Genomic DNA, 56,130 nt, shown 5'->3' with positions numbered 1-56,130 from the left:
GCCGCCTTCTCGAGTTGAGCCAGTTCGGCCGCCAATGACTACAATTTAGGGATAGTCGCATTCCCCAAGGAGGCTGCCATGGCTCAATCAATGATCAGTTTTTGGGTTGGCCTTGTGGTTCTCGTTGTCGTTGCATCGGCCTTGTCCAGGCGCTACAGGCACGATCACCCGGGAGAGAGCCTGAGTCAGTGGCTCGATACACATCATATGAGCTGGATGCATCGCAAGCACTAGCTGGCGGCGCGGGCTGACGCCGAGGAGCGCACCATGGCCTTCACCCTCACCTCACAAGCTTTCCACGAAGGAAGCGAGATTCCTCGGCGCTACACCTGCACGGGCGCGGACGTCTCCCCGCCGCTCTCGTGGTCCGGGGTACCCGCCAACGCGAAAAGCCTCGTGCTGATCGTCGACGACCCCGACGCGCCCGACCCGGCCGCGCCACGGATGACATGGGTCCACTGGGTGCTTTACAACATCCCGACGACGGCTCCTGGTGTTCAGGAGGGCGTCACTGCGGGCGCGCTTCCGGCAGGCACACTTGAAGGCACCAACGACTTCCATCGCACCACGTATGGCGGCCCATGCCCGCCCACTGGCCGTCATCGGTATTTCCATAAGCTCTACGCGCTCGACACCGTGCTGCCCGATCTTCACAAGCCCACAAAGGCGGCGTTGGAAAAGGCGATGCAAGGCCATGTCGTGGAGCACACCGAACTGCTCGGCACATTCAAGAAGTAACACGCAGACCCCTGGACGCTACTTGTCCGGGATTGTCGATTCCGCGTCGATGACAAGAAGCGCATCCAGCAGCTTGAGAAGGAATTGCAGCGCCAAGGAGAAGGCGCTGGCCGAAGCGGCTGCACTTGTGATTCCGAGAAAAAAGTCCAGGCGATCTGGGGATGTCCGCGCCGAATCTGGTGAGGGCTATTGCATATGGCTCGTCACTACATGGCCGCGCGGCCCTCTCCTACCCCAAGTCCAAAAACTCTCTGTACGGCGTCAATTCGCGAATTTACGTCGAGCTTTTCGAAGATATTTTTCAAATGCCACTTGACCGTCTCGGGTGCCAGTTTCAACGACCGGCCGATTTCCTTGTTCGAAAGACCGCGGGCAACGCACTCGAGTACCTCAAACTCCCTCGCACTAAGAGCATCCGGTGACAGCGGCACGGCCTCAACATGCGCGGGCGACGCAGCCGGTGAGTTGCCGAAGGCATCAAAAGCTGTAAGCAGCCTGTCGACATACGCCGTTTCTGCCGTAGGAACATTCGCTGAAGCCAAGCGAAATTGCTGTAGCAACGCGCGCACGGGTGGCCCCTCATCCACGAAGCTGTTAATCATGCCGCTCTGCCTTCCGAGCCGTAGCGCTCGTTCGAGCGCACCAAGCGCCTTTTCGGACGCTCCACATTGCGCGAGCGCGCATGAGAACAGCAAGGAAACCACAGCCTCCGAATAGCGCCTGCCCGTAGCAGCCAGAGTATCGAGCAAAGGTGTGAGAAGCGTGACGGCTTCATCTGCACGATTCCCGGCGATCAGTACGCGAGCCTGCAGGAGACAATAGCTCGTCCAGGTGTCTACCGCGCACCCAGTCCGCCCTTCGCACATCATTGGCACGCTCTTGGTCAGTTCGTCGGCGATCTGTCTCGCTTGAGCAACGTTGCCTTCTACAAGGAGCAATCTTACCGTTTCGGCATCCAGCGCCAACTTCAGACGTAGCCAGTGTCGGGTTACGGCGGCCTGTCGACCGTCTTCGAGAATAGCCAGCGCCGAACCCATCTCCCCGTCGCGCCACAGCAAGCGTGCTGCAGACAGTATATGGCGCATCAAACCAGTTAGCGGCGAGGTTTCCAGTGCAGCGGTCGTGCGGCCCGCGATCATCCTCCGCGCTTCAGGCAGTTCGTTGCACTCATAGTAGATCGCAGCAAGGCAACTGGCCGCCCAGGTTGCGCAGGATGACGAGTGGCCCCATGCTTTTTCGATGCGGTGGAACATCGCCTCAAAAATTCGCCTTGATTCAGACAGCTCGCCATGCATAAATGCAGCAACACCGAACGACGAGCGTCGAAACATATCCGAGTAGTCGGGCTCCTGACCCTGTTCAACTCGCTCGCCGACGGCGTCGCGTATTTCACGTATCTGGTCGAACCTACCCCTGTGCATCAAGCCGAAGAGCTGCGCGAATTGCGCACAGCGCTGCACCCACGGCGCTGTAGGCGCCATTGAGGCTTGAGCAGCACGCCCTAGTTCGAGCGCCCGCTCGCTTTCCTCCACCATGGTGGCGATCAGTGCGCTGACCGCGTTGATCTCCGCCAATGCCGCTTCCTCTACCACGCTGGTATCCTTGCGACGCCCGCGAAAGAATTCGTTGTTAACAGCAGCAACCTCCCTTGAGGCGGCGTCCGGCTGAATCGAGAACACGAGCGCCCATGCTTTCGTCAGGCGCAAACGAAGCCGTTTCTGGATGACATCCGGTGGCAGTTTTCCGATCCATCCTAGCAACGTGTTCAACTCACCGCGCTCGAGCATCTCCGTCGCACAGTTTTCAACCCACTGTGCCGCCTGCTCGAGTTCGCCTGCAGCCAAGGCATGTCTGACTGCCTCGGGCCAAAGACGTGCTCCTGCAAACCATTGGGACGCACGACGGTGCAGCAACGGGACGTGTTGCGGCATCTGGCGAAGAAGGCGCCGACGAAGTGCGTCGGACAGGAGCGCATGATAGCGGTACCAGTGCCGTGTTTCATCCAGCGGCCGGATGAACACGCTGTGCCGCTCGAGCCAGTCGAGCTCGCCCCCGCTTCCACTTCCCTTGCCCATGATGGCATCGCACAACTCAGGGGCGAGACGTTCAAGAATCGACGTGTACAGCAGAAACTTCAGCATATGGAGCGGCAGATGTGCGAGCACGGTATCGTTCAGGTACGAATCGATTCCGGAGCTGACTCCGACCAGCGCACCGGCGACCTTGGCCGCATCGCCCACATCGCGTAGCGCAAGAGCAGCAAGTTGCAAGCCAGCGACCCACCCCTCCGTTGCCTCGTTCAGCAACTCAACACTGGTCCGGTCAAGCGGCACGGTGCCTGTCCGGTCAAAAAATGCCTGCGCATCGGCGATCGAAAAACGGAGATCGTCGACATCAATACGAACTAGTTCCTCTGGAGCTCGAAACTGACCAACTATCAAGGCCGGTTCACCTCGCACCCCGAGCAGGATATGCATGTTCTCGGGGGCATAGCGAAGCAGACGGGAAGTAATCGCAAGAACTGGTTTCGCAGTCAGACGGTCGGCGTCATCCAGCACGAGGAAAACGCGCCTGCCGGATGCAGCGATCCCGTTTCAGGAGTAGTGAAATGACCGTTCTGATAGGAGTCAGCGGATCGTTATTAAGGATCTGTTGCGCTTGCGAGGCAATTTCCGCCGAGGCCCTGGCGAATGCGGCCACCAGGTAAGCGCAGAACTGCTGCGGATCATCGTCTTCTGCGTCGAGGCTGAGCCACGCAACAACATGCTTTCGCTGCGACAGCGCTTCACACCAACCAGCAAGCAATGTCGTCTTGCCGAACCCCGCCGGGGCGGTCACGACGGTGATGCTGCGAACCGGCTGCTTACGCAACCACTTAAGCAACACGGATCGTTGCACGCAGCCAGACGGAAGACGGGGCGGGAGCATCTTGGTCTGAATCAGCGACACGCTCCATGGGCGATCGGTACTGTCTGAAGACGCATGCATGTTTGTCCTCTACTGGCCCCCAATCCAGAAATAATAGCGCGAAATTTTGCCAGCGCTATTGCTGCGACCCATTGCACGCCGCTCCGTCCAGGTCACTCAGCAGACGGACATCAGACCCGCGACCCCGCCGCACCGGTTCTGTTGCAATAGCGGAGGCTGGTATGCTGCGGGACCTAACAGAATGCCGCTCGAGATAATGTTGGTGTGCGTGCGTTGGTACGTGGCCTACCCGCTGAGCTTGCGCAATCTCGAGGAGATGATGGCCGAACGCGGGATCGCGGTCGATCATTCGACCGTGCATCGGTGGGCCATCAAGCTTCTGCCAGTGCTTGAAAAGGCATTCCGCCGCTGCAAGCGCCCGGTCGGCAAGAGCTGGCGGATGGACGAAACCTATGTGAAGGTCCGGGGCACATGGAAGTATCTCTACCGCGCCGTCGACAAGGCCGGCAACACGGTTGATTTCCTGCTGCGAGCCAAGCGGGACAAGGGAGCGGCCCGACGGTACTTCGAGAAGGCCATCGATCAGAATGGCGCGCCCGAAACCGTAACCATCGACAAAAGCGGTGCCAATCTGGCCGGGCTGCACGCCGTGAACGCCGACCGTGAGACGCCCATCAAGATCCGCCAGGCCAAGTATCTCAAGAATATCGTGGAACAAGACCATCGGGCGATCAAGCGACGTACCCGACCCATGTTGGGATTCAAGGATTTCAGTTCTGCCCGCATCTTGTTGAGTGGCATTGAACTCATGCATATGATCGCCAAGGGGCAGATGAGAGACTCCGGCAAACTCAAGCCATCGGCCGCCCGGCAATTCTACTCGCTGGCGATGTGAGCAATCCTTCTCACATCGCAATCGTCCACCAAAATCGCCTTACCGCGACTGAACCGTCTGGAGATGCGGCGCTTGCCGCGCTGCTCGCCGAGCGGCACGTCATGCGTGCGGCCCGACATTATCTGGACGCCGTCGCCAGGTAGTGTGATGGCCATTCAGCTTGCGCTCGCCGACCGGTTTGCTCGAAGCAACTTGACCTTTGTAGTAGCTACAGCGTCTATCGTAGTCACCGTGATGAAACGTGTCGAGGTCGAAACGGTGAACTCTTCTCTGCCGCTGAAACTGCGCATCGGGGGCACGGACTGCGCGTCTTGTGCATTGAAGATCGAGAACGCGATGAAGCGGCTGCCAGTCGTGTCCGACATCAACGTTAGCTACGGCCAGGAAAGCCTGACCCTCACATTCGACGAGGACCGCACGTCGCTTGCCGCGATTGAGGCCAAGTCTCATGCGCTCGGCTTCACGCCGGTTGGCGGTCCCGTCAGTGAGCCGACTGGTGCCTCCGAGGCCGGCCGTTCGTCGTGGTGGCGCCCGAAGGCTCGTGCCCGGGTCCACACCTGCCCCACTCCGTAACAGGCGGCCCCAAGCATGCCAACGAAGAAACCGACTGGCCAGTTGGAGACATAGGAGAGGGCGATCGATGTCCACACCGTGACGAGCGAAATTCCAACCGACACGCATATCGCAAGAATCGGTCGGTCAGTCAGCGAGCGGGCCGCAGCCGCGGGTCCAATCATCAGGCTGAACACTAGCAGCGCGCCCACTACCGGGAGCGCCATTGCCGTCGCAAGCGCCAGGATGCTCATGAACGCAAGTTCCATCGCGCGGCTCGATACGCCTCTCGCCTTCGCCAGATCGGGCGATACCGAACTGAGCAGGAGTGGCCGGAAGAGCACAACCGCAACCGCAATCGAGAACGCGCTGATCGCGGCAACCGGCGCGAGATCGGTGTTGCTCACGCCCAGTACTTCGCCGAAGAGAAGGGCATAGACCGCTTGTGAATACTCGCTCGTCATGCTCAGGAACAGCGCCCCGAAGCCTAGCAGCGTGACGAGGCACAGGGCGGTTGCGACTTCGTGTCTTCCGCGCCGGCTCAGCCAACTGATTCCGATCACGCCGAGACCAGCGAAGACGATCAGGCCGAAGAGCGGATTGATACCGAGCAGGCTTGCCGCTGCAGCACCCGGAAAGGTGCCGAGCGGCAAGGCGTGCGCGGCGAACGAGGCGCCTCGAATCACCACGAAGAAACCGATGAATCCGGCGACCGCTGCCACGATGCTCGCCACGATCCACGTGTTGGTCATGAAGCTGGAGAACATGGTCAGGCCTCACCCGGTTCACGGGCGTTCAGGGCGATCCGCGCGCCCGTCGGGGGCTTCCGTGCAGGTCCGGCGCGACCTGTGATGACATACAGGGCGAAGATAAGCGTCACCACGAAGAAGCTCACTGGCCAGCCGTGCCCGGGGGTCCAGTAGTAGCTGTCGTACGCGAGGAGGATGCCACCCCAGGTCGTGCCCAGGCCGATTAACGCGGACAGACCCGTGGCCCAGCCTGGCCGCTTTGCCGCCCTCAAGGCGATCGCCGCCGGACCTATCAGGAGTGCGGTCGACAGGATGGCGCCGACCGTAATAGCTGATAGGGAAACGGCCAGCGCCAATACCAGCAGGTGCAGGAGTCCGACCGTCCGTACCCGCACGCCCATGACCGCAGCCAGCTCTGGGTCAACGGAGCTGAGCAGCAAGGGACGATAAAGCACGCCCGCGGCAATCAACGCCCCCGTGCCCACCGCCAGTGCGAGCGGAATGATCGATGCCGGAATGGCGAACATTGATCCGAACATGACGGTGATCGCCGCTCCAGTCGTGCTTTTCGATGTCACGTCGAGGTAAAGAAACAGCGCGGCAAGGCCAAGCCCCGCGCCCAGCACGACGCCCGTCGCAAGATCGCGCTCACGGGCGCGGCGCACCCGCACCAGTTCGATGCCGCCCGCTGCCATGACCGCCATGATGAGAAACCCCAGCAACGGGTTGATGCCGAGCAGGAACGACGCAGCACCGCCCGCGCTGCTCACATCGGCCAGCGCGTGGCCGGCGAAGGACTGGCTCCTCATGACGGTAAATACGCCAATTACGCCGGACACGACTGCGGCGCCGCCGCCGACTACCATCGCGGTATGCACCGGTTCGCTGCTAAAGAAGCCCGGTTCAAAGATGAGGGTGAGCAGGGAATCCATCTTGAATCAGGGAACCTGCACAATGTGGGCGGGGTCTCGCCGAACGGCGGCAAGCATTTCGGCCTCGGTGCCGGCGGCAATCACCAGCACGCGGCCGTGCACGCGGACGACATCGATGTGATAGCCGTACAGTCTGCTCAGGACCTCGGTACGCACCACTTCGTCCGTCGCCCCGCTCGCTGCGCGGCCATTGGCGAGGTAGACGATCCGGTCCATCACCGGCAGCAAGTGATTCATGTCATGCGCCGAAAGCAGGACCGCAAGCCCGTGCTCGACGCTCAGGCGGCGCAACAGCGCGACAATTTCGGCGACGCTGCGCATGTCGAGGTTGGCCAGAGGTTCGTCCAGCAACAGCAGCCGCGGACGGCGAACCAGAGCGTGTGCGATCAGCACCCGCTGCTGCTGGCCTCCGGACAGTTCCCCGATGCGCTGGTCCGCGAAAGGCTCTGCATCCACGGCTTTGAGCATCCCGTCGACCGCCTCGCGGCGTTTTTTCGACGGTAACGGCAAGCCGAGCCTGTGGCCCTCGAGGCCGAGCGACACCAGATCCCGCGCACGCATCGGGAGGTAGGGGTCGAGCGCGATCTTCTGCGGGACGTAACCCACCGAGGTCAGGCTGCGCGCACCATTGATCCTGATGCCACCTGCACTCGCTACCTGGAAGCCGAGGATCGTACGCAGCAGCGTGGTCTTGCCCGAACCGTTCGAACCGATAAGGCCGCAGAACTCTCCCGCTTCCAGACTGAAACTCACCTCATGTAGCACGCTGTGCCCGGGGAAAGAGACGCTCACCCGGTCGACCGCAAGGACCTCGTTGCCAGAGCACATGCCGCTCACTGCACAGCCTGCAAGGTTTCGGTGGACACTTTGGAAGTCACTGCCTTTTCCAGCGCATTGACTTCCGCCAGCATCCACGACTGGTAAGTAAAGCCGGGGGTTGGCATGGTCTCGTAGACGCCGACCACCGGAATACCATTTTTCCTGGCCAGATTGAGGAACGACTGTGTGAGCGCATCCGTGACCTGCTGGTTGTAGACGAACACCTTGACCTTGTGGTCCGTGAACAGGCTGTTCTGTTTCGTCACGTCCTGCGGAGAGGGATCGGTGCCGTTCATGATCGCCGCCTGCAGGCTGAAGGGTGTGGCGATATCGGTGCCGACCGCTTCGAGCATGTAGTTGGCGACCGGCTCCGTCACCGCGACAGGCGTTTTCGCGTATTGCGCCTTGAACGATGCAATTGCAGCCAGCCAAGGCTTGAGTGATGCGTCGAACTTCTTCACGTTGGCTTGAAAGTAGGCTGCCTGCGCAGGGTTCAATGCGGAAAGGTCCGCTGCCACTGCCTTCGCAACCGCCGGCATGGTTTTCGGGTCGTACCAGAGATGCGGGTTCGGCGTGCTGTCGGGCAGGCCGAGCAGGTGTTGGGCGTCAATGACCTTGCGTTTGTTGTTGGGCGCGGCTGCGATGATCTTGTCGGCCCAGGCGTCGTATCCCACGCCGTTCTTGACGATCAGATCGGCGGAAGCAAGCTGCGCTGCCACCTTCGGGTTGACCTCGAACGTGTGTGGATCCGTATTGGGATCCGTTTCGATCGCGCTCACCTGAACGTACTTGCCGCCGATCTGGGCGATGACGTCGGCGTACTCGTTTTCGACACCGATGGCGTTGATTACGCCAGCCGCTGCTGATGCCGCCATGGCGCTTCCCTGATGCACGGCAAGCAGTACCAATGCAGCCGAAAGGCTACCGATGGGCTTTAGTGCGGCGCGCCAAACAAACCGGTCTGGCTGTCCTGAACTCCAGGATGCGCGGTGCTGAACGGAGTTGCAAAGCCTGGCGGCGATTTTTTTCATTGGCGTTCCTGGCACGAAAAATAACGATCCGATAGGATTAGATACGTTATAACATAACACATGTGGTGTCCAGCGTTCCCAGCAGACAGACTGGCCGTCCCGGAGCGTGACATCAGCGAAGCGGGCTGTCACCGCATGGGGGCATCTCGACCGTAACCATTTGCTCAGCGTCCGGGCACCTCGACGGGCGAACATGCTTGAGCGCGTGCCGCTCACAGGAGAATGCAATGCAAGATGCAACCGGCTTCCAGCGTATCCCGACGACCATCCTGACCGGCTTCCTCGGCGCCGGAAAAACGACCTTGCTCAACCGCATCCTGACCGAGCATCACGGCGGACGCGTTGCGGTCATCGAAAACGAGTTCGGCGAAGCGGGCATCGACAACGAATTGCTGGTGCAGGACGGTAACGAGCAGATTGTCGAAATGAACAATGGCTGTATCTGTTGTACGGTGCGTGGCGACCTGGTGCGCATTCTTTCGACGCTCGCCGCGCGACGGGAGACAGGAGAACTCGCGTTCGAGCGGGTCATCATCGAGACAACGGGACTTGCCGATCCGGCGCCCGTCGCGCAAACGTTCTTTGTTGACGATGTCGTGCAGGAGAAATACCTGCTCGACGCCATCGTGACGGTTGTCGACGCACGGCATGGCGGCGAGCAGCTCGACGAACATCACGAAGCGCAGGAGCAGGTCGGATTCGCGGACCGTATCCTCGTATCCAAGGTGGACCTCGTTGGCGAAGAGCAGGCGCAGCAACTGATGCGCCGGTTGCGGCAGATGAACCCGCGCGCGACGATCAGGCCGGCACATTTTGGCGAGACGGACCTGAAGCAACTGCTCGACATCCGCAGCTTCAGTCTGGATGCCATTGTCGACATCGAGCCCGATTTCCTTGAAGACGTTTCGCACGAGCATGACGACGATGTGACGTCCTTCGTCTACCGCACTACTGCGCCTCTGGATCGGGACAAGCTCGAGGCGTTCTTCAGCGCCACGGTTGCGATCCATGGTGCCGCGATGCTGCGCTACAAGGGTGTGCTGAACCTGGCGGGTGTCGACCGTCGCGCAGTGTTCCAGGGCGTACATATGATTTTTGGCGCGGATATCGGTAAGTCCTGGGGCGCGAATGAAACGCGCGAAACCCGGATTGTTTTCATCGGCAAACAGTTGCCACATGATCTTATCAAGGCGGGCCTCGACAACTGTATGGTTGGCGAAGTCCTGCAGAACTGACACGAAGGATCGCGCCTGCTTGCCGCGCACCCGCCTCGGCCAGCAGGCTGGCCGTGTCGATTCATGCGATCTTCTTCACCACGTTTGAGGCTCCACTTTTCCCATGCACAAGCTCCCCGTCACCGTACTGTCCGGCTTTCTCGGCGCGGGCAAGACCTCGCTCCTGAACCACGTCCTGAATAACCGCGAAGGCAAGCGGGTGGCCGTAATCGTGAACGATATGTCGGAAGTCAACATCGACGCTCAGCTGATTCGTGACGGCGGCAGCCAGCTCTCGCACATCGACGAAAAGCTCGTCGAAATGAGCAACGGTTGCATTTGCTGCACATTGCGCGAGGACCTGCTGATCGAGATCCAGCGGCTCGCGCGGGAGAAGCGCTTCGACTATCTGCTGATCGAATCCACGGGCATATCCGAGCCCTTGCCGGTGGCGGAAACCTTCACGTTTCGCGACGAACAAGGTCACAGCCTCTCGGATATCTCTCGCCTGGACACGATGGTGACGGTCGTCGACGCCTATAACTTTGTGCGCGACTACGGTTCCCACGACTTCCTGGCGGATCGCGGCGAAACGATGGGCGGGGAAGACCGCCGCACCGTGGTCGATCTGCTGACCGAGCAGATCGAGTTCTGCGACGTGATCGTGCTGAACAAGACGGACCTTGTGAGCGCAAGCGAGTTGGAGTTGCTCAAAGGCGTGCTGCGGGTGCTGAACGCCCGCGCGAAGATCGTCGAAAGCCGCTTTGGCCAGGTGCCGATCGGGCAGGTCCTCGATACCGGCCTGTTCGACTTCGAAGCCGCTGCGCAAGCGCCTGGGTGGCTCAAGGAGATGCGCGGCGAACACATTCCCGAAAGCGAACAATATGGCATCACCAGCTTCGTCTACCGCGCGCGCCGTCCGTTTCATCCGCAGCGTTTCTTCGACTGGATTCAGAGCGAGTGGCCGGGCGTCGTGCGCTCGAAGGGGTACTTCTGGCTGGCCTCACGCAACCATGCGGTCGGCGAATGGTCGCAAGCCGGCGCGGTCTCGCGTCACGGACGCGCCGGGACCTGGTGGGCGGCCGTGCCCAGGCACGCCTGGCCGCAGGAGCCCGAAGCACAGGCTATCATCCGAAGCCGCTGGCATGAGCGTTTCGGGGATCGTCAACAGGAGCTGGTCCTGATCGGCACCGGAATGGACGAGGCAGCCTTGCGCGCGTCCTTTGATGCCTGCCTGCTAAGCGAGGACGAACTGGCCCGTGATGAAGTCGAGTGGCACAAATTTACCGACCCGTTCCCTGAGTGGACGCAGTAAGGTGTGTCCACCCAGGCAATAACCTGGCACCAGGCATACTCAATCGTATTGAGGTACTTCGCCTGCCTGGCGCCGGGCACTCAGGCGAGCTCAACCGGGCCGTGGTCGTCGCAATGATCGCCGTGCGGATGGTGCAGGTGGCCGTTGACCAGGTAGTCGACGTGATCGCCATGCGGTACCGCTTCGTGGCCGCATGCCGGCCCGTGGACATGTCCCGACTCATGACCGCCGCAATTGGAAGTACATTGATCCGGATTTTTTGCGCTCACCTCCAGCCGGTGTTCGTCCACGTGATCGCCATGGGGGTGATGCAGGTGGCCATCGTGCAGATAGTCAGTGTGATCGCCATGCCTGATCGCAGTGTGTCCGCAGTTCGGACCATGCTGATGGTCATGATGGGCATGATGCGGTTCGTTGCAGGTGCTCATAGCAGTGCTCCTCGACTCACGTGATAGTGAACGCATGACGTGGGCTTCGCGGCGTGCCCCCAATGGGCAACGGTTAATCCGGCCAGATGTTAAAGCGATCCTCCTTGCGCACGCCGAAGTCAACGCCCTTTGTTTCCGTCTAGATGATGCCATGCCCCCGATGAAGCAAACGCGTCTGTGCTTTAATTAACCGGCGCGGTGGGTTCGATAGCCGGAAAATATCGGGGCTTGCCTTGCAGGTCAGCTGCAAAACCCGTCATTCCTCCTTCGGTGGCTCATCAAATTCGGACGGCGGATGCTCACACTCGTGTTCAGCCATGTCGCTGATGACAAGCTTTACGTGCTCGTCAGTTGCTACACAGAAAATCTGTTTTCCGCACCGATCGGCGCGCAGCACCCGGGCTGCTCGCAAAAGCCGCAGGTGACGGCTGACGAGCGTTTGCGCCAGGCCATATCTTGCCGCGATGTAGGAAACGCACATCGGCACGCGAAGGCATGCTGCAATTATTTTCAGGCGGGTCGGATCGCCGATCTGCCGGAACATCTCTACCGGTTCCGCGACCTGGTCGTCGGTCAACTCGGATGCCTGCATTTTTGCATTCCAAAGAGTCACGTCGCCAATAGATGACGCACCGCCGCATGCACGGAAATACCACGGTTGCCCGTCTCCTGCCAGGGGCCATCGAGATATCGAAGTCGACCGATGGTTCTCGACACATTAACGTGGCCAGGACCCAGGCGCGACGAAAAGGCTATGTACGAAGGGTCGAATTGGGCGATTAGCTATCCGCAACCGAGCGATGGCGGCAGCACCTTCAAGGTAGCCTTTCGATCGGAGCCAGGTCGAACGGCCGCGACGGGTTCGCGTAGCGTCGCTCGCAGCATCTGAAGCACGCGGCGCATATTCTTATCACACGATGCTGTGTCCGGCCAGAAGCAGCCGATCACGTCAGGAAAACGTATGCCTGCTTCTTCCTGGTGACCGGACGCCAAAGCGGCACGAGCCAATCGCAATGATCGCGCGCCTGGCGCGTCCCGGTGGGACGGTGACGCCCTATCGCGTATCGTGGATTCGCTTGCACGTGCCGTCCTCGCGCAAACAAAGTTCATCCATAAAGGCCGCTGCCCGAAAGGCGAAGCCGGGTCTAATGCAGTCAAATTCTTTCAATTCGCCTTCGTTCACCGGGGGGAGAATTAGCATATCCCTCCACCCTATCTGGCATATACGCTCCTGCGGTATATCGGAGGTCATTCACGAGCCACACCATTCGTGAGAAACAGAAGCTTCTCAACCGGGTCCGCCGCATCAAGGGGCAAGTCGAAGCCATCGAGCGGGCGCTTGAGGAAGAGCGTGGATTCATCGACGTCCTGCAGCAGATAACCAGTTGTCGCGGCGCGATGAATGGCCTGCTGGCGGTAGTGCTCGAGGAGCATATCCGCACGCATCTCGTCGATGCCGAAATCCACAAAGAGCCGGCCGGCAGCGCGACTGACCAGCTCATCGAAGTCGTTCACAGCTATTTCAAGTAGAGCAGCACATGAGTGATTTCAAAGACTCGGCGTTCGGCGCAGGACACGACCACCTCTTTCTGGGCGCGGCTCACGAGCAGAACGAGCGCAGGACCTCGGCGGTCGTTGCGCTGTGCAGCGCGATGACGCTGATTGAAATCATCGGCGGCAATGTGTTTGGCTCACTGGCGCTTGTTGCAGACGGTCTGCACCTGTCGACGCACGCTGGAGCAATGCTGATTGCAGCCCTCGCGTACACATACGCGCGTAAGCATGCTGCCGACCCCCGCTTCGTTTTCGGTACTGGCAAGCTTGGCGATCCCGTGGGCTTCACGAGTGCCATCGTACTTGCCATGATCGCAGTGCTGATTGGGTACGAGGCCGTGTCGCGCTTTCTGTCGCCAGTATCGATTCATTTCGGCGAAGCGATTCTCATCCCGGTGGTAGGCCTGTCGGTCAACCTGGCGAGCGCGTAGCTGCTCGGCGACCATCACGGGCATGGTTACGAAGACGAGGCGCAGAAGATCTTCGCTCGGTCCGGTGTGTTTGCCGTTTCCATCTTCGAAGATGGCATCATGCGGTGCTCCAGCGCTTTAAGGGGTTGTCCCATGTCACGGTCGAGGTCCAGCCTGCTCAAGCGGTGGCGTGATCCACGATGCTACCGGCGCCACACACTTGTATGCCAGGAAACCTTGCGTTGAGCGTGCATAGGGTTCTGGTCGTAGCCGGTTATTGACCAGCTGAACGCGGTGGTATGCGTGGAACTTCGGGCGGCGACAACAAGCGCTCCTCCGGGCGAATCTGGCCGGAGTCTCCGACGTACGTCCGACTCTATCTGTTGAAAACACCGTGGGTGCTCGGGCTCGTTCGCGGCCTCTTCGGCACCGTCGCGGGCGCCTGTCGTCAGGTCTCGTCGGCCAATTGACGCAGATCGTGCACAAATGCGTCGACCGGATCGTCGTCCGCACCGATCAGGCGCGCGTGCCCTTTCGCATCGAATATGTAGATCGCCGAGCTATGGGTTACCTCGTATCCACCGTTCGCGCGGGGCTTGTCAGCCTGGTACGCGACGCGATAGCGTTGCGCGAGCGCCTTGATCGCGCTGTCGGAACCGGTCAGGCCGACGTCGTGCTTTGCGTCAAACGCATCGACATACGCATGCATCACTGCGGGCGTGTCCCGCGCCGGGTCGACACTCACGAACAGGACCTTCACATGCTGTGCGGCGCCGCCCAGTTGATGCGTCACTTGGGCCAGTTTGGCCAGCGTCTCCGGGCATACGTCCGGGCAATGCGTGTAGCCGAAGTAGACGAGTGTGACATCGCCTGCCAGGTTCGCCTGGCTAATCTGCTTGCCGGCGTCGGAGGTCAGCGCGAAATCCAGATCGGGCAAATGCCCCTGGACATCCGTGAGCTTCCACGGCTCTTCATGGTGGCAGGCGGCAAGTGAAACAGAGAGCGTTGCGCCGACAACGAGACGCACACAGCGATCAAAGAATGGGGGCATGGATTGGTGCGGCATTGCCGTCGCAAAGATCAGGATTGGGAAGTACAGTCTATTGCGGAGAGCTTTCATTCGTCTGCCCGCGTAGTGCCTCATCCGCTTTACAACTCTCAACGACAAGTCTCCATTCGAGGGCCGTTGCGCCACAGGCCGCGTCACCCGAGAGCGCCGAAATGTCGCGCGTAAGGCGGGAAGCGAAGAGGGAATGCTTAAGGCTTCACCGGGTCGTCGATGTAGATCAGCGTCTTCAGGTGCGTCCAGCTCAATTCTCTCCGCACTGCGGAGACCATCGCTTCGTCGGCAAAAACCTCCGCAAGACGCATGCAGTGGCGCAACTGCTTGTCGCTCCAGCCGCGCCCGTATTCGGCGGTAAGCTGACGCGCCAACGATCCGATCACCTGTTGCCCGTACTCCGCGCGGGCGCCCCGCAATACCTCTGCCTCAATACGATGCCCCACCTGCCAGTACAGCAGTGTCAGTTCTGCATTGATCGCAACGGCGGCCCGTTCGCGCGCCGAATCGATCAGCTGTCGGACTTCGTCAAGCAAGGAGGAAGGCGTAAGGTCGTTCATACTTTCATGCTCAGGTGTGCGGCTACCGCCGCGTTAAAACTGCCCGCGGACGGCCCAATCTGTCTTCAAACCCGTCACCGGGGCTTGCGCCGGCGAGCGTCCGAATTGTCTCCGCAGTGCGGAGACAATTACGGATACCTGTTCGGCCTCGCGGCCGTCTCCTCGCCCGGGCGAACCGTCCGCCCCCGGGTCGCATCTCGCGAATGATTGCAGGACGACTGCCCGATGTGACCATTCGCGGCCTCGCTCACCGATCAACGGTGCTGCACTTTCCGTGTCGCCATGTAGGTGTCGAACAGGCCCGCATGCAGCCGGCTGAGCTCCTGGCGCAGCCCGATGAGTTCATGCTGGTCGCCTTCGTGCTCCCGGCGCCGGATCTCTCCGAGCAGGGCCGTCGCGCGCGATGCCGCCTGGTCACGCTGCACGCGCGCCTCACCTAACCTGCCGGCGAGCGCCGGCTTCACCAACAGCAGCCATGCCGGGAACCAGGAATAGTCGTCGACCTCGCCGGTGCCAGGGAATTCGGCATCGAAGCGCCGGCGCAGCGCGTCCAGCGAAGCATCACCCAAGGTGGGCAACAACGCCACGAACCTCGCCGGCGCCAGCCACGCCAGCTGCGCGAGCAGCGGCCACGCCGCATCCAGGCCGGCCGCCCGGTAGCGTGCCTCGGTCATCCACGCAAGCGGTGCCGGGATGCGCGACCAGGACTCGATGGCTTCGACTGCTTCAATCGCAGCCGCCCCGTCGCCCGCCAAAAGCCACAGCGGCACGGCGTGACTGTCTGCGTCGGCGGTACGAAACGGTAGCGATTCAGCCCGCTGAGCAAGCGCTCGCCAGCACGGCGTGAGCCACGACTGAACATTCTGCGCGGGCAGCACCCGCCGGGCGGCAAGTACGACCTCGTCCTCGAGATGCCGGCGTGCGCTGGCCAGCGTCTCGTGATCAGAAAAGGGCGTGGGCGATCCGCGTTCCAGTTCACGAACCAGCACGCTCATCGCTGGGAGCGCGCCATCGTCCGGATATTCGCCGGCGAGCAGCTCCAGTGCCGTTCGCGCCGCCACCGCATCGCGCCGCTGCAGCGGCTCCAGCACGTCGTTACGCAACATGACATCACGGCTGTCGGCGAAAATGTCGAGCTGCTGAATGGTGGGCTGCTGCATGTTCATCCCGCTCAGAAGAGCTGATCGTGAAGAGCGGCCAGATTAGCCCACTTCACCGTGCTGCGGAAGGTGCTTCCGTCTTCGTGCACCGACTCGATGATCGCGCGCTGGCCGCTCGCTTCGGCGATCACGCGCACGGTCCGCTCGCCATAGCGCAACAGCGCGCCGATCGGCGGACAGACCGGGGCCTTCCGTCTCTTGCGCGGGCGGGTTCTATTTTCCATCCCTCTTTCCCCGCTTGCGGTGCACTACGGTCTTGCTGGCTGGCGCGGGCGTGACGCGCGGCGCGCGTGAAGGGCGTGTCGCCACCCGCCGCGCCGGGGTGGAGGCGGACTTCGCGCGGGCTGGGCGGGCGTCGCGTGTATCCGCCTGCCGCAGTGCCGCCAGCTGTTGCTGGATCGTGACGTTCGTGGCCAGCACGGCATCGAGCCGTCCCTGCAGCACGCCCGCCTGGTGACGCACGTCCCCGAGCTGCGCCTGCAGCGCCTCGACCGCCCGGTGATGGTCCGCCCCGCGACTGTCGGCCCGCTTCACCGCGGCATCGAGGTCCTTCCGCAGCTTCGCGGCCGCACCCCGCTCGCGGTCGATCTCCAGCAGCGCGCGCTTTTCCGATGCTCGCAGGCGCTCTTCGGCGCGTTCCGCGCTCTCGCGCAGCTTCTCGAGATCCCGCGAGAAACCTTCGCGCACCTTGTCCAGTTCACGGTCGCGCACGAGCGCCTCGGCCTTGAGCCGGACGACCTCGGCCTCGCACGCCTGCCGCGCCGCGTGGCCCTCGGTCTGCGCCTTTTCCAGTTCGCGCACCTCGACCTGCGCGGCAAGGAGCGTCGCCGTGCGCTGTTCGAGCGCGGTCTCGACGCGACCCAGTTCGTCGCGGGCAGCAACGACCGACCGTTGCGCCTCGACCTCGTCGCGCAGCGCGTCGAGCGCGGCTTCGGCAGAGGCGGTTGCGCGGGTCCAGAGCACCGCGACCAGTTCGCCGGCAGCCGGCCCCAGATCGGCGGGCAGGTCGGGGTGTTCGATGCGCACCCGGCTCTTTTCGCGCAGTTCGGCCCAGAATTCACCGAGCACCTGGGTCGGCGTGCTCATGCTGCCGCGCTTCACCAGCTGGTAAAGCCGGTTCGCGGTCGGCGCGATCCCGAAGCGGAAGAACAGTAGCGCGCAGACTTCGCGGTACAGCTCGCGGGTCTTCGGGAATTCGCCTTTCAGGCGGTCGATTTCAGCCGAGAGGCGGGTTTCGTCGGGCAGGACGCCCCTCGATGCGCTTGAACTGTCCGCCGATCTCGACGGCCGCGATGGCAGCAACCGGACGCGCGGGCATTCACAGATCGCCGCCCACGACGACCTGAATGCGGTCCGCGCATGGCTCGCGCGGGTCGCCGACAAAAAAGACCACCTTCGAGAATTACCGCAAGGAAGCCGAACGGCTGCTGCTATGGGCGATCGTGCAACTGGGCAAGCCGCTGTCGTCGCTCACGCACGAAGACCTGCAACTCTTCCGGCAATTCCTGAAAGACCCGTTGCCGCACGCGCGCTGGGTCGCCGACGGCGGGCGCAAATACCCGCGCCATGATCCGCGCTGGCGGCCGTTCTACAGGACGCTCCGGCCGAGTAGCCAGTACCAGGCGATGGTGATCATCAACGCGCTGTTCGCGTGGCTCGTCGAAGCCGGCTATCTGGCTGGCAATCCGCCCCGTAGTCGCTGACTATCACCACGCAGTTGCCTGAATGCAGGTCTATGTCACAGTTCGAAGAGTGTCTTGCGAACACACAACCTTGCCTCCCGGCTCCAATAAAAAACCCCCTCCAGAGAGGGGGCGATGAACCGCTCGCGAACCGTGCTTTTCGTATCGGATCAACGCGCCATCAATTTCCCCACAATGAGACTTGCGAGGATCTCTGCGAGCCTTGCCGTCACACCAGCTTGATCGATGTCGGGTCTGCTGTCAGATAGCCGACCGACGCGCCGAAGCGATCCCTGTAATTCACGCGCACAAGCGGATCGAGCGTGTCCCTGAGCGCCTGCGTATGCTGGCTGCCCCAGTCGCCGGCATGCTGGAAGTTGCTCATGATGTAGGTCCAGCCGTTGAGTTCGTCGACCGCATGCAGACCGGTCGATTCGGCGCCGGCGGGTGTCGACAGCAGACGCGTGAGCTGCTTCGTGTCGACGTTGTACGCCCACAGGAAATTGTTCACGTGGTAGCCGCTGTCCTCGCCGATAAAGAGCGTGCGCAGCTTCTCCGAGAATTTCAGGTTGTCCGGGTTGGCGACCAACTCCGGGTCGGCCTTGTTGCCGAGCGCGTCGGCGGCGATGTCCTTGCCGACCAGCAGCGCGCTGGTGTGCACCGGCACCCACTCGCTGTTGATCGCGGCACCCTGGTTATCCTTCTGGCCGCCCGCGAGCTTGTGCTGAAGCACGCCGCCGGCGTTGATCGCGGCGTCGACGGAAATGTTGCTCTCCGCGTTCCAGCCCTTCGCGTTGCCCTTCACCATCGAGTCGACGATGTTCTGCAAAGCGGAGTACGCGATCTTGTCCTTGATGTTGACCGTCGTCCCTTCCATCTTCGTGAAGCCCATGCTGCCGCCCGCCAGGTAAGCGTAGCGATGGGTTTCGAGGAAAGCCGCAACCTTCTCCTTGCCCGGCATGATCCTGACCCACTGCGCGGTGCCGCCGGCGAAGATCTTCCGGTAGTTAGCGTCGGCAGGATCGGTCCACTTGACGTCGATGACGTCCTGCGGCCGATTCGACTTCGCCATGGCCTCGACTTCCGCGCTCGTCGCGTGACCCAGCCTGATCCACGTCAGGTCCGCGCCCGCCGCGGCCGGATCGACCGAGAAGCCCGCGCCCACTTTCGCCACATACAACGTGCCGGCCGACAGGTCCTTCTCGTTGTCCGCCACGAACATGAAGAGGCCGCTGTTGGTCGCGTCGTCGCCCATCAGGACCGTGCGGTTGTCCGGCATCACCTGCACCAGTTCGTGCGAAATGCGCCCGAGGCAATAGTGCTTTTTGACCGAGCCGGTGCCATCCGCCTTGACCGTGATTTCCGGCAGATGACCATAGAGATACGGGTTGAAAGCAATGTTCGTGTTGCCGTACAGGTTATCGTTGAACGCCTTGTACTGCGCCAGATTGCTCGAGCTGGCCGTGAACGCATCCGGCTCGTATTCCTCGCTCGACAGATGCGTGTTCCACGGCGACAGGCTCGCGCCGCAGGTGATCCACAGTCCATTCGCGGGCGACGTGTCGACGTTGTGATACTTGACGAGCGTCAACTTGCCGGTGGCCGGATCCTGATCCAGCGTCAGCACCGCGATCGGCGACGGGAGGCGGCCATACATGTCACTGCCGGACTGCGAGCGCGTCGTGTATTCGAACTGGACCACAGCGAACACCGTGTTGCCCTTTACGCCGGCGACCTTCGCGCCATCGATCTTCAGCAGCGACGTACCGTCCGGCGAGTCCGAAAAGAACTGGCGCCGTTGCGCGGGCACCGAATCGTCGTCGATCGGCTGGTTGTTGATGTCGAAGTACCCGCCTGCCAGCACGGTGCCGCCGTTGCCGTCCGGGACCAGATCGCCGGTCATGAAGAACGGCTGGTACGCGAGTTTGTAAGCCTTTTGGGAGCCGTCGGAATACGAAACCGTCAGGCCTGAGCCGACCGTGGTGGTTGCCATCAGCGACGGATTGGCGAGCGACGGCGCCGGCATGCTGGTGAAAGACGCCGAAGTGAAGTTCGCGACCGGGGTGGCAGGCGTAGTAGGCGTGGCGGAATTGGCCGACGGAGTCGCCAGATCGCCGCCGCAAGCGGTCAGCATCGACGCCGTGGCGATGCCGCCTAGCGGCAGCATCGGCGCACCGGCAAGTAGTTTCAGGGCCTTGCGGCGGGAAATGTCGAACGGCTCTGCCATGTTGTCGTGATCCAGGGTTCGGGTAGCGTGGGTGAATGCACAGCCGGCACGCAGTCAGCCCGAAACCACATGGTTCACGCTCGCGCCGCTATGACGCGAGGATTCTATGAAGTTAATATGAAAGTATATTGACAGGTTTTAGTAATTTTTGAATCAGCCTGGTCTGCCGGCCTGCCCGGTTGTGGTGCAATTCCGGTGCGTCGGTCTGTTACCTTGAGCTTTTGACGACCACGAGCCAATGAGCAAGCTGAAAGATCTCGAACGGTTGTTCAACGGGCGTCATTTCGACCGCGAAGTCATCGTCCTTTGCGTGCGTTGGTATCTGCGCTACAAGCTCAGTCTGCGTGATCTTGTCGAGATGATGGCTGAGCGCGGCCTGTCCCTCGCCCACACTACGATCCTGCGTTGGGTGAAGCGCTACACGCCGGAGTTCGTCAAACGCTGGAATCGGTTGGCTACGACAGCCGGTCAGTCGTGTCGAGTCGACGAGACCTACGTGAAGATCGCGGCAAATGGGCCTATCTCTACCGCGCCGTTGACCGAGCGGGAAAGACGATCGATTTTCGCCTCAGCGCGAGGCGCGACGTGGCGGCAGCAAAGGCGTTCTTCGCGAAGGCAATCAGAACTCAGGGACGCGCTCCTGAGACGATTACGCTGGACGGCTACGCGGCATCTCTTCGGGCGGTCCGCGAGATGAGGACCGACGAGTCGCTACCCAGGCGAACGAAATTGCGATCCTCGAAGTACCTGAATAACCTCATTGAGCAGGATCACTGCCACATCAAATCGCGGGTGAACGTGATGCTCGGGTTCAAGCGGTTCCACAGCGCCGCCGTTACCCTCTCCGGCATCGAACTGATGCATCGCATTCGCAAAGGCCAGTTCGATCTCACCAGCATGCACCTCAAAGATACCACTTCGCCCTCGATTTGGATGCCGGTTCTTTCAGCTCGTTGAGGTCTCCGAAACATGGGCGATTTCTCGCCCGCCTACCCAGTTTGCACCACAGCCACCTTACGTATGTGGAGCCTCGTCTTGACGACTGCTGCTCCACGCCCCGCATACGATCCTTCGATTACGAAAGCTTCAAAACGGTGCCACTCATCGTCACGCTCCCACTTGATACAAGACGTGATATCGCAAGCCCAACCCTAGCTTCGGCATCTCCCGGCGTACGCGACATTCCAATCAGCCGACACACGGATTTGGCGACGTCAGAGGTTGGTGCACTGCCCGTTTCTTCAAGCACATGAAGCACACCGTTAGCTAACTCTTCCAGGCACACATCATCGACCTTCCGACGTGAAGTCTCCTCATCCGAGGCCTCACGAAAAACGCCCCACTCTGCCGGATTTACCTTAGCTGGCCAGTAAAACGTCGCGTTTCCGTCCGAGGTTCGACCTTGCTCGCGAGGCGTCAGCATCCGGAGACGATCAACAATTCGCGTACCCGTTCGCTCCAAACCCCACGCTCTTGCGACTCTGCGGTGAAGGACACTCTCGTGAATCGGTCCTTCAGCTTCGATTATCTCGATCAGTTGTTCCGTCAGCTTCCGGCCGTGGGTGAGGTCGTAAAAGTCTTCCGGCTTGCCTCCCGCTGGGATGATGACCGTGTACTTAGGTAGAGAGACGTCAATGTCCGATGCAAGAGTGGCCGAAGGAACGCTGTCGACGATTTCGGTCTCTACCGTCTCCGGGATTGACGCCGCTGCTGGAGCCTCCTCGTCGGCACCATCATCATCGAGAAGTAGCTTGTCCAAACGAGCGAGGAGCTTCTGAACCTCGACATCCCGATTTAACCACCAGTCGGTCGACCAGATTCTATGTATGCGCCATCCCAACCCTTCGAGCACTACTTGACGAAGGCGGTCTCGATCACGCGCAGTCGCACCCGAGTGGTAGGCGCGACCATCGCACTCTATCCCGATGAGATAACGGCCCGGTGCTCGGGGATCAACGACGCCAATGTCGATGCGATACCCAGAACAACCCACTTGAGGATGAACAACCCAGTTGTGGTCGCGGAGCACCTTGATGACCTGGCCCTCGAATGGACTGTCCGGCTCCATTCCAGTAGGCAATGATTGCTCCAGCAACGCCTTGGGGCCCTTCAGCGCAAACTCGAGATAGTGCTTCAGGTCGCGCACACCCGCAGCCCTCACGCGGGAAAGATCGATCTGCTCCGGTCGCAGGGTGCTGAAAATCACCACTCTTTCGCGAGCACGGGACACCGCCACGTTGAGTCGTCGCTGTCCACCCTCGCTGTTCAGTGGCCCAAAGTTCATGGTGAGTTTGCCGGCTGCGTCGGGACCGTAGGTAATCGAAAAAAGAATCACGTCGCGCTCATCGCCCTGAACGTTCTCAAGGTTCTTGATGAACAACGGCTCGCGCGACTGCGCAGAGATCGCCTTGTCGAGCGCGGCATTGGCTCGGCGACGCGCGTCAAGCAACGACTCAATGAGCGACTGCTGCGGCTGATTAAACGTGACAACGCCCAAAGTCAGATGTTGGTGCTTTGAATCCAGAAAGTGTTGCTCGATTCCACGCACAATCGCTTCGGCCTCTGCCCGGTTTGTCCGGCTACCACCTCTGTCGTAGACACCCGTGACGCGCTCAAGGCGCACCGCCACGTCGTCCGTCACCGGCGACGGAAAGGTGATGAGTTGCGAGTCGTAATAGGTAACGTTGCTGAAGGTAATCAGACTCTCATGCCGGCTGCGATAATGCCACTGCAGCCGCTGACGATTCATCCCCGCACCCAGACATTCGTCCAGAATGCTTTCGAGGTCTTCGATCTGAGCATCATCGCCGCCGTTGTCGTCTGAATCCGTCGACTTACTGAAGAAGCTCGTGGGTGGCAGCTGCTTCGTGTCTCCAACAACGGCCAGTTGCTTGCCACGCGCTATGGCGCCCACGGCGTCCCACACGGGAATCTGGGAAGCCTCATCGAAGACGACGGCATCAAACTGTGCGTGCCCAGCGTCGAGATACTGAGCCACAGATAGCGGCGACATCAACAGACACGGTTTCAGCTTGGGGAGCAGACTCGGAAGTCCGTGCATCAGTTGGCGCACCGGCGCGTGGCGTGTCTTCTTTTGCAGTTCCCTTCGCAACAGCCCGAGTTCACTATCGCTGCTGACCACCATGCCTTTTCCCGCCGGCACCTTGCCAGCAAGCGTCGCGGCAACATGTTGCGCCGTCAGATGCTGGAATCGCTCGTCGGACTGGCGGAACTCACGAATCTTCCGTTCGTGGTCAGCGCTGGAAAACGTGCGCAGCACCGAGTCTTTGTCGATGACCTTTTTCACCCACCAATTCTGGTAGCTGTACTCGAAGTGCTCCTCGACACAATCCAGTGGCACACGGCCATCTTCCAGCGAAGTTACGACGCCTTGCAACCCCAGATGCACGGCCTGCTCTCGAACCTGCCGCCACAGACACCATGACATAAACTGGCTCTTCGCCCGATGCCACGCCGCAGTAATACCGAGCATCCGCTCCAGAGCGCCGTCAGTGTCAGTCGGCCCCTGCAATGGTGCAGTCGGTTCTGCCAGTGCTTCCAGCGCCGACAGGCTGGCACGCACTTCACGCCACGCGTCGCGATAAGCAACCAGCGACTTGCTCATCGGACCTCCCGGCTGCAGCAAAGCACGGTTTTCGACCACCATATGCTGGAAACGGGTTCGCAGTTCAGCTGCCGCGACCGGATCTCCAGCAACCAAGGTGACAGCATCTGAGAAACGTTGCGCCCATTGCTCGCACCGCAATACCTGGTCCCAGTCCGTCCTCACGCCGTTGAACGTATCCTGCAGTACACGTTCCGCGTTGCCTTTCATCGCGAGAAGCTGCTCGTCCTCGGCATTGACGCCTGCAAGATGAGGCAACATTGCTCCAACAGCTTCGTCCGTCGGCCGCGCTCCGGTAATGCTGTAGCTCGCAAGCCGTGTGCGGATAGCGCGCTTCTTGATCGCTGATTTAGGCCACCAGGTGTTCGACGCTTGCGCCCACTCGTCTTTTAGAGATTTCGCGCTGACTTCTGAGATCCGCTCAGTCCAACTCGCCTCGAGATTGCTCCATGACTCGTTGCGCGCCTTCCCATGCCGGGCAAGCCGTTGCAGTTGTGCCCGGACTTCAGCGTCGTAAGCTTGTGCGGCAACGCCTTGAGGCACCTGTGGCGCTCCGAGCAGAACGTCTGCCAAACGGTCAACCTTTTCGTATCCCTCAAGGCTCAAACCGGAAACCGGAAGTCCCAGGCTGCGTTCCGCCTCGGCTGCACCGCCTTTGAATGCCTGGATCGCCTGCTCAAGCGAACGCGCAGTTGTCAAGAGTTCGTCCTGCCAGCTCGGACTCCAGTCGGTTCTGCCAATATGTTCAAGCGGATGGCCATGCAGCGCGACGAGCGCCCCGGAAAGGGTGGCCATCCGTCTCGATGTTTCTCGCAGGCTTTCGAGGGATTTGTGATCGTGAGCGGATGCATCTGCCCAAGACATCAGGGAGGCTTCCTCGCCATCGTGCGCGATGCAAGTTCCGATTGCCTGATATACGGTGAGCCCGTTGGAGTGCGGGTGATGTAATGCATCGACGAGATCGTTCAGATCCTGCCGCAGCTGGGCCAGACGTCCTGCTTCCCGGCTCCAGTCTTCGCTCGTTCGCTGGCCGCTGAAATCCAGAGCCTTGCCGAGTTGCTGCAGGACTTCCGACTTCCGCGCTTTGGACGAATGCAGTTCAAGACAAAACGGCCCCAGACCGAGCGACTCGAGTCGCCGATGCACAACCTCCAACGCGGCCATCTTCTCGGATACGAACAGGACCGTCTTACCTCTCCCTAACAAATGGGCAATCAGGTTTGTGATGGTTTGGCTTTTGCCCGTACCGGGCGGGCCCTCAAGAACCAGATCATGCCCGGAGTCGACTACGCAGATGGCCTTTAGCTGCGACGAGTCAGACAGCATTGGCGTGAACAGGTCCTGAGGCTTGTGCGATTCATCCAGCCTCTCGAAACGTTCGTCGCCCTCCTCCTTCTCAAATGCTTGCCCGGGGTTCTCTATGAGATGTCGGACTACTCGATTCGCCTTGAGTTGCTCTGTCCGATCCTGGAGATCCTTCCACATCAAATACTTGGTGAAAGAGAAAATACCCAGGTGCGCCTGCTCGACGACCTCCCACTTGGGGATCTCGCGCACCGCCAGACGGAACGCCTGGAGCACCTTCCCGACGTCGACGCCCTTCTCATCCATCGGCATAACGTCCAAACCTGGAATGCGCAATTCGAAGTTCGAACGCAACATCTGCAGCAGCGTTGGATTGATGATCGTCTCATCGTCATGACGGCTAAGCCGGAAACCGCTTCGCACCGACTGGCGCTGTAGCGCCACGGGAACCAGGATGATAGGCGCCTGATGCACGCTCTCGGCGCTTTCCGCCTCCGTCCACCGCAACATGCCCAAGGCGAGATAGAGTGTGTTCGCGCCGCCTTCCTCCAAACCAGTCCGCGCCGCACTAAAAATGCTCAGAAGGTTGCCATCCAACGCCTCCTGCGGCATCCGTGCGATCAACTCCTTGTTGTCCAGGGCGTTGAGTGCCATGTCGTCAAGGGGGTGGTGTCCGCTGCGACTCGCATGGACCTCGGCCATGCGCGGATCATTTCCCTCCATCAGGGTCGGCATTGGCCGCACGCGAAACTCGACGCCTTCGGCGATGGCGTCCTCGAGCTTGGCCAGGTCCGGCGCGACCAGCGCCAGTGTCGATTTAGTCGACTTGAAGTTGAGAAGCCGGTTACGAAGCGTCAGATCCAGCAACCGGGATTTCCACTTCGACAAGCGCCCTTCCGGCGTCTCGTCGCCACCTAGATCGAGAGACGTCAGAGACTCTGGGTCAAGCGGTGGGAGGACCGGCGTCGGTTCAATGGCCGCGGGCTTTTCCGCGTCTTCGGTCTCGGATCGCTTAATCCCTGCTACGCGGGACGGCAATGGCCTGATTTGCAGTTCTCGGGCCCGATGGATATCAACCGCATACCGGAACGTGCCTTCTTCGAGCAGATGGACCGCACCCTGTTCCAGGGCGATTCTCAACGAGGGGCGACGGCTCGAATGCTGTGCGACTGCCGTGGTCTCGAATACCAGAAACTCGCCGCTATCGACGCGTTTCCGTACCGCCTGAACATCGTCGGTGAGAGGATCGGCGAAACAGGCCTGATGAAGCCATACACCTACCCAGGCATGACCATCCTTGAGCAAGACAACGGGACGTAGACCAGCCTGCTCCAGACATGACGAGAAAAGCATCGCGAGGTCAAGGCAAGTGGCTACTCTTCCCTCGATAACACGGTCAGGGGTTCGGATTTTCTGACCATCCACCCCGAAAGAAGCTGGCGGCTCAGCGTATTGCAAATTCTCCGCGGCCAGCGTGCTGTAAATCGCGGAAATCTGCTTCCACACCACATCGCGGCTCTTCGACTGATATCCATTCATCGACAGGTCGCTGTGCTGCTCGCGAAGCAACTTGGACGCCTTGCCAATGAGGATGTCGATCGCCGGGTTGTTCGGCATTGAGAAGCACGCGAGCAACTCGGGCATGGCGCGCGTACCGGCCCATTGATCGTAGGCCAGAATCTCGACGGGGTGGTTTATCCGGGCCAGTTCTATATCGCCGGCCTGCGCGACCACAGTAACCGATGAGGTAATAGCCTCCTGGAGGTCGGCCAGATAACCGTGGTCGGCTGCCAGATCTAAAGGGGATATGCGCCTGCTTTCGTCCGGAGTGAGCTTTGCAAAGTGAAGCTTCACGCCTTGAGCGAAGCGAGGATTGCACCCGACCAGGACATCCACGGCCTCGAGAGGTTCGCTACCGCGGTTCGTTACGCGCAAGGCACGGACTACGGGCACGGAATTCTGGATCGACGCATAGCCCAGTGTAGGGTCGGCCTCGATCTCCAGAAGCAGCGGCGCAGGGGTTGTTTCCTCGGCGGTTACGGATTCCAGATCCGGTTCTTGTTGGACGTCCATCGTACCCCCTTATCAGCGTTCTTTTTAAATCGTTCTCACGTTTTGCACGTAAGAATACGCCAGATGGCCGTCAATCGGGAAAGCCGAAATCGCATTATTGGCTGCATTGAATCGCGGGCTGTTTCAAGCAATCTGGCCCGGACACGCTTTTGCCACCCCTGTCTCGAGGGATCCGAGACGATCAGCGCGCTGGCCGCGCGGGACGGCGTGAGCCGCAAGTTCGTCTACGCGCAAACGCGCAAGGCCGGCGTCGCGCTGGCGGACGCGTTTGCGTCAGCGATACCGGAGGATGAAGTGCTGTTCGAGTTGCCGGTCAGCAAGAGGTGGCTGCGTCAGGTGATGGTCGCGCTGACGCTGATCTGCCGCAGCTCGTATCGCGGCGTGGTGGAGTTCATGCGCGACTTGCTGGGCGTGTCCACCAGTGTGGGCAACGTTCACGACGTGCAGCAATGGGCCGCGCAGCAAGCGGCCGCGCTCAACCGCGAGCAAGACCTGTCCGGCATTCGCGTGGGCTTGCACGACGAGATCTTCCAAGGCTCGCGGCCGGTGCTGGCCGGCGTCGATGCCGAGTCGACCTACTGCTACTTGCTGGCGGCCGAGGCCCATCGCGACGGCGACACCTGGGGCGTGCACCTGCTGGACGCGGCGCAGCAGGGACTGGCGCCCGACTACACGATTGCCGATGCCGGCCGGGGCCTGCGCGCCGGGCAGAAGGCCGCCTGGGGCGACACGCCGTGCCATGGCGATGTGTTCCACATCCAGCGCCAGTGCGAAGGACTGGCCAACACGCTGGGCAACCCTCGCCAGGGGCGCCCGGTCGCGGCGCGAGAAGCTGCAAGCCAGGCTCAACCAGCCGCGCTCGCGGGGGTGCGCCGGCGGCTTCGCTGCCCAGCTGAGGCGGGCACGTCGGACAGAAGCGCAGGCGCATCAGTTTGCCTGCGACATCCGCACGCTGACCCAGTGGCTCAGTCATGACATCGTGTCGCTGGCGGGTCCGCAACTCGCCACGCGGCAAGCGCTGTTCGACTTCATCGTCGAGGAATTGGGCGTGCGCGAAGCGCTGGATACGTGCCGCATCCGCCCGGTGCGCATCGCGCTGCAGAGCCAGCGCGATGACCTGCTCGCGTTCGCCGGCGTGCTCGATGAGAAGCTCGCCGCGATCGCGCAGCGCGCCAACGTCTCGGATGAGCTCGTGCGCGCCGCGTGTGTGCTGCATCGCAAGCCGCGCACCTCACCCGCGTACTGGCAGGGATGGGGCCGGCTACGCGCCAGACTGGGCGGCCAGTTCCACGCCGTGTTCGCCGCGGTGTCCGAGGCCATGGCCCACACGCCGCGCAGCAGTGCGCTCGTCGAAAATCTGAACTCGCGCTTGCGCAACTATTTCACGCTGCGTCGCCATCTGGGCGCCCCCTTACCTTGACCTACTGCGCTTCTTCCTGAATCATCGGCGCTTCGTGCGCAGCCGCCGGGCCGAGCGTCAAGGCAAAAGTCCGTGCGAGTTGATGACAGGGCTGGACCACCCGCACTGGCTCACGATGCTGGGACTCGGAGCGCTTCAACCGCGGCAAGCCTGAGCGCGGGAGGTCGATACCCAAGACCTTCAAATCCATCGGGATACTAATCAAAAATCAACACACCGCCCTCCACGAGCGGTGCGGCTCAGTTCGTCCGTGTTACCCAAAATCGGCGCTTTTCGAACCACGCCGTCTGCCGCTCGAGTCGCCCCGCCAGGCAGGTCTCGGTGCGCTCATTGCTCAGCCGAGCCTTATTCCAGCTTGCACCCATTGATCGACTTAGGCAGACACCGTTGCCCGTGGGTCCATCGGGCACCAGACAGATCAGATCCGCTCCAGCTTACATTCACAAACCGCGCGTCTTCGAAGTTGGAATTGCGTAGATTCGCGTTATCGAACGAGACGTTTGTCAGGTCGGCTCGAGAAAAGTCGACACCAGATAGATCCGCGCCACTGAAATCCACATTTTTGCTCACGCTTTCCCGCAACGATGCCGAGGCGAGGTCGGCACGGACTGCACCGACGTTTTCAAGAGTCGCATGGGACAGATCCTTCTTCTTCCAGCTCACCCCCTTCAATTCAGTATTCTGAAGGACGATGTGTGACGACGAAACCTGATCCGATGCAGATCCTTTAGTCACGCTGGACGGCCGAACACCACTGATATTCATTGTCGCCGTCGAACCCGGACCGATTTGCCTGTTAGTAATAGTGACATTATGCAGCTCGAGTACCCGATTGGATTCGGTGATTGAATTTTCGGCCAGCGCAGCGCGGCCGAATAGCGCCACATAGACAAATAGCAAAGCGCGGCACATTGCCATTACGTGTCTTCCTAGATTCATTTTTCAACAACCTCTTCCGAGAGAATATCTGCGTGTAGCGGCTTGTCGGCGGAGATATTGGAGGACGAAGCTATGCTTGTCTGCGCAATCTGTCTCATCCAGGCAGGATCAAGCTGCTCGCCATTAGTTGTTGAGAAGATCAATCCAAGCATATTCTTCGCGCGGGAGTACTGTCGCTCTGCGGAGCGCCTGTACCAGACGAGCGCCGCCGAATAATTGATAGTGGTCCCCTTGCCGATGTGGTACATCGTCGCGAGTTCATACATCGCAACCCGATCGCCCTTCTCTGCTTCCTGACGTACATCGGTAAATTGCTCGCGGGCTGTTTTCGGTTCATTCCCGCCATTCAATCGCATCAGGTTGCGAGAGGCAGCAACCAGTCCCTTCATAGCGGCAGAGGCGTACCATCGCTTTGCTTCGGCCAGATCTTCCGGGACTCCGTCGCCCGACTCGTAGATTACTCCGAGTTCGTTCTCGGCGACCCGATTGCCTGCTGACGCCGCCGTACGAATCTCGCGTAGTCCTTTCTCCACATCTCCAGTTGCCCGCATAACGAGTCCCAAAACCAGTCGTCCGCCGGGATTGCCCTTCACAGCCACACCATTCGCGTAGGACTGAGCGGAGAAGAGGTCGCGTGCAACACCACGCCCGTACAGGTACAGCACAGCCATTGCAACATAGTTCCGAGCGTCACCGGAATTTAGACCTTGCTGCCAGATCGCTGCCGCGTATTGAAACTGGCGACCAGTGTCATCCGATTCCATTGCCGCCATGCCAGCACGATACGCCGTAAGGCCGTCGTCATAGGTCTTGTCGGCCAGATCGTCGTATGTGGTTGCGCCTTGCTCGGTCACGCCGCGCTTTGCAGAGAACGATGCATCGCTCTCACCGCGAATACGGAAGTCGGAAAACCTGTCAGACAGTCCCTGGACATCCGGCGCTATCGTGGATTGGTGAATGACCACGGTCGCGTGCGCGGAAGGCATACTCATCGATACGATCAGCGGAAGGAAGCTGGCCGAGCAAGTCCATCTTTGCCGAAATCGGCCACGTATCTTTCTTTGCATATTTCGATTTCACTTGAGTTTGCGGGGCTCGGAGGAGCCCCACTATCGGCTGCCGACAGCGACGTTTAGCCGACCCACACTGAGGCTCGGCGCATTGAGCGCAAGCATCGCGTTCGTAATGTCTACCAGTGCCGGGAATCCCGTGATGGTCTCGAGCCCTGGACCCTTCAACTCGGATGGAAGATGTTCGAACACAGAAGCGTTTGCAGCGAAACACAGCACCTCCTCGTGGCCCGGTTTTTCGAAACGGATTGAAAATCGCTTGTCTTTAACAGGAATCGATGTGCTCGAATAGGCTTGCACCTCGCTCATCGGCTCGAAAGGGTTGGGATAAATCTGCGTAACGGTATGGCTCGCATCTTCGTAGTAGCAACGCAGCGCCGCACTTCGATTGAGCCGCACGTCCAGATTGAGCTCGTCACCCACCCGGGGATGATCGCCGCCTTCTGCACTCAGCGTGACGTCGATCGGACCTTGCCCTCCCTCCTTCAATGACAAGGCGTCCGACGCCGGAGCGACCGCGGATAGATCAACCTTCTGTACATTTCCGTGGACGTCAACCGGAACTCGCTTCGCAAGCATCGCCTGATAGGTCGGGAAGCTCAGCAATCCCGTGGACGGAATGTCCTGGTCCATCTGGAATTCCGCAATCGCAGCCTTCAGTTCGGTGGACGATATACCGTCCACGGGACCGTCGTAATAGGTCTCCCGGCGCAGGACAGTCTGCGCGAGCATCGTCAGATATGCCGGTGTTGCCGCGTCGTACCACGTGCGCAGTTCCCGCTGGAATTCCGGCGCTGCTTCGTTGAGCGACAGACATTGCCAATATGGCAGTTTCAGCCACTTTCCGACCAGCTCGATCATGCCGAGATCGACGAGGCTGCGCAGTGCGAGTCCGGACCCCTGGCTATGGTCGTTGCTCAACGAGAACTGCACCCCCGTCTTGAAGATCGTGCCGCCCCCTTCGATTCCGCTGCCGCTTTTTGCAACGATGGCGGAGTTGGCCGCATAGATACCTGGCACCAGCGTGCGGGTTCGTAACTCGCCCAGGTGCAATTCCAGCGCAATAATCGACGCATGCACGTCGCCATCATAGGCCAAGTCTGTGCTGAATTCGTGACCACGAATCGACCCGTCTGCCGAAATGCCGAGGCTACGCCGCTTGCCGACAACGTTTTCGTCGATATAGCTAACCGCGCCGGACACATAGACCTGCGGCGGCTCGATGTTCATTGCGTTCATTCCGAGCAGCAGACTGCTGAGATATTGAACAGTGTCCTGCTGAACCAGATTGATTTCGTAATCGACGAACTCGAACGTCTTGCTGCGCTCGGACATTTGCGCCAGCGCGGTAATCACGAGGTCCTTGACCGATGTTCCAGCCTTGCCAGAGGGATCGGCGATAGATTTACTCGTGATGCGGATAGGAGTCTGATGGGTGCTGGCGAGCATTTCGTCCATGCACGCCAACGAGCGACTGAAGGAGCTGATCGAACGAACCGGCTCGACGACGGGACTGCCTTCGGAATAGGCCTGCGAAATGACTTCCTTATGGTCGCGAGGCGTAAGCGCACACGATGTGACCGAAACCGCTGTGATGGCCGCGCAAACACGACCTGCAACGGAGGCGACAGGGTGCGGCCTCCGTTGAAAATAACGGTAAATTCCCAATTGATTCGCCTGAAAAAACAATAAGTGGCACTCAACAGCCGTTAACTATGGGACCCTTGATAACGACGATATTATCTTTCGGCGCCCTGACCCCTGGACGCTGGTTACCAAGGTCTACATTGCCGATGTCTGTTGTGCAGCCCTTGCCAACAGACGCGCCTGATGACGCGGAACTACTGGACGAAGAAGAGCCAGGGTTGGCATCCGCCCCGGTGCTTTTCGACAACAGACGATTTCTCGCCAGTGCACTGGTCACCTTGCTCTGTTGACTGGGATCAAGACCGGTTCGAGAACCAATTTCGTTGGCGCGCGTGGACGCGCCATGCAGTGCGGCGAAAATGACAGCATTAGTAACTATTGCGAAGAGAATGGCGCGCACTCGGTGAGCTCCGCTAAGGCCGCGAGATACGATGTTCGCGGCGCCTAAGACTTACTTGCCCGAGACGGAGCCGATGTTGAGCTTCGCCTTACTCATGGCACCGACGGATGAGTTGGCCAAACCGCTGTTCTCGATGCTCAGCGTTTGCTTGTTATTGCCGCCGATCTTCACGTTGCCTTCGACCGAATTGGCGTTTAGAACAGATTCCGATCCAACACCGACAGCCGAGTTGGCAATCCCGGAGTTCTTGATCGTGGTGCTCTGGTTATTATTTCCTGCGATCTCCACCTTAGCTATAGCGACGCTGGCAGAACAGGCGAGAAGCGCGCACAGAATGTATGACTTCATTAGTTATCCAAAAATGTAAAAATAGAATGAAAAAATGAAACGGCCGTTAAATATCATTTGCAACCATTGTTCATGCAACAGCTCCATCTTCCGACTTTTCATCGAAACATACAATAAGAGTACTCTTAAATTACAAGTTTATATTTGCCAGGGGTGGACGTCGCATGCGCGGCGCGGCTCAAGTGCGCTTCTGTCCACTGGTTTCGCCATAGCGCGGGGTCGAACATGGCCGATGGCAACCTCGATCTGCGGCTCGCGCACGACAAGCTCGACCACGCGTCGCTGACGACCACAAGCCTGTATCTGCACAGCGACGATGTTCAGCGACATCAGGAAACAGAACTGAAACACCACATCGACTGGTGAGGGGTATCCACTTCACCTTATGGCTATTGAGGGCATTGCGCAATCGATCGCGCCTTTGAGAGGCTCCTGGCCGACCTCTGCCCGACGCTGATCGGCCCATCCCGACCCACAAGGGACAGTTGGATTTCTCCGTAACGGACGTTCAAGCGACTGGAAACGTTAAACCTCGCAAATAGCCAGGCACGGGCTGTAGTCGATCCGGGCTAAGCTTGACGCGCCCACGCAGTCTGATGCTGAGTCGCCCCGTTGCCTCCAATCTCGCCCATCAGATAATCGATGAACGACGCTATTCGCGAAGAAACGGCTGTATTGCGGTAATAGACAGCATGGATTGGCTGACGGACGTCCTTGGTCTGACGGGCGAGGATCTGCACGAGACGCCCTGTTTCACGGTCCCGGTCGGTCATGAAATCCGACAGGCAGACAACGCCCACGCCTTCGAGCGCCAGTTGACGAAGCGTCTCGCCGCTCGATGAACTTGCCACCGGCTCGATACGGTACGGCTCACCGTCGGCACCGAGCAACGGCCAGACATTGAGCGACTCCGGTTGTGTAAAGCCCAGCAGTACGTGCTTGCCAAGGTCAGCGACCTCGCGCGGATGTCCGTGCGCCTCAAGGTAGTCGGGACTCGCAAGAACACGCATGCGGCTACTGCCAACAAGCCGGCTATGCAGCGTCGAATCCTTGAGCCGGCCAATTCGAATAGCGACATCGGTGCGGCTCTCGAGTAGATCGATGATGCCGTCGTTCGTGTTCAGCTCCAGGTGAACGTGCGGATAGCGCACGCGGTAGCCTTGCACAAGCGGTGCGATCACGTGCAGCATGAAAGGCGACGCTGCATTGATCCGCAGGAGCCCCGATGGGTTTTCCCGCCGCGCGACCATCTGTTCCTCCGCGCTTTCCACGGAATCGATGATGGCGCGCGCGTGTTGAAGGAACGCGCGCCCTTCCTCGGTCAGCTCCATCCTGCGCGTGGTCCGGCGCATCAAGGTCGTTTTCAGCTTTTCCTCGAGGCGCCCCAGCGTCCGGCTGGCCGCCGACACTGTCAGGTCGAGATGTTGGGCAGCTGCCGTCATCGAGCCGGTATCGACCACGGCCATGAAAGTCGCCAATTCGTCGAGGGCGATATTCATTCTTGATTTCTTTTCAAAAGAATTTTGTTTATAGACCAGTTTGTGAACAAAAGTAAAGCTGGCAGACTCGGTCCGTCAGAATCCTCAATTCCTTCGCGAGGGAATACAGCCGCCGGAAGGCGCAGCCGCGCTGTCGAGTCTGGTGAGACAAAACTTTCTCCAATGTCACGGAGATTTAATAAATCAAAAGGCTGTTTCTGGAGACATACGCCGCGACGTTCAGGCTTCCGCAGACCAGGCGGGCAACTAACTCTGCTTAGCCGGAATGCGACTGACATCGGCATAAAGCCGGCGCGCAACTCACCTCGATCAATGCGAGCACAAACATGACGGTTACCGAGCGACCCGCGAATTACGGCACCAGCATGATCGACCTGGGCCGGTTTCAGATCGATTTGGAGATGCGGACGCTGCACCAAAGCGGCACGCTCGTACCTGTCGGATCTCGCGCCTTCGATATTCTTGCCGTGCTCGTGTCGGCCGCTGGACGACTCGTTACGAAAGACGAATTGTTGGATAGTGTCTGGCCGAAAACCGTCGTCGAAGAAAACAATATCCAGGTCCATCTGTCCGCGTTACGCAAAATACTTGGTGAGGATCGCAACCTGATTGTCACGATCCCTGGTCGCGGGTATCAGTTGCGACAACGACCCGTTGAGAGCCGGGCTCCTGCGGTCGAGTCCCGAGCCTTCAGACGTAGCCTGCCGCTACGCGAAACCCGGCTCACAGGCCGCGACGCAGCCGTTCGGCAGATCAGCATGTTGCTCCAGACTACGCAGGTATTGACGCTCACTGGAGCCGGCGGTATAGGGAAGACGAGCCTGGCGATAGAGGTAGCACGGCAGGCATCGAACGATTCTTCCCGCGCTGTGTGTTTTGTCGAACTTGGCACGGCAACAACCGAAGATGCGGTCCTATGCGAGGTCGCCGAAGCATGCGGGCTGTCCACGCTCGATGCTGCAGTCGACATTGCGCAACTGGCTGCGGCGGTTTCCGGCAAACGTCTGCTCCTCGTGCTGGATAACGCCGAGCACGTGATCGACGCGGTCGCGCGGATCGTCGACGCACTCGTAGCGGCAAGCGAAATTCTGCGTGTGATGGTAACGAGTCGTGAACCGCTTCGCCTGATGCAAGAGACGGTGTACCGGGTCGAGCCACTCGACGTGCCGCCTTCGCATTCAACCCATGCGGAGATCGTCCAGTTTTCAGCGGTAAAGTTGTTTTTGCTGCGCGTCAATTCAATCCAACGGTATGCATACGCCGGCTGCGAGGAAATTCATCTCATCGGCGAGATCTGCCGCCGGCTGGACGGCATTCCTTTGGCAATCGAGCTGGCAGCGGCGCGCGTCGCTGGCCTCGGCATTGGGGGTGTTCATCGCTATCTGCACGACCGTTTCAGTTTGCTGACGGGCGGCTACCGGACCGCTCTGCCACGCCATCAAACCTTACGTGCGACGTTCGACTGGAGTTTCTTCATCCTGAATCCATGTCATCAGTTACTGTTCAGGCGCCTCGCGGTGTTCAGCGGCGGCTTTACGTTCGATGCGATGTGCGCGGTGGTGTGCGACGAGAAATACGCTGTGGCGGACGCGATCGGCGGCATCGGCGATCTGGTGGCGAAATCGCTCGTCAACATTGAGCTGGAGGGGCCGGTAAGCAAGTATCGCCTTTCCGATTCGGCACGTGCCTATGCGCTGGAGAAGCTGCATGCGCAAGGCGAGCAGAGGCTGATCGCGGCGCGCTATGCACGCTATGTCTCCCATTGCTTGCGACCGTGTCTGGCTGGCAGTGTCGCTGAACAATTGGACCTGGAAATCGATTTCCGGCAGTCGCTGGATGATGCACGCAGCGCTTTCGATTGGGCGTTCTCGCAGCATGGCGATACGCGGATTGGAGTCGAGCTCGCGGCAGGTTTCACAGAGGCGCTGCTCGATGCGGGCCTGATTCACGAAAGGCCATCGATGCGCTTAAAGAACTGCCCCCTGCCTCGGTGGACTCAGACACCGAAATGCGCGTACGTGCCACTCTCGCCTCGGCATTGATCTATGCTCAGGGGCCCGTGTCAAAGTCGGCACAATCGTGGACGGAAGTGCTGGCTCTTGCTGGCGATACAGGCGACGGTTCTGGTGCAAATGGTGAAGGTGAATCGATTAACGTGTTGCCCCCCGATCTCATCATCCGACAATGATGTCCGAGCGCGGCCTGTCGCTGGCCCACACGACGATCGCGGTCTCCTATTCGAACTCCGCGATCCGCAGGCCAATTTCCCAATGGCTTCATATCCATTCCGTTATACGACACATAACGAATCGATATTTCGGCCTTGATATTGACTCACCACCATCATCGCTGACGCGACGCAGCCAGTCGGCTGGACGACTGGCGTCGTCTCCTTCCCGTTCCCCATCTTCGGAGACTCCATGAGAACAAACTTCGCTCGCGCGGTGGTGCGCTCACTGCGCCCTGCGGTTACGCTTTTAGCCGCGCTTGGCATCTATGTTGCGTTGAGCCCCACTGCCACCGCCGCGGTGCCGATGGGCGTCGCGTTCGTCTACCTCGGCAACCCCGGTGACGCTGGCTGGACCTACGCACACGAACAGGGTGTGAAGGCGATCGAAGCGAGGTTCGGTGACAAGATCAAGGTCACGCGCGTCGAGAACGTACCCGAATCCGCTGACTCGGAGCGCGTGTTTCGCGACCTCGCGAACAAGGGCAACAAGATTATCGTGGGCTCGAGCTTCGGATTCCAGGACTTCGAACTGAAGACTGCAAAGGATTATCCCGACGTCGTCTTCGAGCATGCGACCGGATACAAGAAGGCGACGAACTTTGCGACCTATGACGTGCGCACGTACCAGAGCGCCTATCTGGCTGGGCTCGTCGCCGGCTATACGACGAAGACGAATACGCTCGGCTTCGTCGCCTCGGTGCCGGTCCCGGAAGTGGTGCGCAACATTAACGCCTTCACAATGGGTGCGCGTTCGATCAATCCGAATGCGAAGGTAAAGGTCATATGGATCAATGGCTGGTTCGATCCAGGCAAGGAGAAACAGGCGGCCGAAACGCTGATCGGCCAGGGAGCCGACGTGCTGATCCAGAACACCGATTCGACGGCGACAATGCAGACTGCCGAGCAGAAGAATGTGCACGCGTTCGGTTGGGACTCGGACATGAAGAAGTTCGGCCCGAATGCCCAACTGGGCGCATGCGTGAGCTACTGGGGCGTCTACTACTCTCACCTGATCGAACAGGTGCAATCCGGCACGTGGACCAACGCGCCGACGTGGTGGGGTCTCAAGGAAAAAGCAATCGACCTCGCTGACATCAACACTGCAGCCGTATCGCCTGCCGCGCAAAAGGCGCTGGCGCAAAAGCGCGACGACATTATCGCGGGCAGATTCGATCCGTTCTCCGGACCGATCAGGGATCAGAATGGCGCGATCAAGGTGGCAGCCGGCACGTCGCTGCCCGACGCCGAGTTGCTGCGGCTCAACTGGTTCGTGCAGGGGGTCGAGGGCACGTTACCGAAGTAACTCAGCCAACGTGGAGGAGACACACTTTGAGCCTTGTCATTTCTCCGAAACAGAACGCGTCGGCGTTCCCTGAGCAGGGGCTCGCGCCGACACGCGAGCAGATCGTCCGCCATCTGCGTCATGCAAGCGTCATCGCAGAACGTGCGATGCTGTTGGGCCGTCACCCGTTTGGCGCCATACTCGTCGGGCCTGATCAGGAGTCGGTTCTAATAGAACAGGGCAATGTCGATTCCGTCAATCATGCGGAAGCGGTGCTCGCGCGTATCGCCGCGCTCAACTTTACGCCGCAATTCTTGTGGGGTTGCACGCTCTATACGACGGTTGAGCCATGTTGCATGTGCGCAGGCACGGCATATTGGGCCAACATTGGGCGGGTGGTTTTTGCAATGACGGAAGAGCGCCTGCTGCAAGCCACGGGCAATCATGCAGAGAATTCGACGATGAGTGTGTCGTCGCGGTATGTCTTCGACCATTGCCAGAAGCGCATTGAACTGGTTGGGCCCGTGGCCGAGGTCGAGGAAGAAGTGATGCAGGTGCAGCGCAGGTTCTGGGGACGCCGATGAGCATGGCGCATCGCGGCCTTATGTTCGCATCATGCCGCGCGCGGAGCCGCCACCGCCCGCGCAGCGGCCGCCGCAGCCACCGCGCCCGCAGGGCTCAGTTCGGGCCTTGCGCAGTTGAGGCCGTTCGCCGGATCAGACCACCCGAACGTACCCCCACGCTGAGGTAGGAGCACAAATGCTGAGATGGCGCGGTCAGATCCCGTGAGGTCGCATGCCGGTGCTCCGAGCACACCACCGGTCTGCGTTGGCGTAGGCGTGGCCACCGCTCGCGCCGCGGCAGCAGACGACAACGGTGGACACGATCGCTGTGCAGACCGGCACGCGGTACGCTCCACCATGCCGCAAACGCGCTACCGCTGCGGTACGCCGTCGCGCCACTCGCCCCAATGCGTGACGATGTCCTGCACGAGCGGATTGCCCGTCAGGAACAGATTGTCGATCGCGATCGTGAAGCCCCCCTGCGACGAGTAGTTGAGCAGATTGTCCGCGCTCGACTGGCCCGCGTACGGCCGGTCGAAGTCCGAGCCAGCGCGCAGCACCGCGACACGGTTCAGGTCAACGCGATGCACGGTCGCCGCGCGCGTCAGCGCCTCGAAGGTGGCGTTGTCTTCCTGCTGCGTCGTGCAATAGGTGCCCTTGCCGTCGGTCAGGATCTTCGTCCATTGCCGCGCGCGCTCGCCGAGATCGGTGCCCGACCACCAGGTATCGCCCGCCAGCGTGTCACACTGGATCACGGTCGGCGGACGGTTCGCGGGCGCATAGTTGTATTTGGCGCGGGCAGCCTGCGCCTGTGCGTCGTCGGTCAGCGTCACGTTGCGCGACAGCGCGAATGCCGCGTTCGAAAGCGCCGGATTGAGCTGGAACACTTCGGTGCGATAGTCGAGCGGCGGCTTCTGCGTCGGGCCCGTCGTGTTGATGCCGAGATAGCCGGTATTCCAGCCCGGCGGAATTTCGCGTCCGTCGATTTCCCATTGAATCCCGAAGTCGACCAGCCAGTTCGCCCACGCAGCGGAACCGACGGTGCCCTGAAGCGGATCAATACCAGCGATGCCCGCCACCATGAAGTACGTATGACGCAAGTCGAAACGCGGCGAGAACGTCAGCGCCATGATCGACGCGGCGGCATTCGCGTGCCCCATGCCCGTCGTCATCACGCAGACCTCCTTGCGATTGCAGTGTACGGCAGGGTAGTCAGGAGAAAGGCCCGCGACGGTGATGTCCTGCCACGGGCCGAGATGATCGAGCCACACCTGGCCTTCCGGACCGAACATCGAAATGATCATCACCTTGACCGGCCGGCCATGCGACGCGCCGTCGTCCTGCGCGAAGCTGTCGTCGGCATGCGCGATGGCCGGTGCAACTGCCGCGCCTGCCACGAGCAACGATGAAATCGCTGCACCAAAAGCACGATTTAGCATAAGAGGTCCCACCTGATATGTAAGAACTGCGGTTGCGAAAAGTGAGTCGCGTGCCGTGTTGTCGACTGACGTCGTGGTTTTTTGTCGGCGTGCAGCGTGGGACCTGGGCGTGAGCCGTTCAGGTGACAGTGAGTATAAGCAGAGAAAAATCTGTATTGCCAAGCGGACGAATGTCATGCTCGGCTTCAACCGTTTCAGGAACGCCGCGATCACTCTGGCAGGCATTGAGTTGACGCATCGCATTCGCAAAGGCCAATTCAACCTGGCGAAGCTCGGCCTCAAAAATACCGCCGCGTGAGCACACGTCGTGCGCTCAACTCGCGCAACACGCGCGAAACGGTCATGCGTGCGACTCCGGACTCCTTGACCAACTCGGTTTCCGAAGGGATTGCGTCTCCAGGCTTCCAGGTGCCATCGGCTATGCGCTCGATTACATAGCGCTTGATCTGTTCGTATGCTGGCGCAAGCTTGCGCTGCAGCTTCAACCGCTTCGCCTCTCCACCCGCCCGCGCCGCCTCAGTCATGACTGTCCTGGTTGCACCGTGAACGATTTGCGCGCGCCGCGCGACGCCAGCCTCAAGTACCCACCGCCCCGGGCAAAGCATCGTTCGCCGAGGCCGCCGCACTGCCCGCCACGCAGTCCGTTGGTGCCGGAATGCAGAAATCCCGTGAGGGCCGGACCGTCAGCGGGCCGGGCAACGGCGGCGGACCATCATCCATGATCATGTGGAATGCGCGTGTCATGTCGTCCGCAAGCGGACGGTCGTCACGGTAGGTCGGCAAGACAGCGCGAACCTGGCTATACAACGCCTGCGTATACGGCGCGCGCTCGGCCGCGATAGGCTGCAGGTCGTATGCCTGAACCGCGGCAAGCAGTTCAATGCCAAATATGCGGCCGCTGTTGTCGATGACGGCCAGCGCCTTGAGCGCGGCCGGCGTGGCGTGGCAAAGGTGATCTTCCTGCAAGCCGGACGTCACACCGCCGTCGAGGCTCGCGGGCGCGGCCTCGCGGCGGTTCTGCGCGACCAGCGCCGCCGCCGTGTATTGCGCGATCATGAAGCCCGAGCGCGTGCCGCTCGCTTGCGCGAGAAACGCGGGCAACCCGCTCACGAGCGGATTGACGAGACGATCGAGACGCCGCTCCGCCATCGCGGCCACCTGCGCGACCGCAACCGCGAGGCTGTCCATGGCGAGCGCGATCGACGCGCCGACGGCGTGCGCCTGCGAGAACACGCGCGGCTCCTCGGGCGTGCCGGCGATGATCGGATTGTCAGTCGTCGAGGCGAGTTCGCGGTTCACGACTTCGGCCGTCGCAGCCAGCACATCGCGCGCCGCACCGTGCACATGCGGAATCGTGCGCATGCTGAGCGGATCCTGCGTACGCCGTCCGAGTGCCGCCGCCAGCAGACCGCTGCCCAGCAGCGCCGCGCGCATGCGCGCGCCGACCTGCGCAAGGCCCGGTGAGACGCGATACGCGAGCGAGCCCGCGTCGAACGCCACCATCTGCCCGCCGAGATTCTCGAAGCTCATCGCCGCCACGGCGTCGGCCCAGTCGAGCAGCCGGTGCGCGCGTTGCAGCGCGAGCGCCGCGAGCCCGGTCACGCACGGCGTGCCGTTCACGAGGCTCAAGCCTTCTTTCGCTTCGAGCGACAAGGGTTCGAGCCCCAGCCGGCGCAGCGCCTCGGCGCCGCTGATGCGCTCACCACGCCAGTTCACGTGCCCCGCGCCGACGCACACGAGTGCGATATGCGCCATGTGGCTCAGATAGCCGACCGAACCGAGCGCGGGCACTTCGGGCAGGCAATCGGCCTGGAGCAGCGCGACGAGCCGCTCGACGAGTTCGACGCGCACGCCCGAATGCCCGTGCGCGTAATTGTTGATGGCTGCGGCCATGATCGCGCGCGTCTCCTGCGCGCCGAGCGACGCGCCGACGCCCACCGCGTGGCTCATCAAAATGTTGTGCGAAAGCGTGTGCTGTTCGGCCGGCGACACCACCACGTCGCACAACGCGCCGACCCCGGTGTTCACGCCGTAGGCGCGCATGCCGCGCGCGATGATCTGCTCAACGAGCGCGCGCGCGGCGCCAATGCGCTCGCGCGCTTGCTCGGAGAGCTCGAGCGGTGCGCCTGCCGCGACGGCGCAGACTTCGCGCCAGTCCAGCGGGTTTCCGGTACGGATGACGGTCATGATGAACCCCGACGATGGATCAATGTGCGTTGCGGTCCTGATGGCTCGACACGAACTGGCGGAAGCGCTCCGACTTCAGTTCGCCGAATACCTCCGCGGGCGTGCCGTCCGAATCGACCTGGCCCTGATCCAGGAACATCACGCGATTGGAAACGTGTTTCGCGAAGCCCATCTCGTGCGTGACGACGAGCATCGTGCGGCCCTCGTCGGCAAGCGTGCGCATGACGCGCAGCACTTCGCCCACGAGTTCGGGATCGAGCGCCGAAGTTGGCTCGTCGAACAGCATCACCTTCGGATGCATCGCGAGTGCGCGCGCGATTGCCACGCGCTGCTGCTGGCCGCCCGAGAGATGTGCGGGATAGTGGCCGCGCTTGTCGGCGAGGCCGACCTTCGCGAGCAGCGCCTCGGCTTCCTCGACCGCTTCGGCGCGGCTGCGCTTTTGCACGCGCATCGGGCCTTCGATCAGGTTCTGCAGCACCGTCATGTGCGACCACAGGTTGAAGTTCTGGAACACCATGCCGAGCTGCGAGCGCACGCGGTCCACCTGGCGGCGGTCGCCCGGTTGCAGCTTGCCGTCACGGCAGCGCTTCATCTTCAGCGCTTCGCCGGCAAGCGCGACGGTGCCGTCGTCGGGCATCTCAAGTAGGTTCAGGCAGCGCAGGAACGTGCTCTTGCCCGAGCCGCTCGCACCCAGGATCGAAATCACGTCGCCTTCGTGGGCGTCGAGCGAAATGCCCTTGAGCACGTGATGGTCGCCGAACGACTTGTGGATGTTCCTCACGGACAGGGCGACCGGTGCGACTGCGTTCATACGATTCTCCGGAAAGATGGGCCGATCAAGACGCGACGCGGCGGGTTTCGAGTTGCGTGGCGGGACGGCGCACGACGGTGGGCGCGGCGCGCAGATGGCGCGAGAGGCGCCGCTCGACGAGGCCGATGAGGCGCACCACGAGGAAATTCAGGCATAGATAGATCAGCGCAGCGCACGTGAACACCTCCGTCGTGCGATAGGTCTGCTGAATGATCTGTTGCGCGACACCAGTCACTTCCCAGACGGTGACAAGGCTTGCGAGCGCCGTCGACTTGACGAGCAGCACGGCTTCAGTCGAATAGGCGGGCAGGCACTGCCGCAACGCGATGGGGCCGATCACGCGGCGCAGCAGCGCGAAGCCCGACAGGCCGATTGCATGACCCGCCTCGATCTGCCCGACCGGCACGGCCATCAGGCCGCCGCGGATGATCTCGGCGGTGTAGCCCGCCGTGCACAGCGCGAGCGAGAGCACGGCGCACACGTAGGGCTCGCGCAGCACGGGCCACAGGAAGCTTTCGCGGATCACGCCGAACTGTCCGAGCCCGTAGTAGACGAGAAACATCTGGATCAGCAGTGGCGAGCCGCGGAACACGAGAATATAGGCGCGCGCGAAGCGGTTAGGCAGCCAGTGCGGCGAGACGCGCATCGTGACGATCACGAGCGAAAGCAGGCCGCCGAGCACGAGCGAGGTGAAAAAGAGGCTCAGCGTGGTCGGCACGGCGGCAACGAGCTGGCGCGTCGTGTCGAGAAGAAAATCGAAATCGATATGCATGATGAGGCCGCCCTTGCGTCAGTTGCGCGCGAAGTTGCGCTTGAAGGAGCGGCCGACGATCGTCTCCGCCCGGCCGAACACACGGTTCGAAACGCCCGTCATCGCGAGATAGAGCGCTCCGCCAACGACGAAGAACAGGAAGTACTGGTGTGTCGATCCCGCCGCGACCTGGCTGGCACGCAGCAATTCGACGAGACCGGTGACCGAGATCAGCGCCGAGTCCTTGAGGCTCAACTGCCACACATTGCCGATACCCGGCAGTGCGAATCGCAGCACCTGGGGAATCAGGATGCGGCGCGCCATGGTGAGCGTCGGCATGCCGATCGCGCGCGCAGCTTCGAGTTCGCCGCGCGAGACAGCTAGCACGGCGGCGCGATAGACCTCCGTCTGATACGCGCCGGAAATCATGCCGACCGCGAACGCGCCAATCACGAACGGCGGCACGCCGATGAAGCCGTCGGCACCGAACCACTGCCCGATCGAGGACACCAGCGTCGAGCCGCCAAAGTAGAACAGATAGATGACAAGCAGTTCCGGCACGCCGCGGAAGACGGTCGTGTAGAAGTCGCCGATCACGCGCGCCGTGCGAAAACGCGAGAGCTTTGCCGCTGCGACGAGCGCGCCGAATACCGCGCCGATCGCGAGCGCCGCAAGCGTCAGCACCACCGTCATGAACGCACCGAGCAGGAGCAGGCCGCCCCAGCCATCGGTCCCGAAGCCGAGCATTTCGAAAAGAGCCATCACGCCACCTCAACCAAGCCTGCGAAACAAGCCGCGCGGCATCAGCCTTTCGAGCCGGATCAGGCCGAAGCGCGCGGTCACGTTGTGAGCGACGCTCAGGGCGTCACGTCGGTCTTGAACCACTTCTCCGAAAGCTTCTTCACGGTCCCGTCGGTAATCGCCGACGTTATCGCCGCGTCGAACTTCGCCTTCAGGTCCGCGTCCTGCTTGCGGAACGCGAGGCCTTCGCCCGGCCCCCAGATCAGGCCGCCGATCTTCGGGCCGGCCGTCACCGTCGGCACCGCTTCCTTCTTGTCGGCATTTGCGGCGTAGTACGTCACATCGTCGAACGACGCGTCGATGCGGCCATTGGACAGATCGAGATCGCGTTCCGGCGAGGTCTTGTAGACGCGGATCGACGCGACATCCTTGAAGTTCTCGTTGATGAAGCGCGTATAGACCGTGCCCGACTGAATGCCGATGGTCTTGCCCTTGAGCGCCGTGCGCAGCGCCTGGACGGCGGGCGCGTTCGACTTGGCGTCGGTGTCGAGCTTCAGCGAAGCCGGGTTGCCGGTTGCCTTCGGCAGGATCTTCGTGTCGGTGACCGCGAAGGTCGCCGGCGTGGACGCATACGGCTTCGAGAAGGCAATGATCTTCTCGCGCTCTGGCGTGATCGAGATCGCATCCATCAGAACATCGAACTTTCCGGCTTGCAAGCCGGGAATCATGCCGTCCCAGTCCTGCGCCACGAGATTGCACTTGAGTTGCGCCCGCGCGCACAGGTTAGCGGCGAGTTCGGGTTCGAAGCCGCCCAGCTTGCCGCCCGGCAGCGTCATGTTCCAGGGCGCGTAGCCGCCTTCGAGGGCGATCGTCACTGTCGTCCAGTCCTTCGCCTCGGCGGTGTTGCCCACAAGCGCCGCCGCTCCAAACGCGGCACCGATCAAACTCTTGACCAACCATCTGCACTTCGCCTGCATGTCCACACTCCTTGGATTGCCGAAAACTTCATTACGGTAGCGCGCTAATCGCGGTTTCGTCTTGTCTAGACAAGATGCGGGAAGTCGAATTTTGGCGCAAGCGCAATTTCTGAAAATGTCGCCGATTCAGGGTATCCACCAGGTCAGGGTCTCGGATCTGGCGCTTTACCCCGCCTGGCGGCGAACGCACAGTGGCAGTCACGGGTAATCGCATCAGCGACGATGCCGATGCAGTTCGTCGCTGGGCGATAGCCGGGGAAGGCCTTGTCTACAAGTCGCGACTGGACCTCATCGACGATCTGAAGGCAGGTCGACTGGTGGAGTTGTTTCCGCCGGCGTATTGCGAGCCTTCGCCGCTGCACTTGATTTGTGCTCACCGTGCGCAACTGACACCGACGATCAGCGCGTTGAATGCCTTCCTGCGCGAGCGCTGCTCTGCATTGCTGGCGAGCTACCCCTCGGGAGGCTCCCGCTCTGCGTAACGAAGTTCGCCCTTTCCTGATCGTCTCAATGAGTCGACCGAAGGCTCAGGCGCTAGCTCAGTGTCTTGAACTGGATACCCGGCCAGGTGAATTTTGGCAGCCTGCTTTCCAGGCAGGTGCGGAGTTCCGGCACCTGCGCCGCTTGGTCGGAATCTTCCGGTCTGATGAGGTAATACGCGTCACCACTTCCAACGGCGGTTTTAAACGGCAGCACGAGTTGCCGCTCGTCGATCGCGTCCTGTCGACTAGCTGCATCTCGCCGACGACGTTGCGCTCGCGGTCCGCGCGAACGTCGCGGTCATTACGACGCTCTCCGCACAGATCGCCATCGTGGAAAAGCGTCTTCGGGAAAACGTCGCACACACGCGGACTGCGCCCTCTTTACTCCAGTACCCGGCAATTGATGGAGCACGCTTAATTCGCACCCTTTGTCTTATAACAGTTTCACGAATTGATTGAATTAAATGTCATTTCACTTATCCTGTTTCCATAGTCGCGCGATGGTCCAAACCAGCAGTCCTCTCGTCGGAGGTCACGGCCAATGAGTCCCGTCGTCGTCACCCTGCTCGTGCTGCTGGGCGTCGGGCTACTGCTCGCGCTCCGCCTCATGGGCATCTACAACGGGCTAGTGGTCGCCCGGAACCGCTTCGCGAACGCCTTCGCCCAAATCGACGTGCAGCTCAAACGCCGCTACGAGCTGATTCCGAACCTGGTCGAAGCGGTCAAGGGCTACATGGGTCACGAAAGGGAGACGCTCGACGCCGTCATCAAGGCCCGCAACAGCGCGATGGCAGCCGAGCAGAAAGTCGCCGCCAACCCCAGCGACCCGGCGGCCATCAGGGGGTTTAACGAGGCCGAGGCCCAGCTCGGCGGCATTCTGGGCCGGCTCTTTGCGCTATCCGAAGCGTACCCGGACCTCAAGGCCAACCAGAACATGCTCGCCCTGCAGGAGGAACTGAGCTCGACCGAGAACAAGATCGGCTTCGCGAGGCAAGCCTTCAACGACGCCGCCACCGACTACAACAACCAGCGCGAAGTCTTCCCAGCCGTCATGGTGGCCGGCATGTTTGGTTTCAAGGAAGCGTCACTGCTCGAAACCACAGAGGCCGAGCGCGCAGCGCCCAAGGTGTCGTTCCGGTAACCGGAACCGCCACGGCTCCGTGCGCTTCACGCTCTCAAAACCGCGCCGACCATGGCCACCAATTTCTTTCAGCAGCAGGATTCGGCACGGCGCAAGACCTTCCAGCTGGTGGTCTATTTCGTCCTCGCGATCCTGATTCTGATCGCCCTCGTGTACGGTCTGTTGGTGGCGCTCAGCATGTATGGCGCTCACGAGCCAGTGTCCTGGTGGCAACCTGACATGCTCCTGCTCGCGGCGCCGGCGGTGGGCATCCTGGTCGGCGGTGCCAGCGCGCTCAAGGTGTCCCAGCTCGCTTCTGGCGGGCAGGCCGTCGCCTTGATGTTGGGCGGTAAGGAGGTGCCCGGCACGAGCACCGACGCGCGGCAGAAGCGGCTGCTCAACGTCGTCGAGGAGATGGCCCTCGCTGCGGGAGTGCCGGTGCCCCCCGTATATGTTCTGCCGGAGACCGGCATCAATGCCTTCGCGGCCGGCTACGCCCCGGGCGATGCTGTGGTCGCCGTCTCCCAGGGCTGCCTCGACTACTTGACCCGTGACGAGCTGCAGGGCGTGGTGGCGCACGAGTTCAGCCATATCCTCAACGGCGACATGCGGCTCAACATCCGGCTGATCGGCCTGATCTTTGGGATCATGGCGTTGTCCATCATCGGCCGCAGCCTCATGTTCGCTTCCCGCGCACGCTCGTCGGGAAGACAGGATTCCCGCGGCGGCATGGTGCTACTGGGCCTGGGCGTGTTTGTGCTGGGACTGGTGGGAGCGTTCTTCGGTCGGCTGATCATGGCAGCGGTGTCCCGGCAGCGCGAGTACCTGGCCGACGCTAGCGCCGTCCAATTCACGCGCAACCCCGACGGGATTGGCGGGGCGCTCAAGAAGATCGGCGGACTGGCCGAGGGGTCGCGCATCGACACCCCCCGGGCCGCCGAGGCTGGTCACATGTTTTTCGCCAATGCTTTCGCCGGCGAGGGGCTCGCCGGACTGCTGGCCACCCACCCGCCCCTCGTCGAGCGCATCCGCCGGCTCCATCCCCAGTTCGACGGCCGGTTCCCGGAAGTGCGACCGGTCGATGTCGATCGGGAACAACTCGAGGGCACTCGCCCCAGCCGCGTCCCGCCGTTCGCCGGGGTTCCCACGTTACCGGGGCTGCCGCAGGTGCCGGTGCCGGTATTGGGCTTCGCCGCCGATGCGGCGTCCCGCGTCGGCCACATTGATCCACAAGTGATTGACTACGCCCACGAGCTGCACGACAGCATGCCCGAGGTGCTCCGGGTCGCCGCACAGGAGCCGTTCAGTGCTCGCGCCCTGGTCTATGCTCTTCTCATGGACCCGCGGGCGGACCTGCGGGAACTCCAGCTGACCCAGCTGAAGGCCGACGCTGAGCCCCAGGACTTCGCGGAAGCCTTGCGGCTGGTTGTCCCTGTCCAGGTACTGCCGGACACGCATCGGTTGCCGCTGCTGGACCTGACCTTGCCAGCCCTGCGGCAGATGTCGCCGCGCCAGCACCGGGCTTTCCGCGCCCAGGTCGAGATGCTAGTGATCGCCGACCAGCGGCTGAGCCTGTTCGAGTACACGCTCCGCTGTGTGCTGCATCGCCATCTCGACGCCCAGTTCCTGCCGCAGCGTCAGACGCGTCCAATGCACAGTTCGCCGCAAAAACTGGCGCAGCCGGTGGCGACGGTGTTAGCGCTGTTGGCCTGGGAAGGCCAGCCGGAACCCGACCAGGCCGCCCGGGCTTTCGATACCGGCATGCGCGGCTACATTGGCGGCGACCACACCCACCGCTTGCCGCCCCGCGAGAAATGCACCCTCGCCGGGTTCGACGCGGCCCTGCAAACGCTCGATCAATCCATCCCGGCCATCAAGCAGCGGATTGTCGCCGCCTGCGCGGGCTGCATCGTGGCGAACCAGCAGGTCACCGTCCGTGAAGCGGAGCTGCTCCGCGCCATTTGCGATACGCTCGACTGCCCGCTACCGCCGCTCGTCGCGAGCGAATCGGAAAGACGATGAACGACATTGCATGCAGGGTTTTGTCGCGGCAAGGAACGCAGAACAACTGCGATCGCTATGCCGCGAGATCGAAGAACCGCGGGTTACACCCCCTGCTCCGGTTTTCTGATCGCGGATGACCCTGCCTGACCGGCGGCTGCGCCGGTTGCCGACGCGGCCGTCGCGCTCGGCACGATGTGCAGTTCACGGGTGCGCAACGGCAGCGAACATTGCGCGTCGGTCAGTGTTTGACGCACCCGGCGCGCGAGTTCCCAGCGCATGGTCCAGAACATGTCCGTGTTCGACCAGACGCGGATATTCAGCACCGCCGTGCTGTCGTCGAAGCGGATGACCATCACCTGCGGCGCGGGATCGCGGAGCGCACGCGGGTCGGCCGCGGCGAGCGTGCGCAGCGCCTCAAGCGCGCGATCCACATCGTCACCGATCGAGATCTCCACTTCGAGATCGAGCCGGCGCATCGGATTGCGGCTGAAGTTGCGGATCGAATTGCTCCACAACGCGCTGTTCGGCACGTATTCGCAGATGCCGTCGGGTTTGGTGAGACGCGTCGTGAACAGATTGACTTCGTCGACCGTGCCCGCGACACTGCCGGCTCCGCCCTCGATATACTCGCCGACCTTGAACGGCCGCAACACTAGCAGCATGATGCCGGCCGCGATGTTCTGCATCGTGCCTTGCAGCGCGAGACCGACCGCAAGACCGGCTGCGCCAAGCACGGCAATGATGCTGGCCGTCTGGATGCCTAACTGCGACAGCGCACCGACGATCGCGACAATGCGAATGCCCCACAGGCCGATGTCGCAGAGGATCGGTCGCAGCGTGGCGTCCATGCGTGATTGACGCGCAAGGAGCCGGCTCAGCGACATCGAAGCGCGGCGCGCGACCCACCATCCGATCACCAGTATGCCCGCAGCGGCGCCCAGACGAATCGAGAACGCGGTGAGCATATCCAGCAGGAAGGCCCATCTGCCCGGACTGATTTCGACGAGAAGATTCTCCATGTGTCTTGACGATCCCTATATTGGACAGCGGGTAGATTGCCGCGCGCGAGCATCGACGGTATATGTGGACGAACTCGACTGGCTTCCGGGAATTTAACCAGATAACTTCCGTTTTGGGCATTATCAGCGGTTAAAGCTGCGTGTTTTTTCTGAGCCTGTTATCCAGATCGCTTCTGTCGTAACGGCAGCCGCCCGAGCTAGCGGCTGCCTGCCCCGAGTTCCGTGAACGGCCCCGCCGGCGTGACTTCGAGGAGACGGAAACGATGTCCTCACGCCCCGTTCGACCTTCTCTGCAGGCGTTTCGATAACCACTCAAGATACCCACAGAAGCTGGGCACAAGCCTGTGGACAACAGGCTCATGACTCGCTCAACTCATTGAGCGCATTGGTTTTCACTCACATGCTTCCGATAGGTCGGCTGCGTCGCGGCCACACGCGTGTCGGACGAGCCGCCGTCGCCGCGGCGGCGCTCTCGCTCACCTTCATCGTGCGCGGCGCGCTGCACGTACCGATTGAAGGATCGGTCGCGCTCTTTCTCGCTGGCGCGGCGCTGCACCTGTTCGCCACCACTTCGATGGGCATTTTCATGGCCACGCTCGCGCGCAGCATGCCGCAGTTCGTGCAGAACGTCATGCTCGCCGCGCCCACCACGCATTTCGTCGAGCTCGGCCAAGCCATACTCTTTCGTGGCGCGGGCATCGCCGTGGTCTGGCAACCCTTCCGCTGGCTCGCGGCGATAAGAGGTCACACAGCGCATGAATGAGCGCCCTGCTACGCCGCGCGGAGGTCGAGCAGCGTATCGGCCTGACCGGATCGACGATCTATCTGAAGATCGCGCAAGGCAAGTTCCCCAAACCCATCACGGTCGGCGTGGCGGCGGTGCGCTGGCGTGAAAGCGAGGTCAATCAATGGATCGCAGATTGTGCGGCAGGCACATTGCAGCACAACCCGGACTCAGGCAAGGCGCAGATAAAGCCGCCAGGGAAGGCGAAGCGCCAGCGATCCGAGATCTGATCGCAGGACATCCACCCGACCCGCATCGCGCGGGTCTTTTTTTGCCTGCGCGCTGCGCTCGATCAGATCGCAGTCACACTTCCGATGTTTGTTAAATCACGTCAAAGTATTGATAGTGCATAGCATCCCCGTTGCAAATGCTTGCGTAGCCGGGTAAAAAAATTGTCCGTTCGTAGCGCATACCTTATTAAAAATGAGGTCGTAACCATGCAGCGCTCATTTGACCATTCAAGGAAAAATTCAAGATGCCGATTCCTGCCCATATGTGGCTGAAAGATGATGGCGGCGCAGACATCAAAGGCTCGTCAACCGTTCAGGATCGCGAGGGAAGTATCGAAATTATCGGCTTCAGCCACGGCGTGAATTTGCCGGTCGATGCGGCCAACGGCAAGATCACCGGCGCGCGTGCGCACTCGCCGATTGCGTTCGAAAAGGAGTTCGATGCGGCGACGCCTTATCTTTACAAGGCCGTGGCGAAGGGGCAAACGCTGCAGTCCGCCGAGATCATGTGGTATCGCATCAACGATGCAGGCAAAGAGGAAGTCTATTTCGTGATCACGATCGAAGGTGTGAAAGTGTGTGGCATCAACCCCGGCATGGCTAATACCAGGCTGGCGCAGGCATCCGCACTCAATCACGTTGAAGCGGTCTCCATGATGTACGACCGCATCACGTGGCATTACCTTGATGGCAATATCAAATACACCGATTCGTGGAATGAGCGCGGATAAGGGGGCGTGACAATGGCCTATCAGGGTAAGTTTTTGGTGAACAACGAGCAGTTTTCACCGCTCACAATTTTCGGTGTCGGCACGTTCGACGCGTATTCTGGAAACGATCAATACCGCAATCGCGGTGGCTGCAGGGCTGTGCCAAGTAACGGTCCGATCCCTGCCGGAAAATACTGGATCGTAGACCGGCCCACTGGCGGTATCGGGTCTCAAGCTTGGGCTTCGATAAAGGACACAGTTAATTCAGCGATTGGGAGTGCGGTACATCATCGCGAATGGTTCGCACTGTATCGGGATGATGGCCTCATTGACGACGTGACATGGATTGATGGTGTCAAGCGCGGACAATTCCGGTTGCATCCGGCAGGTGGCGAAGGTATTTCACTCGGCTGTATTACGCTTCCGAGCCGCACGGATTTTCTGAGAATCCGTAACGCGCTGCTGCACACCATGACCATTCCTGCCGGCAATTCGGGGCTTCGCGCCTACGGAACAATTGAGGTCATCACGTATGGCAACACTTGTCCGTAGGCTGTTCAAGGTGGCGCTATTTGTCGGCCTGTTCTGCCTTTCCGTGCCCTACGTCCACACATACCCTATACCGATGCCGGAAAGGCAGGCGCTTGCGTGGTTACACGCTGCAAATCGGCTTGGCATTCGCGACCCGGATGATTTATACATCCCGGTCATGCTGCTGGCTGATCTGCTTGTGGCGACGCTTGCCTATGTGCTGATCATGAGGCTATGGCGGCACTGTCGCGGCAAAAGGCAACGTTGAGAAATAGCGAATGATGTCCGCACTTGTCCGTAGGCTGTTCGAGGTCGCGCTGTTCATCGGCCTGTTCTGCCTTTCCGTGCCGCATGTCCACACGTACCCCCGGCCAATGCCTGAAAGCCAGTCGGTGGTATGGTGGCGTGCTTCGCGCTGGCGTGGCATCCGCGATCCCGAAGATTTGTATTTCGTGGTCTGGGTGACTATTGATCTAATCGTGGCGACGCTTGCCTATGTGGTGATCATGAGGCTATGGCGGCGCTATCGCGGCAAAAAGCCACATTGAGAAATAGCGAGTGACGGCCGCACTTGTCCGTAGGCTTTTCAAGGTCGCGCTCTTTATCGGCCTATTCCTTCTATCCGCGCGCTACATTGGCCGGAATGGGCCGATGCCAGAGAGTGAGGCGCTTAGGTGGTTGAGCATCGCCAACGGCCTTGGCCTGCGTGAAGCCGATGATGTTTATGTCCCGGTGATGCTGACGGTTTGGTTGGTCGTCGCTGTAGTGGCTTATATCGCAATCATGAGGCTATGGCGGCGCTATCAACGCAAAAACTAACAGGGTCGATGAGCAGCGATCAGGCAGAATTCATTCCTGCGCGGTCCCGTCCAGTCCGGCGCGTGATGATCGCGTTGCGGGGGTTAACTGGTGGGTCAGAAAGTGCGCGTTTGCTCAGAGACTGGCGGGACAAGGCTTTGCGCGGCGCGCGCGAATTTTGGTCTGGAAGGCGATCCCTTCGATGATCCCGGTGATATCCGCGATTCTGGTGGAACTCGTCCTGATCTCGCTCATCGTATCAGCGCAATTTTTCAAAGGCCCAGCTCGCTCAGACCGGGGTGATCGTCGGGGCGGCGACCCAGCGGCGAATGGAACTTGCGATCGCTTGCCTTGATCGGCATGTCGTTGATACAGGCATACCGGTGGTGCATCAGACCATCAGGTCCAAACTCCCAGTTCCCGTTTCCGTAGGAGCGGAACCAATTGCCAGCGTCTTTCGCAAGTCGAACCTTCTCGATTGCGGATTCAAGGGTGAACGGTGGGATGGGCGGGCGCACTTCAGCGTTTATGGACATCACAGACTCCCCTTATCCAGGCGGGATTGAGATAGAAATGGGCACTACTCAGCAGCGCAACCGCGCTACACGTTCGTCATCTCGAGAGAACTCAGTCTGAGAAATCGGTTGACGCCGACAGTGCCTTCCACGTTTCAGTTTCCGTAGCCACATAGGCGTTCTTTTCAGCTATCGCCTTCAGCGTGTCGGTTCCGAGCGGCAGACGCAGTGGCGGTCTCGGTACATCGACGAGCGTGACGAGGGCCTTCGCAAGCTTCTGCGGGTCGCCCGGCTGATTGTGATTCATTCCTTCAGCAAATCGACGCACATTGCCCGACGTCTCGTCGTAGTCGTCGATGACCTCCTTGCCGACGACGAGCGACGACGCATCGAGGAAATCGGTACGGAAATAGCCGGGCTCAACGACGGTCGCGTGAATGCCGAGTGGCTTCAACTCCGCGTGGAGCGCTTCCGTAATGCCTTCGACGGCGAATTTCGTCGAGCAATACACCCCGAATCCCGCCGCCGAGCGATAGCCGCCGATCGAGGACACGTTGATCACATGGCCCGAGCGCTGTCCCCGCATCACTGGCAGCACCGCACGCATGACATTGAGCAGTCCAAAAACGTTGGTGTCGTACATGCGACGCACGTCTGCGTCGGCCGATTCCTCTACGGCTGCGAGCAGTCCGAAGCCGGCGTTGTTGACCAACACGTCGATCCTGCCAAACTTTGCCAAAGCTGCCTGCGCGGCTCTTTTGGCCTGCTCCTCGTCAGTTACGTCGAGCGCGACCGGCAACAGCGCAGATGATTCGCCGAGACGCTCAATGATCGCCCGAACGTTGCGTCCCGCCGCAACCACTGCATTTCCGTCCGCCAGGGCCGCTTGTGCGATCAGTGCGCCTAACCCGCGTGAGGCGCCCGTAACGAACCAGACGCGCTTGAACTCGTGCTTCGTAGCGTTGCTCATGATTTGCTCCCGTTTCGTGGTGAATGTGAAGAGAAGCATAGGGCGCGCGATTAACAGCTACTAGGCATCGAATGCTAGACTCATAATCAACCAATATTTGCGAATGGACTCAGCCATGAATGAGGTCCGGGCGATTTCGGTGTTCGTCCGCGCAGCAACGCTCGGCAGCTTCCGTCGGGCAGCTGCGGACCTGGGCATCTCGCCGCAGGCCGCGAGCCACGCGGTCATGCAGCTCGAAAAGTCGCTTGGCGTCCGGCTGTTTCATCGGACAACGCGAAAGTTGAGTCTGACCGAAGAGGGGCAAAGACGATTGCAAGGTGTCGAGCCAGCGCTCGCTATGTTGTCGTCCGCGATTGACGATGCTCGCCGTTCAGGGGAAGAAGTTGCGGGGCCCCTACGGATAAGCGCTCCGACGGCGCTCGGGCGAACGGCACTGTGGCCATCGATCCTTGAGTTTGCGGCGCTATACCCTGACGTGCAGATCGATATTCGCTTCGACGATCATTTCTCGGACCTCGTCAGCGATCGCGCCGACGTCGGCTTCCGCGGCGGGTCCCCGCCTTCCGAGGGGGCGATTGCCAGGCGACTGCTACCGATTCAGTTGATCGTATGCGCGTCGCAGCCTATCTCGAACGGTACGGCACGCCGAAAACCGTGGACGAGCTCGATGCGCATCGTTGTTCTGGATACCGGCGTGCGAACACCGGCAAGCAGGCGCCGTGGGAATTTATGGTGGGCGGGGAGATTGTGTATCGGGAGATGGCTGCTTCGGTCTGTTCGAACGATATCGACGCTGAAACCGAAGCGGTACTGGCCGGCGTGGCAATTGGGCAGCCTGGAAGCTTCTCGGCCGTCTCACACATCCGGGCTGGACGGCTCGTGCCTTTGCTCACTCAGCATTTGACCCAGCGCGAGTCGATTTACGTCTACTACCGTCGCCGGACGGAACAACCGCTGCGCGTGAGAACCTTCATCGACTTCATCGTTGCGCGCCTCGCGGACAACAGTCAATTTTTCCTCACAGCAGAGGAGTTGGTTACTTCGACGAGCAGAAGCGGCCGCGCCAGGAGCAGACGAAGTGCCGCGTAGGGGTGTCTGTTGCGGCAAGCGTAGCCAGCCGTGGTAAATCACGCGCCAAACGCAAACAAGGCTTCATAGCGGGACAAGGGCGTGGCGAACGAGCCGTTTGCGCCTGTACGTCAATGATCGTGTAACAATCCCTCCAACGACCGCGAGACGCCAGCGAGCGTCGAGCCGGCGGATGCGCACGTCAGCCCGGGAGCATCAGATGAAGCCCATACGTAATACCGACTCTGCTTCAGGAGATTGGTACATCGACACTGCATGCATCAATTGCGGTGCATCTCGTCACGTCGCGCCTGGGCTGATTGTCGAGCGCAACGACA

Annotated in this window: 54 protein-coding genes and 7 pseudogenes (1 of these 61 cut by a window edge); 29 read left to right on the top strand and 32 right to left on the bottom strand. The window is 60.9% G+C overall.

The annotated features are described in order from the left end of the window. Positions 1–267 precede the first annotated feature (267 nt). A complete protein-coding gene (locus OKW26_RS16890) occupies positions 268–738 on the top strand; it encodes a YbhB/YbcL family Raf kinase inhibitor-like protein (protein ID WP_429354451.1) in 471 nt (156 codons plus the stop codon). Positions 739–944: 206 nt separating this feature from the next. Here OKW26_RS16890 and OKW26_RS16885 read toward each other — a convergent pair whose 3' ends face one another. Together OKW26_RS16885 and OKW26_RS16880 are read right to left on the bottom strand one after the other, a co-directional pair. Next, a complete protein-coding gene (locus tag OKW26_RS16885; RefSeq protein WP_429354450.1) occupies positions 945–3,296 on the bottom strand; it encodes a LuxR C-terminal-related transcriptional regulator in 2,352 nt (783 codons plus the stop codon). Further along, entirely contained in the window at positions 3,286–3,624 is a 339-nt protein-coding gene (locus OKW26_RS16880; RefSeq protein WP_429354449.1) for a hypothetical protein, read from the bottom strand. Before OKW26_RS16880 ends, OKW26_RS16885 begins: the two co-directional genes overlap by 11 nt. 283 nt (positions 3,625–3,907) lie before the next feature. Here OKW26_RS16880 and OKW26_RS16875 point away from each other — a divergent pair, with 283 nt between their 5' ends. After that, positions 3,908–4,561 carry an IS6 family transposase gene (locus tag OKW26_RS16875; protein WP_184058682.1) on the top strand — a complete coding sequence of 218 codons (654 nt, stop codon included), beginning with the start codon at positions 3,908–3,910 and terminating at the stop codon, positions 4,559–4,561. Here the strand turns inward: OKW26_RS16875 and OKW26_RS16870 are convergent. Further along, on the bottom strand, positions 4,543–4,716 hold the full coding sequence (locus OKW26_RS16870) for a hypothetical protein (protein WP_184058680.1): 174 nt from the start codon (positions 4,714–4,716) through the stop codon (positions 4,543–4,545). The genes OKW26_RS16875 and OKW26_RS16870 overlap by 19 nt on opposite strands. Between OKW26_RS16870 and OKW26_RS16865 the strand changes: the two are divergent. After that, positions 4,709–4,963 (top strand): annotated as a pseudogene (locus tag OKW26_RS16865) (cation transporter); the annotation flags it as partial. The gene OKW26_RS16870 and the pseudogene OKW26_RS16865 overlap by 8 nt on opposite strands. Positions 4,964–5,007: 44 nt before the next feature. Here the strand turns inward: OKW26_RS16865 and OKW26_RS16860 are convergent. The 4 genes from OKW26_RS16860 to OKW26_RS16845 are packed head-to-tail and all read right to left on the bottom strand — an operon-like array spanning position 5,008 to position 8,644. Beyond that, positions 5,008–5,880, bottom strand: coding sequence for a metal ABC transporter permease (locus tag OKW26_RS16860; protein ID WP_429354448.1), 873 nt, complete (start codon positions 5,878–5,880; stop codon positions 5,008–5,010). Positions 5,881–5,882: 2 nt separating this feature from the next. After that, on the bottom strand, positions 5,883–6,794 hold the full coding sequence (locus OKW26_RS16855) for a metal ABC transporter permease (RefSeq protein WP_429354447.1): 912 nt from the start codon (positions 6,792–6,794) through the stop codon (positions 5,883–5,885). A 6-nt stretch (positions 6,795–6,800) separates the two neighbouring features. Further along, positions 6,801–7,622 carry a metal ABC transporter ATP-binding protein gene (locus OKW26_RS16850; RefSeq protein WP_429354446.1) on the bottom strand — a complete coding sequence of 274 codons (822 nt, stop codon included), beginning with the start codon at positions 7,620–7,622 and terminating at the stop codon, positions 6,801–6,803. A 5-nt stretch (positions 7,623–7,627) separates the two neighbouring features. Continuing rightward, positions 7,628–8,644, bottom strand: coding sequence for a metal ABC transporter solute-binding protein, Zn/Mn family (locus tag OKW26_RS16845; protein ID WP_429354445.1), 1,017 nt, complete (start codon positions 8,642–8,644; stop codon positions 7,628–7,630). Positions 8,645–8,871: 227 nt separating this feature from the next. On the opposite strand from OKW26_RS16845, the gene OKW26_RS16840 reads away from it, so the two are divergent. From OKW26_RS16840 to OKW26_RS16830, 3 genes are all read left to right on the top strand, one after another. Next, on the top strand, positions 8,872–9,879 hold the full coding sequence (locus tag OKW26_RS16840; protein WP_429355238.1) for a CobW family GTP-binding protein: 1,008 nt from the start codon (positions 8,872–8,874) through the stop codon (positions 9,877–9,879). 103 nt (positions 9,880–9,982) lie between these two features. Continuing rightward, positions 9,983–11,173 (top strand): zinc metallochaperone GTPase ZigA, encoded by a 1,191-nt coding sequence (gene zigA / locus OKW26_RS16835; protein WP_090811193.1) that lies wholly within the window; start codon positions 9,983–9,985, stop codon positions 11,171–11,173. 113 nt (positions 11,174–11,286) lie between these two features. After that, positions 11,287–11,625 carry a hypothetical protein gene (locus OKW26_RS16830; RefSeq protein ID WP_429354444.1) on the top strand — a complete coding sequence of 113 codons (339 nt, stop codon included), beginning with the start codon at positions 11,287–11,289 and terminating at the stop codon, positions 11,623–11,625. A gap of 232 nt (positions 11,626–11,857) precedes the next feature. Here OKW26_RS16830 and OKW26_RS16825 read toward each other — a convergent pair whose 3' ends face one another. Then, entirely contained in the window at positions 11,858–12,193 is a 336-nt protein-coding gene (locus tag OKW26_RS16825; RefSeq protein WP_429354443.1) for an ArsR/SmtB family transcription factor, read from the bottom strand. A 629-nt stretch (positions 12,194–12,822) separates the two neighbouring features. On the opposite strand from OKW26_RS16825, the gene OKW26_RS16820 reads away from it, so the two are divergent. Together OKW26_RS16820 and OKW26_RS16815 are read left to right on the top strand one after the other, a co-directional pair. Further along, positions 12,823–13,131: a metal/formaldehyde-sensitive transcriptional repressor gene (locus OKW26_RS16820; RefSeq protein ID WP_429355237.1), complete on the top strand. Its 309-nt coding sequence runs from the start codon at positions 12,823–12,825 to the stop codon at positions 13,129–13,131. Positions 13,132–13,139: 8 nt separating this feature from the next. Further along, positions 13,140–13,682 (top strand): annotated as a pseudogene (locus OKW26_RS16815) (cation diffusion facilitator family transporter); the annotation flags it as partial. A gap of 331 nt (positions 13,683–14,013) precedes the next feature. Here OKW26_RS16815 and OKW26_RS16810 read toward each other — a convergent pair. From OKW26_RS16810 to OKW26_RS16790, 5 genes are all read right to left on the bottom strand, one after another. Next, a complete protein-coding gene (locus OKW26_RS16810) occupies positions 14,014–14,616 on the bottom strand; it encodes an SCO family protein (protein ID WP_090811184.1) in 603 nt (200 codons plus the stop codon). Positions 14,617–14,822: 206 nt separating this feature from the next. Beyond that, a complete protein-coding gene (locus OKW26_RS16805; RefSeq protein ID WP_429354442.1) occupies positions 14,823–15,185 on the bottom strand; it encodes a DUF1016 N-terminal domain-containing protein in 363 nt (120 codons plus the stop codon). Positions 15,186–15,439: 254 nt separating this feature from the next. Continuing rightward, positions 15,440–16,351, bottom strand: a complete 912-nt coding sequence (locus tag OKW26_RS16800) for a hypothetical protein (protein WP_090811179.1) — start codon at positions 16,349–16,351, stop codon at positions 15,440–15,442. Between the two features lie 5 nt (positions 16,352–16,356). After that, positions 16,357–16,569 carry a hypothetical protein gene (locus OKW26_RS16795; protein WP_429354441.1) on the bottom strand — a complete coding sequence of 71 codons (213 nt, stop codon included), beginning with the start codon at positions 16,567–16,569 and terminating at the stop codon, positions 16,357–16,359. Beyond that, positions 16,559–17,644 (bottom strand): DNA-binding protein, encoded by a 1,086-nt coding sequence (locus OKW26_RS16790; RefSeq protein WP_429355236.1) that lies wholly within the window; start codon positions 17,642–17,644, stop codon positions 16,559–16,561. The genes OKW26_RS16795 and OKW26_RS16790 overlap by 11 nt, the downstream gene beginning before the upstream one ends. Here OKW26_RS16790 and OKW26_RS16785 point away from each other — a divergent pair. After that, positions 17,559–18,033 (top strand): annotated as a pseudogene (locus OKW26_RS16785) (tyrosine-type recombinase/integrase); the annotation flags it as partial. The gene OKW26_RS16790 and the pseudogene OKW26_RS16785 overlap by 86 nt on opposite strands. A gap of 223 nt (positions 18,034–18,256) precedes the next feature. On the opposite strand, the gene OKW26_RS16780 reads toward OKW26_RS16785, so the two are convergent. Next, the gene (locus OKW26_RS16780) at positions 18,257–20,254 is read right to left on the bottom strand and encodes a PhoX family protein (protein ID WP_184058668.1); all 1,998 of its coding nucleotides are present in this window, start codon (positions 20,252–20,254) and stop codon (positions 18,257–18,259) included. A 208-nt stretch (positions 20,255–20,462) separates the two neighbouring features. Beyond that, on the bottom strand, positions 20,463–20,645 hold the full coding sequence (locus tag OKW26_RS16775; RefSeq protein ID WP_429355275.1) for a hypothetical protein: 183 nt from the start codon (positions 20,643–20,645) through the stop codon (positions 20,463–20,465). On the opposite strand from OKW26_RS16775, the gene OKW26_RS16770 reads away from it, so the two are divergent. After that, positions 20,565–21,211, top strand: a protein-coding gene (locus tag OKW26_RS16770; RefSeq protein ID WP_429355235.1) for an IS6 family transposase whose coding sequence is annotated in 2 segments (ribosomal slippage) — positions 20,565–20,760 and positions 20,760–21,211 — 648 coding nt in all. Because the reading frame shifts where the segments join, the coding sequence is not laid out codon by codon here. The two genes, OKW26_RS16775 and OKW26_RS16770, sit on opposite strands and share 81 nt — an antisense overlap. Positions 21,212–21,329: 118 nt before the next feature. Here OKW26_RS16770 and OKW26_RS16765 read toward each other — a convergent pair. Beyond that, positions 21,330–27,257 carry a DUF3320 domain-containing protein gene (locus OKW26_RS16765; RefSeq protein ID WP_429354440.1) on the bottom strand — a complete coding sequence of 1,976 codons (5,928 nt, stop codon included), beginning with the start codon at positions 27,255–27,257 and terminating at the stop codon, positions 21,330–21,332. Between the two features lie 63 nt (positions 27,258–27,320). Between OKW26_RS16765 and OKW26_RS16760 the strand changes: the two genes are divergently transcribed. After that, on the top strand, positions 27,321–28,232 hold the full coding sequence (locus tag OKW26_RS16760; RefSeq protein WP_429354439.1) for a hypothetical protein: 912 nt from the start codon (positions 27,321–27,323) through the stop codon (positions 28,230–28,232). Positions 28,233–28,236: 4 nt separating this feature from the next. After that, positions 28,237–28,677, top strand: coding sequence for a hypothetical protein (locus OKW26_RS16755; protein WP_429354438.1), 441 nt, complete (start codon positions 28,237–28,239; stop codon positions 28,675–28,677). Between the two features lie 345 nt (positions 28,678–29,022). Here the strand turns inward: OKW26_RS16755 and OKW26_RS16750 are convergent, their stop codons facing one another. The 4 genes from OKW26_RS16750 to OKW26_RS16735 form a co-directional block, all read right to left on the bottom strand. Next, a complete protein-coding gene (locus OKW26_RS16750) occupies positions 29,023–29,595 on the bottom strand; it encodes a pentapeptide repeat-containing protein (RefSeq protein ID WP_429354437.1) in 573 nt (190 codons plus the stop codon). A 17-nt stretch (positions 29,596–29,612) separates the two neighbouring features. Next, positions 29,613–30,608, bottom strand: a complete 996-nt coding sequence (locus OKW26_RS16745) for a tetratricopeptide repeat protein (protein WP_429354436.1) — start codon at positions 30,606–30,608, stop codon at positions 29,613–29,615. Between the two features lie 117 nt (positions 30,609–30,725). Beyond that, a complete protein-coding gene (locus tag OKW26_RS16740; RefSeq protein ID WP_429332775.1) occupies positions 30,726–32,144 on the bottom strand; it encodes a DUF4384 domain-containing protein in 1,419 nt (472 codons plus the stop codon). Positions 32,145–32,784: 640 nt separating this feature from the next. Next, entirely contained in the window at positions 32,785–33,081 is a 297-nt protein-coding gene (locus OKW26_RS16735) for a hypothetical protein (RefSeq protein ID WP_184044542.1), read from the bottom strand. 153 nt (positions 33,082–33,234) lie between these two features. Here OKW26_RS16735 and OKW26_RS16730 point away from each other — a divergent pair, with 153 nt between their 5' ends. After that, the gene (locus OKW26_RS16730) at positions 33,235–33,447 is read left to right on the top strand and encodes a tyrosine-type recombinase/integrase (protein ID WP_409259281.1); all 213 of its coding nucleotides are present in this window, start codon (positions 33,235–33,237) and stop codon (positions 33,445–33,447) included. A 203-nt stretch (positions 33,448–33,650) separates the two neighbouring features. Here OKW26_RS16730 and OKW26_RS16725 read toward each other — a convergent pair whose 3' ends face one another. Next, positions 33,651–34,580 (bottom strand): LysR substrate-binding domain-containing protein, encoded by a 930-nt coding sequence (locus OKW26_RS16725; RefSeq protein WP_429354435.1) that lies wholly within the window; start codon positions 34,578–34,580, stop codon positions 33,651–33,653. A 326-nt stretch (positions 34,581–34,906) separates the two neighbouring features. Between OKW26_RS16725 and OKW26_RS16720 the strand changes: the two genes are divergently transcribed. The 3 genes from OKW26_RS16720 to OKW26_RS16710 all read left to right on the top strand — a co-directional run bounded on the left by OKW26_RS16720 (position 34,907) and on the right by OKW26_RS16710 (position 38,676). Beyond that, positions 34,907–36,622, top strand: a complete 1,716-nt coding sequence (locus OKW26_RS16720; protein ID WP_429354434.1) for an ATP-binding protein — start codon at positions 34,907–34,909, stop codon at positions 36,620–36,622. 378 nt (positions 36,623–37,000) lie between these two features. Next, positions 37,001–38,113 carry a BMP family ABC transporter substrate-binding protein gene (locus OKW26_RS16715; RefSeq protein WP_429354433.1) on the top strand — a complete coding sequence of 371 codons (1,113 nt, stop codon included), beginning with the start codon at positions 37,001–37,003 and terminating at the stop codon, positions 38,111–38,113. A 26-nt stretch (positions 38,114–38,139) separates the two neighbouring features. After that, a complete protein-coding gene (locus tag OKW26_RS16710) occupies positions 38,140–38,676 on the top strand; it encodes a nucleoside deaminase (RefSeq protein ID WP_429354432.1) in 537 nt (178 codons plus the stop codon). 350 nt (positions 38,677–39,026) lie between these two features. Here the strand turns inward: OKW26_RS16710 and OKW26_RS16705 are convergent, their stop codons facing one another. Continuing rightward, a complete protein-coding gene (locus OKW26_RS16705) occupies positions 39,027–40,094 on the bottom strand; it encodes a purine-nucleoside phosphorylase (protein WP_184044550.1) in 1,068 nt (355 codons plus the stop codon). A gap of 154 nt (positions 40,095–40,248) precedes the next feature. On the opposite strand from OKW26_RS16705, the pseudogene OKW26_RS16700 reads away from it, so the two are divergent. Beyond that, positions 40,249–40,392 (top strand): annotated as a pseudogene (locus OKW26_RS16700) (IS6 family transposase); the annotation flags it as partial. On the opposite strand, the pseudogene OKW26_RS16695 reads toward OKW26_RS16700, so the two are convergent. The 6 genes and pseudogenes from OKW26_RS16695 to OKW26_RS16670 form a co-directional block, all read right to left on the bottom strand. Then, positions 40,385–40,618, bottom strand: a pseudogene (locus tag OKW26_RS16695) (GntR family transcriptional regulator); the annotation flags it as partial. The pseudogenes OKW26_RS16700 and OKW26_RS16695 sit on opposite strands and share 8 nt — an antisense overlap. Positions 40,619–40,670: 52 nt before the next feature. After that, positions 40,671–42,281 carry an HAL/PAL/TAL family ammonia-lyase gene (locus OKW26_RS16690; protein ID WP_184058647.1) on the bottom strand — a complete coding sequence of 537 codons (1,611 nt, stop codon included), beginning with the start codon at positions 42,279–42,281 and terminating at the stop codon, positions 40,671–40,673. Between the two features lie 19 nt (positions 42,282–42,300). Further along, complete coding sequence (locus tag OKW26_RS16685) at positions 42,301–43,092, bottom strand: ABC transporter ATP-binding protein (protein WP_429354431.1); 792 nt, start codon at positions 43,090–43,092, stop codon at positions 42,301–42,303. Between the two features lie 25 nt (positions 43,093–43,117). Next, positions 43,118–43,864 carry an ABC transporter permease gene (locus OKW26_RS16680; protein ID WP_184012210.1) on the bottom strand — a complete coding sequence of 249 codons (747 nt, stop codon included), beginning with the start codon at positions 43,862–43,864 and terminating at the stop codon, positions 43,118–43,120. Positions 43,865–43,882: 18 nt separating this feature from the next. Next, entirely contained in the window at positions 43,883–44,605 is a 723-nt protein-coding gene (locus OKW26_RS16675) for an ABC transporter permease (RefSeq protein ID WP_018422333.1), read from the bottom strand. A gap of 95 nt (positions 44,606–44,700) precedes the next feature. After that, positions 44,701–45,561 carry a transporter substrate-binding domain-containing protein gene (locus tag OKW26_RS16670; protein ID WP_429354430.1) on the bottom strand — a complete coding sequence of 287 codons (861 nt, stop codon included), beginning with the start codon at positions 45,559–45,561 and terminating at the stop codon, positions 44,701–44,703. A 155-nt stretch (positions 45,562–45,716) separates the two neighbouring features. Here OKW26_RS16670 and OKW26_RS16665 point away from each other — a divergent pair, with 155 nt between their 5' ends. Further along, entirely contained in the window at positions 45,717–46,043 is a 327-nt protein-coding gene (locus tag OKW26_RS16665) for a LysR substrate-binding domain-containing protein (protein ID WP_429355234.1), read from the top strand. A gap of 52 nt (positions 46,044–46,095) precedes the next feature. Here OKW26_RS16665 and OKW26_RS16660 read toward each other — a convergent pair whose 3' ends face one another. Further along, positions 46,096–46,257: a hypothetical protein gene (locus OKW26_RS16660; protein ID WP_429354429.1), complete on the bottom strand. Its 162-nt coding sequence runs from the start codon at positions 46,255–46,257 to the stop codon at positions 46,096–46,098. Between the two features lie 327 nt (positions 46,258–46,584). Between OKW26_RS16660 and OKW26_RS16655 the strand changes: the two genes are divergently transcribed. Then, positions 46,585–47,184: a LemA family protein gene (locus OKW26_RS16655; RefSeq protein ID WP_184058641.1), complete on the top strand. Its 600-nt coding sequence runs from the start codon at positions 46,585–46,587 to the stop codon at positions 47,182–47,184. A gap of 51 nt (positions 47,185–47,235) precedes the next feature. Then, positions 47,236–49,185 (top strand): M48 family metallopeptidase, encoded by a 1,950-nt coding sequence (locus OKW26_RS16650; RefSeq protein ID WP_429354428.1) that lies wholly within the window; start codon positions 47,236–47,238, stop codon positions 49,183–49,185. 83 nt (positions 49,186–49,268) lie between these two features. Here the strand turns inward: OKW26_RS16650 and OKW26_RS16645 are convergent, their stop codons facing one another. Beyond that, positions 49,269–50,186, bottom strand: coding sequence for a mechanosensitive ion channel family protein (locus tag OKW26_RS16645; protein WP_429354427.1), 918 nt, complete (start codon positions 50,184–50,186; stop codon positions 49,269–49,271). A gap of 439 nt (positions 50,187–50,625) precedes the next feature. Here OKW26_RS16645 and OKW26_RS16640 point away from each other — a divergent pair. The 7 genes and pseudogenes from OKW26_RS16640 to OKW26_RS16610 form a co-directional block, all read left to right on the top strand. Further along, positions 50,626–50,949 (top strand): annotated as a pseudogene (locus OKW26_RS16640) (hypothetical protein); the annotation flags it as partial. Next, positions 50,946–51,200: a helix-turn-helix transcriptional regulator gene (locus tag OKW26_RS16635; protein ID WP_184058635.1), complete on the top strand. Its 255-nt coding sequence runs from the start codon at positions 50,946–50,948 to the stop codon at positions 51,198–51,200. The pseudogene OKW26_RS16640 and the gene OKW26_RS16635, both read left to right, overlap by 4 nt. 245 nt (positions 51,201–51,445) lie before the next feature. Further along, positions 51,446–51,931 carry an Hcp family type VI secretion system effector gene (locus OKW26_RS16630; RefSeq protein ID WP_429354426.1) on the top strand — a complete coding sequence of 162 codons (486 nt, stop codon included), beginning with the start codon at positions 51,446–51,448 and terminating at the stop codon, positions 51,929–51,931. A 12-nt stretch (positions 51,932–51,943) separates the two neighbouring features. After that, positions 51,944–52,462: a DUF2778 domain-containing protein gene (locus OKW26_RS16625; protein ID WP_429355233.1), complete on the top strand. Its 519-nt coding sequence runs from the start codon at positions 51,944–51,946 to the stop codon at positions 52,460–52,462. Next, a complete protein-coding gene (locus OKW26_RS16620) occupies positions 52,443–52,709 on the top strand; it encodes a hypothetical protein (RefSeq protein ID WP_429354425.1) in 267 nt (88 codons plus the stop codon). The genes OKW26_RS16625 and OKW26_RS16620 overlap by 20 nt, the downstream gene beginning before the upstream one ends. A 13-nt stretch (positions 52,710–52,722) precedes the next feature. After that, positions 52,723–52,989, top strand: a complete 267-nt coding sequence (locus tag OKW26_RS16615; RefSeq protein ID WP_429355232.1) for a hypothetical protein — start codon at positions 52,723–52,725, stop codon at positions 52,987–52,989. A gap of 130 nt (positions 52,990–53,119) precedes the next feature. Further along, a complete protein-coding gene (locus OKW26_RS16610; protein WP_429354424.1) occupies positions 53,120–53,260 on the top strand; it encodes a hypothetical protein in 141 nt (46 codons plus the stop codon). Between the two features lie 251 nt (positions 53,261–53,511). Here OKW26_RS16610 and OKW26_RS16605 read toward each other — a convergent pair whose 3' ends face one another. Next, positions 53,512–53,775 (bottom strand): DUF1348 family protein, encoded by a 264-nt coding sequence (locus OKW26_RS16605; protein ID WP_429354423.1) that lies wholly within the window; start codon positions 53,773–53,775, stop codon positions 53,512–53,514. 91 nt (positions 53,776–53,866) lie between these two features. Beyond that, the gene (locus OKW26_RS16600; protein ID WP_429354422.1) at positions 53,867–54,724 is read right to left on the bottom strand and encodes an oxidoreductase; all 858 of its coding nucleotides are present in this window, start codon (positions 54,722–54,724) and stop codon (positions 53,867–53,869) included. A 115-nt stretch (positions 54,725–54,839) separates the two neighbouring features. On the opposite strand from OKW26_RS16600, the pseudogene OKW26_RS16595 reads away from it, so the two are divergent. Beyond that, positions 54,840–55,813: pseudogene (locus tag OKW26_RS16595) on the top strand (LysR family transcriptional regulator). Between the two features lie 199 nt (positions 55,814–56,012). Beyond that, a protein-coding gene (locus OKW26_RS16590; RefSeq protein WP_429354421.1) for an MBL fold metallo-hydrolase crosses the window boundary here: on the top strand, positions 56,013–56,130 show its 5' end (the start). It continues 740 nt past the right edge of the window; 118 of the gene's 858 nt are visible here — the first part of the coding sequence; the start codon lies at positions 56,013–56,015; its stop codon lies off the right edge, out of view.

The sequence above is a fragment of the Paraburkholderia sp. 32 genome (genome assembly GCF_050435345.1).
In the GTDB taxonomy this organism is placed as follows: domain Bacteria; phylum Pseudomonadota; class Gammaproteobacteria; order Burkholderiales; family Burkholderiaceae; genus Paraburkholderia; species Paraburkholderia tuberum.
Note: the sequence above shows the minus strand (reverse complement) of the source record. Positions and strands in the feature narration are given on the sequence as shown.

Excerpts from the sequence above, each read along its gene's own strand:
- OKW26_RS16890 (WP_429354451.1), top strand. The coding sequence starts at position 268 with ATGGCCTTCACCCTCACCTCACAAGCTTTCCACGAAGGAAGCGAGATT.
- OKW26_RS16875 (WP_184058682.1), top strand. The coding sequence starts at position 3,908 with ATGCCGCTCGAGATAATGTTGGTGTGCGTGCGTTGGTACGTGGCCTAC.
- OKW26_RS16870 (WP_184058680.1), bottom strand. The coding sequence starts at position 4,716 with ATGGCCATCACACTACCTGGCGACGGCGTCCAGATAATGTCGGGCCGC.
- OKW26_RS16860 (WP_429354448.1), bottom strand. The coding sequence starts at position 5,880 with ATGTTCTCCAGCTTCATGACCAACACGTGGATCGTGGCGAGCATCGTG.
- OKW26_RS16855 (WP_429354447.1), bottom strand. The coding sequence starts at position 6,794 with ATGGATTCCCTGCTCACCCTCATCTTTGAACCGGGCTTCTTTAGCAGC.
- OKW26_RS16850 (WP_429354446.1), bottom strand. The coding sequence starts at position 7,622 with ATGTGCTCTGGCAACGAGGTCCTTGCGGTCGACCGGGTGAGCGTCTCT.
- OKW26_RS16845 (WP_429354445.1), bottom strand. The coding sequence starts at position 8,644 with ATGAAAAAAATCGCCGCCAGGCTTTGCAACTCCGTTCAGCACCGCGCA.
- OKW26_RS16840 (WP_429355238.1), top strand. The coding sequence starts at position 8,872 with ATGCAAGATGCAACCGGCTTCCAGCGTATCCCGACGACCATCCTGACC.
- zigA (WP_090811193.1), top strand. The coding sequence starts at position 9,983 with ATGCACAAGCTCCCCGTCACCGTACTGTCCGGCTTTCTCGGCGCGGGC.
- OKW26_RS16830 (WP_429354444.1), top strand. The coding sequence starts at position 11,287 with ATGATCGCCGTGCGGATGGTGCAGGTGGCCGTTGACCAGGTAGTCGAC.
- OKW26_RS16825 (WP_429354443.1), bottom strand. The coding sequence starts at position 12,193 with ATGCAGGCATCCGAGTTGACCGACGACCAGGTCGCGGAACCGGTAGAG.
- OKW26_RS16810 (WP_090811184.1), bottom strand. The coding sequence starts at position 14,616 with ATGCCCCCATTCTTTGATCGCTGTGTGCGTCTCGTTGTCGGCGCAACG.
- OKW26_RS16805 (WP_429354442.1), bottom strand. The coding sequence starts at position 15,185 with ATGAACGACCTTACGCCTTCCTCCTTGCTTGACGAAGTCCGACAGCTG.
- OKW26_RS16800 (WP_090811179.1), bottom strand. The coding sequence starts at position 16,351 with ATGAACATGCAGCAGCCCACCATTCAGCAGCTCGACATTTTCGCCGAC.
- OKW26_RS16795 (WP_429354441.1), bottom strand. The coding sequence starts at position 16,569 with ATGGAAAATAGAACCCGCCCGCGCAAGAGACGGAAGGCCCCGGTCTGT.
- OKW26_RS16780 (WP_184058668.1), bottom strand. The coding sequence starts at position 20,254 with ATGGCAGAGCCGTTCGACATTTCCCGCCGCAAGGCCCTGAAACTACTT.
- OKW26_RS16765 (WP_429354440.1), bottom strand. The coding sequence starts at position 27,257 with ATGGACGTCCAACAAGAACCGGATCTGGAATCCGTAACCGCCGAGGAA.
- OKW26_RS16760 (WP_429354439.1), top strand. The coding sequence starts at position 27,321 with ATGGCCGTCAATCGGGAAAGCCGAAATCGCATTATTGGCTGCATTGAA.
- OKW26_RS16750 (WP_429354437.1), bottom strand. The coding sequence starts at position 29,595 with ATGGCAATGTGCCGCGCTTTGCTATTTGTCTATGTGGCGCTATTCGGC.
- OKW26_RS16745 (WP_429354436.1), bottom strand. The coding sequence starts at position 30,608 with ATGAGTATGCCTTCCGCGCACGCGACCGTGGTCATTCACCAATCCACG.
- OKW26_RS16740 (WP_429332775.1), bottom strand. The coding sequence starts at position 32,144 with ATGGACGAAATGCTCGCCAGCACCCATCAGACTCCTATCCGCATCACG.
- OKW26_RS16735 (WP_184044542.1), bottom strand. The coding sequence starts at position 33,081 with ATGAAGTCATACATTCTGTGCGCGCTTCTCGCCTGTTCTGCCAGCGTC.
- OKW26_RS16725 (WP_429354435.1), bottom strand. The coding sequence starts at position 34,580 with ATGAATATCGCCCTCGACGAATTGGCGACTTTCATGGCCGTGGTCGAT.
- OKW26_RS16720 (WP_429354434.1), top strand. The coding sequence starts at position 34,907 with ATGACGGTTACCGAGCGACCCGCGAATTACGGCACCAGCATGATCGAC.
- OKW26_RS16715 (WP_429354433.1), top strand. The coding sequence starts at position 37,001 with ATGAGAACAAACTTCGCTCGCGCGGTGGTGCGCTCACTGCGCCCTGCG.
- OKW26_RS16705 (WP_184044550.1), bottom strand. The coding sequence starts at position 40,094 with ATGCTAAATCGTGCTTTTGGTGCAGCGATTTCATCGTTGCTCGTGGCA.
- OKW26_RS16690 (WP_184058647.1), bottom strand. The coding sequence starts at position 42,281 with ATGACCGTCATCCGTACCGGAAACCCGCTGGACTGGCGCGAAGTCTGC.
- OKW26_RS16685 (WP_429354431.1), bottom strand. The coding sequence starts at position 43,092 with ATGAACGCAGTCGCACCGGTCGCCCTGTCCGTGAGGAACATCCACAAG.
- OKW26_RS16680 (WP_184012210.1), bottom strand. The coding sequence starts at position 43,864 with ATGCATATCGATTTCGATTTTCTTCTCGACACGACGCGCCAGCTCGTT.
- OKW26_RS16675 (WP_018422333.1), bottom strand. The coding sequence starts at position 44,605 with ATGGCTCTTTTCGAAATGCTCGGCTTCGGGACCGATGGCTGGGGCGGC.
- OKW26_RS16670 (WP_429354430.1), bottom strand. The coding sequence starts at position 45,561 with ATGCAGGCGAAGTGCAGATGGTTGGTCAAGAGTTTGATCGGTGCCGCG.
- OKW26_RS16655 (WP_184058641.1), top strand. The coding sequence starts at position 46,585 with ATGAGTCCCGTCGTCGTCACCCTGCTCGTGCTGCTGGGCGTCGGGCTA.
- OKW26_RS16650 (WP_429354428.1), top strand. The coding sequence starts at position 47,236 with ATGGCCACCAATTTCTTTCAGCAGCAGGATTCGGCACGGCGCAAGACC.
- OKW26_RS16645 (WP_429354427.1), bottom strand. The coding sequence starts at position 50,186 with ATGGAGAATCTTCTCGTCGAAATCAGTCCGGGCAGATGGGCCTTCCTG.
- OKW26_RS16635 (WP_184058635.1), top strand. The coding sequence starts at position 50,946 with ATGAGCGCCCTGCTACGCCGCGCGGAGGTCGAGCAGCGTATCGGCCTG.
- OKW26_RS16630 (WP_429354426.1), top strand. The coding sequence starts at position 51,446 with ATGCCGATTCCTGCCCATATGTGGCTGAAAGATGATGGCGGCGCAGAC.
- OKW26_RS16625 (WP_429355233.1), top strand. The coding sequence starts at position 51,944 with ATGGCCTATCAGGGTAAGTTTTTGGTGAACAACGAGCAGTTTTCACCG.
- OKW26_RS16620 (WP_429354425.1), top strand. The coding sequence starts at position 52,443 with ATGGCAACACTTGTCCGTAGGCTGTTCAAGGTGGCGCTATTTGTCGGC.
- OKW26_RS16615 (WP_429355232.1), top strand. The coding sequence starts at position 52,723 with ATGTCCGCACTTGTCCGTAGGCTGTTCGAGGTCGCGCTGTTCATCGGC.
- OKW26_RS16605 (WP_429354423.1), bottom strand. The coding sequence starts at position 53,775 with ATGTCCATAAACGCTGAAGTGCGCCCGCCCATCCCACCGTTCACCCTT.
- OKW26_RS16600 (WP_429354422.1), bottom strand. The coding sequence starts at position 54,724 with ATGAGCAACGCTACGAAGCACGAGTTCAAGCGCGTCTGGTTCGTTACG.